Raw genomic sequence first — 57,671 nt, 5'->3', positions numbered from 1 at the left:
CGCCTACCAGATTTTCTTTTCCTACATAAACCATTTCAGACATCTTAAAGCCTGTATTTCCCTTCAGATAAATAACAGGGCCGTTGATGCCGTAGATAATACCGGTTTTATTCATGTCTTATCCCTCCGTCAAAGTTAAAGCTTTCTTTTTCATTCTCAAAGCAGGTGAGGAATGTATTGTCAATCAGGATATTTTTGTCAGGAATGACAGCGCGGATACCGCCTAGAAAGTCGGCATCAGATACAAGCGGTGCAATGCCTGTACGCGCTTTCAGTTCCTGTAAAAGAGAGGCGTCAGAGGCATTGATGTAAATCTGCACGGCGTCTTTTCCTGCAATGGCAAGGGAATCCCGAATCTTTGCTTCCAGCCAGTCTGTGTATTCCGGTTTGCGGCAAAACTCTTTTAACAATTCCTCTACTTCGGCGAAAAGCTTTTCTTTCAGTGCCTGCTGTTTTTTGGACAGTTTTCTTTTGATATGCAGATTCTCTGCGGACAGAGCCTTATTGATTTCTCTGGCAGCATTTTCGGATTCTATTTTAAACTGATGTTCAGAGGCAGTTTGCTTTTCCTGTTTGTGCTGTTCCATTTCCCGTTCCAGGGCAGCGCGGTATTCGGTGAGGGCTTTCTGCGCCTCTTCCTGCGCGCTGTTTATGGAAACATCATAGAAATGCTGCAGTTTTTCTTCTGTTGTCATATCTATCACCTTCTTGTTATAATTTTAATCCAATGGCTTCATTTACATAAGAAGTAATGAAGTCCGGGGCGCGTCCTGTACCGTGGCGGTCGGGAATTTCAATCAGCAGGGGAAGACGGTGGTTTAAACGCACATCGTCAATAATATCGGGAAATTCCTTACCAAATTTTTCTGTGAGGAGAATAATGCCGTTTTCTTTATCTGCAATGGCGTTTTCCAGAGCCTGCCGCAGTTCTTCCCGTTCATGCACCACAATACCCTCCACACCGGCCAGACGCATGCCGGTGTAGGTATCAATATTGTCACTGATCAAGAACATTTTCATAAAACATCACCTGTTATCCCAGTCTACCAAGAATCATGAAAGAAATAATCAGACCATAGAGGGCAATACCTTCTGCCATGGCTACGAAAATCATGGATTTACCAAACAGAGAGCCGTCCTCGCTGATAGCGCCCAGAGCAGCGCTTGCAGAGCTTGCAACCGCAATACCGGAACCAATACCGGAAAGACCGGTAACCAGAGCTGCGCCGATGTAGCCCATACCGGTAGCCAGGTCTGCGCCGCTTGCTGCTGCGTGTGCAGTCATGGTGCCGCTGAACATCACAATGGTTCCCACAAGAAGACTTCCAAAGAAGAAGAAGCAGTTGCAGGCAAGGGATTTTTTATAGCGTTTTTTTGTTTTTTCTCCTAAGAAGAATGCACCGAAAGGTACGATAATGCTTAAAATCAAAGCTGCTGCAGTAAGAATCTGAATCATGGTTGTCATAATAATATCCTCCTAAAATAAAAATGAATTTTTGTGAATTATGCCTGTTCGGAAGTCCGTTTACTGTTGACGCGTTTTAAGAAAGGACGGAATTCCTTGCCGCTGCCCTTGTAGAAACGGCTGAACATCTCGTAATATTCCAGACGAAGTACCTGGATTCCTACAATCAGACCTTCCATGGCGCACACAAAGGCATTTCCCAGTACAATAATCAGCCAGTTAATATTTCCGCCGCTCTCTGCACCTGCCAGCATCAGCACAACCCCCATCATGGCAGCATGGCTCACTGCAAAGGCGCCAATACGCACAAAGGAAAGCGTATTGGACAGAAAACTTAACATAATTTCAAATAATTCAAAGAAGCTCTGTACAAAGAACATGGGCTTGCTTCCCTCAATGGCAGGCGCTTTCTTTTCTGCCAGCCGGGTAATAGGTTCCTTTAACATAATGATAACCAGAGGTACAAGGAACATCACGGCCAGAAGTATGGTGGCAGGAAGAGCCTTTCCTGTGAGATACAAAAGCGCACACACGGTAAGAGTTCCGTAAAAGACCAGACCACATACCGAGTTCTGGTCAAACCAGATGCCTTCCACATTTTTCATTTTTACTGCATTGACAATGTGGAAAATCATGGTAAGAAGAATCAGGAACATACCGAATACAATGGCTGCCACAAATACGGTATTCATATTGCCAAGTCCCGGTACCAGGGTCATAGCTTCTGTCGGGTGCAGCCATAGGGGCTCAATAATATCTTCAAAGCCGAAAATACTTCCGAACATAAAGCCGAAAAAGGTGGAAAAGATACCCGCAGTTCCGATAATCGCCGCCAAATCCATTTTTTTGAATTTATACAGTAAAAAGCCGCCAATGGCAAGCAAAAGTCCCTGTCCCACATCTCCGAACATAATGCCGAAAATAAAGGAATAAGTTAAAGCTACAAAGATGGTGGGGTCTATTTCATGATAATCTGGCAGACCGTACATCTTAATATACATCTCAAAGGGCTTGAAAATCTTCGGATTTTTCAGTTTGGTAGGGGGCTTGCAGCTAATCTGCTTCTGGTCGTCCTCCACCACACAGAAAAGATTGGGGTCATGTTCAATTTCTGCCATAAAAGAGGTACAATCTCTTTCGCTTATCCAGCCACACAGGATATAGAAGGTTTCCTGATGTTCTTTTACACAGGCGGCAACCTTACGCACATCAAAGTTGGTGGAAAGGGCGTTTAAGGCAGCCTGAGCAGAGAGAACAGACTTTGCGTCCCCCTCTAAAAGGGCCTGCATTTCCTTCTGATGAGCGGCATATTCCCTGTCAATGTTTTCCAGACGGGCCTCCAGTTCTGCGTGGATTTTTTCCGGTGTGCCATAGAAGTGGTCCTTCTTTAGATAAATGCGTTCAAAATGCATGGAAGAGAACACGGCGTCCACCTGCTCCATTTTTGTCCAGGGAACAAAGTACAGCCCCCATACATAATCGTCCTGATGGCAGGGATAAAACAGGGTGTCCAGGTTGTCGTACACATATTCCTTGAACTTTCCGTAATATTCCACCGGGATTCGTCCAAAGCGCACCTGAACAAAGCGGTAATGAATCAGTTTGTCAATGTCTTCCGGCAATGTGAGAAATGGAGTTATCCATTTCAAATCTTCGGAAAGAACAGCCCGTTCCTCTGTGAGCTTTTCGCATCTGGCATTGATTTTGGAAATCTTGTTTCCCAGAGAATCCACAAGTGTCTGGATTTCTTCAAGGGAAGTTTCCTCAATGGGAATTCCTTCCGTATTATGCAGAAGTCCGGCAAATTCATTGACCCTTGAGAGCAGCTCTCTGTAGGGATTTATCTGAATATAAGGGGAAAGATGCCGTATCTGGCTTAACTGCGCCATGGCATTCTCCAGATGAATCTCGTATTTGGAGAGGTATTTGTTCACCACCCGGTCAATGTCTGCCTTCGGTCCGGTAATACTTAAGAATTTCATTTTCTCAATCATGTAATCACCTCCGAGGTATTAAGTCTTTTCTATATAATCCATAATCTCAGCAGGTGACAGTCCGTAGCGGACACATTCAATGGCTGTGGTCAGTCTGTCAACCTCATGTTCCTTGTGATAAAGGTATGAGTAAATCATAATTACTGAGTGTGGATATTTTCTTGCCTCTGTTTCCAGAATCATTTTCAGATTCAGGTTGTAGAAATCCTCCAGCTTCTCCGGGGCAAGGGCAGGGAAGCGTTTCTTATAATAGGTAGTATCCAGAATCCTTCCAAACTCCGTTTCGTCCGCTGCTTCCACAAGAGCGGAGATCTCCTTTCTTGTAAGGCGGTAGTGAACCGGAATGAGAAGGGCATAGATATCTGCCGGCGTCATATGGTAATATTTTTGGGAACGGTAAATCCACTGGAGATTCAGCATGTCAAATTTATTGCCATAGGCTTTGGTGATTTCTTCTAAATCCCGTTTTTTAAACAGTTTTTCTTTTACAGACCAGATATTTGCAAAATAATACTGATCTAGCGCCATACCATAGTCAAAAATGCCAGGCATGTAGTCCCCGCCCAGTTTTTTTAAGGGGGCGTAGTATTCAGAACCCTGCAGATTGTTGATAAACTCCTCTACCGTTGATGAACCTGCCAGCTTTTCGATGTCCAACTTGGAGTGTCGGTTGAAAAAGTCTTTAAACAGGGATAAATCCAAATCTGCATGTCCCTTGTCAAAAACTTTTCTGAGGCAGTCCTTCATGACAGAAAGCTCATAGCGTTTGAAATACAACGCCATAAAGGTTCTCTGCTGGGGGTTGGCAAAGCGGTACAGCTTGGCAAAATTCTGATGTATGGTATGAACCAGAAGCTTTTCAATATCGCCTCTGTGCAGGCTGTTTTCGTCAAGGTCAGCCCAGAAATCCGCAAACCCCGGCTGCTTTTTCAGATAGGCAACCACCTGGGTTACAGACTCAAGCTGGGAAATTTCCTGATACTGTCTTTCCTGTATCAGCTTGCTCTGCATGGCCCGGATTTTCGTGGACAGACCGCTGTATGAAAGCAGACTTCCCATTTTATCACTTCCTTAATATTTTGTCATAGATTTGCTGTGCCAGTTGGGTATGGTGTTCTTCATAATAGGTTTCCATCTGATTTAAGACAGCCTCTGTTTCAGAGCGCTGCTTTGCCAGTTCGTCTTTCATCTGAATTTCCAGCTTTTGGCGGATATTCTCAGATTTTTTCTGAACCTCCTTGTCTATGGTATCATCAAATTTCTGAATGGATTCCTCATATTCCAGGGCGAGCTGTTTCTTTTGTTCTGTAACATCGTCCATAATATGCGAGGCGGCAGCTTCTATTTCTGCAAGCTTGCTGATAATGTCTTCCATAGGCTCTCCTCCTTCATGATATATTCTGCACTGTTTATCATACACCATTTTGGGAAAAAAGTCATATGAAATTGTATTTTGATTTTGGGAAAATTAGGTAGAGTGAATAGAAATACAGAGAAAAAAAGGGAAATATTTATAATTTTGGGCGAATAGCCTTGAGAAGAAAGGGGAATTTTTTTGGAGTATATAACAGGAACGGATTAAGGCAGGCAGGAAATCGGCAGGCTCACTGCAGGGAAGAGATGCGGAAAATTTCCAGAACTGCAGAAAACATCAGAACTTTCTCTTGAAAACCTTCCTATATATCAGCTATACTTTTAAGATAAAAATCATCACGAAAGGCAGGAAGACCCAATGAGGCTTAGAAATATACCGGGCGCAAAGGACGCCATTGAAGAGAGCAAATATGTTATTCACAACGTACAGGAGAAAAAAGGAAAATGGCAGGAGATCTTTGGAAACAGTCATTCCATTTCCATTGAGGTGGGTATGGGAAAGGGCAGATTTATCATGGATATGGCAGAGAAAAATCCGGATACAAATTTCATCGGAATTGAGATGTATGACAGTGTGCTGCTGCGGGCGTTGCAGAAAATGGAGGAGAGAGAAGCGCAGGGTACGCTTCCCGGGAATCTGTTTTTTATCCGTATGGACGCCAGAGAGCTTCCTCTTATTTTTGAAAAAGGAGAGGTGGGGAAAATTTACCTGAATTTTTCAGACCCATGGCCAAAGGAACGCCATGCAAAGCGCAGATTGACTTCCAGACAGTTTCTGGAGCGGTATGACCAGATTCTGGCAGAGGATGGCGTGATAGAATTTAAGACAGACAATCGTCCTCTCTTTGAGTTTTCTTTAGAGGAGATTCAGGAAACCAAGTGGCATCTGGTTGCACACACCTTTGATTTACACCATGACCCTTTGTTAAATGAGGGAAATGTGATGACAGAATACGAAGAGAAATTCTCTTCCATGGGAAATCCCATACATAAGCTGATTGCAGCCAGATAAAGGCGAAATCAAGGCTGCACCGGGAAATATATGGGGCATAGGATATAGAAAAGAGATTTTGTGCAGGTGCGTATGGCAAGGAAAAAAGGCAGTATACAGAGCGCGCTTTTTCAGTGGGCATATGAGAGCCGCAGAACCGGGAAAAAGTCGGCAGAGGTGTTAAAATCCATAGAAGAGGTGGAAAAGACCCTGGGGACGGTGCGGGTGAAAAAGAAGTAAAAATAGAACACTAAACTTCCCGCACACTCCCCATATTCCTACGAAACCGTGAAGGCGGACACCCCTTTTGCTCCCGAAAGACCTTAGTAAAATAATTCGAGTCATGAAATCCCACCAGATGGGCAATTTCCGTTATACAGTAGTTACTGTTTCCAAGATATTCAATGCTTTTTTCAATTCGATACTGTAAGATAAATTCAAAAAGGGACATTTTCATATACTTTTTAAACATACGGGAACATTCACTTTTGCACAGATGTATACTTTGGGCAATATGGTCCAGCGTCAGTTCAGAGGCATAATTGTTTTCAATATAGGACAGAATCTGCCGGATTCTTTCATAATTGCGCTTATCCAAAGGCGTTTCCTCCGGTGCAGAGCTTCCATGCAGAAACAGTAGCCTCCAGAATTGCTCCAGCAGAATTATCATATCCATCTCAAAAGTCCGGGATTCCTCACGGGTGGTCTGCAGCATGTTTGTAATGAGCTGCAGAGCAGGTGTGTGCCAGTCCTGGGAGCCGTTTAAATGTATGGCAGGCAGGGCAAAGTTCTGCAGCAGAGGCTTAACATATTTCTGGTACATCAGGCTTCCCTCATAGCCATAAATCAATCTGGGATCAAAGGTGACAGAAGTGTATTCACAGTCCTGGCGTCCATACTGGCAGCCCATGTGGAGAGTTCCCGTATTGCCAAACAGACCGTCGCCCTTTTGTAAATGGTAGGTATTGTGATTGACCTTGTAAATCATTTCGCCTTTCGTAATATAAGTAAGTTCGATTTCCGGGTGCCAGTGCCAGAGAAAGGAGCCGGATTCATATTTGGAAAGCTTTTCCTGACTTATCAGAAGAGGAAAGGCATAATCCCCATGTTCTTTTAATTCTTTTTGAAATTGATTTGTGACAATCTGCATCAGCTTCTCCAATTCATAAAATATCTCAATATAATTCTAAATATTCTTTATATAATACTATAATTTAAAAAAAAGCGCAATATATTCCTGGTTTTGAGCAGCATTTTCATGGAAAGTATAAAAAAAACAGGTATAATAAAAGGCAAAGAACAGCAGAACATAAAAAGGAGAGTTCGATATGCAGATACCAAATCAGATGTTTTTAAAAGAAGTGTACGGAGAAACAGAAAAAAGCAGCGCCCGCTTTGAAAGTCTGGCGCAGAATTATAAAAAATACTACCACAGTAGTGAGATGGAATTTTTCTCTGCACCGGGAAGAACCGAAATCGTGGGAAATCATACAGACCACAATGGCGGAAAAGTCATTGCTGCCAGCATTAGTATGGATACCATAGGCGCAGCCTTTCCAAATCACAGCAATCTTGTGGAAATCATCAGCGAGGGTTATGACAAGAAGGTGGTCATTGATATTACAGAAGTAGATAAAGTGCCAAAAAACCATGGAACCGTATCCCTGGTTGCAGGAATGATAAAAGCAGTACAGGAATTTGGATTTCAGATTTCCGGTTTCAGAGCGTATATTTCCACAGAGGTTATCAGCTCTGCGGGTGTCAGCTCTTCTGCTTCCTTTGAGATGCTGATTTGTTCCATGATTAATTATTTCTTTAATGAGGGAAAAATGGACTACGCTTCTTATGCAAAAATCGGTCAGTATGCAGAAAATCATTTCTGGGATAAGGCATCAGGTCTTATGGACCAGATGGCATGTGCAGTTGGCGGCGCTGTTTTATTGGACTTTTCCGAAGATGTGGCATATGAAAAAGTGGATTTTGGATTTGAAGATTTTGGCTACCGTCTGGTGATTGTAAACACAGGAAAAGGACACGCAGATTTAAGCCAGGAATACAGCGACGTACCAGCAGAAATGAAAGAAATCGCAGCGCGTCTTGGGGTTTCCAGACTTTGCGAAACCAACATGGAAAGCCTGATGGAAAAACTTCCGGAAATTTTAGAAGAATGTGAAAATGACAGGGGAATTTTAAGAGCCTTCCACTTCTTCACAGAAAACGACAGAGTAAACCAGGCGGCAGAGGCAATCGGCAGAGGAGAAGGGGAAAAACTTCTGAAAATCCTGGACGAATCCGGACGTTCCTCCTGGGAACTTTTACAGAACTGCTGCTCTCTGGCAAATTATAAGGAGCAGAAAATTACTTTGTATCTGGCGCTTACCGAATTTTTCCTGAAAAAAGCAGGAAGAGGCTGCTGCCGAGTGCATGGCGGCGGATTTGCCGGGGTGATTATGAGTATTATTGCCCAGGAAGATGTGGAAGAATATGTAAACTATCTCTCTGAATATGTGAGCAGAGAAAATATTTATCCGCTGAATATCAGAAAGTACGGCGCAATTCATTTGGAAAAATAAAAAAAGGCAGAAGTAAGTAAAAGCAGGCGCTGCGGCATGCCTCAAGCATATTGAAATATACTTTGTCGCAGCCCTTTTTTAAAAATATGTAAAGAAATTCTAAAATGTATCTATAAAAAAACATAAAAAATATAAAAACAAGCTTGCATTTTGTAAATCAATCAGTTATAATACTTTTTGCATTGAGCGATACAAATTAAATACCAAGCGCCTTTAGCTCAGTTGGTAGAGCAGTAGACTCTTAATCTATTTGTCCAGGGTTCGAGTCCCTGAAGGCGCATTGAAAAGCACTGTTTTTGCAGAGATAAAACTGCGGGGACGGTGTTTTTTGTTCGTGAAAAAATATGTTTTACAGATTAAGAAATTCTGTTAAAAGAAAAAAGTCCAAAAACACAAAAAAAATCCAAAATCTTTCTGTGAAAAATAAAAATATTAAAAAATCAGACAGATATAATCCTAAAGGTTTTCCAAACTTTCATGCTAAAATAAATTCAGAAATTAAGAAAGGCGCAGGAAGCGCGAAGCGAAAAGGGAGGAAAAAGTCATGAAATTAAAGAAAGTGTTTGCCCTGGTATTGGCATCATCCATGGTACTTGGAATGACCGCATGCGGAGGTACAGAGGAAAAGAAGACAGCCGATGCAGGAAAGGAAGCTACAGAAGAGAGCGGAAAGAAAGATGAACTTACAATCTGGGCATGGGACGAAGCTTTTAATATTAAAGCAGCTCAGGACGCAAAAGAAATGTATCAGAAGGAAAACCCGGACGTGGAAGTAAACGTGGTTACCATGGCACAGGACGATATTGTAGCCAAACTGAACACAAGTCTTTCCTCAGGTTCTTATGACGGACTTCCAGATATTGTATTGATTGAGGACTATAAGGCACAGGGCTATTTGACCTCTTATCCTGATGAATTTGCAGATTTATCCGATATTGTAAATCAGGACGACTTTGCAAGCTACAAAACAGCGGTAAACCAGGTAGACGGAACAGTCTATGGCGTTCCATTTGACAGTGGTGTGGCAGCAACCTTTTACCGTACAGATTTAATCGAACAGGCAGGATATACACAGGAAGATATGCAGGATCTGACCTGGGATAAATATATTGAAATCGGTAAAGCAGTACAGGAAAAATGTGGTGTTTATATGCTGACTCTGGATCCGAGTGATATCGGTCAGATTCGTATGATGATGCAGAGTGCAGGTACCTGGTACACAGATGAAGACGGAAAAGTTTCTATTGATAACAATCAGGGATTGAAAGATGCCATTGAAGTATATAAGGAACTGGTTGATTCCGGAATTTCCAAACAGGTGTTTGACTGGGATCAGTTTGTAGGCGCATTTAACAGCGGAGAGGTTGCAACCGTACCGACAGGCTGCTGGATTGCTCCTTCTATTCAGAAGGCAGAAGACCAGAGCGGGAAATGGGGAGTTGCTCCATTCCCAAGAATGGATAACAACAAAGACTCTGTAAATGCTTCCTCCATCGGGCGGCGGTGGCTGGTATGTACTGAAAAATGTAGGAAATGAAGATCTTGCCAAAGACTTCTTAAAGGATACCTTTGCAGGAAATGTAGATCTGATGAACACATTGGCAGAAGATATTACACTGGTAAGTACCTTAAATGCAGCTTCTGAAGCAGAAAACTACTCTAAACCAAGTGAATTCTTTGGCGGACAGGAAATCTTCGGTGATTTCGCTGACTGGACAAGCAAGGTTCCGTCTGTAAACTATGGTTTGAACACATATGCGATTGAAGATTTAATGACAGAAGCCGTACAGGCAATTGTAAATGGTGCAGACGTTGACAGCACATTAAAGGATTATCAGGCACAGGCAGAAGCCGCTGTAGCACAGTAAAACAGAGGCAGAAAAGGGAAAAGGGAGCGCTGTACAACAACACAGGCAGCGCTCCTTTTGCATAGAATCCCCAAAGGAGGAACTGGAAAAATGAAGGAAAAAAAGTATACAGAAAAGACTAAATGGCAGAGCCTGGCTGTTTGTGATTCCCAGCCTGATATTGATCGTTGCTTTTGTGTTTTATCCCATGGTGCAGGCATTTCTTACATCATTTCAGACAGGTGTTGCCAATAATCTTAAATTTGGAGGAGTGGCAAACTATCAAAGACTGCTGACGGATTCCACTTTTCAAAAGGCGTTGTTTAATACCGTATTGTTTTTGCTTGTACAGGTTCCGGTTATGATTTTACTGGCTCTGGCCATTTCTTCTATGCTGAATAATAAAAAGCTGAAATGCAGAGGTCTGTTTCGTACAGCAATTTTTCTTCCATGTGTAACGTCACTGGTTGCATACTCCATTATCTTTAAAAGTTTGTTTGCAAACGATGGTTTTGTCAATGGTATTTTGATGAACCTGCATCTGATTTCTCAGCCTATTAACTGGCTTACCAGTACAGGTTTTGCAAGGCTTCTGATTATCATAGCCATTACCTGGAGATGGACCGGATACAATATGATTTTCTATTTGTCAGGCTTGCAGAGTATCGATGATTCTATCTATGAAGCGGCGTCCATTGACGGGGCAACCGGTTTTCAAAAATTCCGTTATATGACACTGCCGCTGTTAAAGCCGATTATTCTTTTTACGACCATTAACTCCACCATTGGTACGTTGCAGCTTTTCGACGAACCCATGAATATTACACAGGGAGGACCTGCCAATACTACGATTACCATTTCACAGTATATTTATAACCTGCTGTTTAAGTATCAGCCGAACTTTGGATATGCAGCGGCTGTATCCTTTGTAATTGTAGTTCTGATTGTAGTATTATCCTTTATTCAGTTGAAAGTAGGTGACAAGGAATGAGTAAGAAGTCAAAAGCCATGAATGGGCTTCAATATATTATTTTGACAATTTTATCTGTGATTTCTGTATTTCCGTTTTTCTGGATGGTAATTGCAGCAACAAATAAATCCGTAGATGTAACAAAAGGAACATTGCTTCCGGGAACCTATTTTCTGGAAAATTTCAATCACTTAATGGAATCTGATTTACAGTATTTTCAGGCGTTTAAAAATTCTCTTGTAATTGCGATAGTGACAACAACGCTGGCAATGGTTGTTTCCTCAGCAGCAGGATATGCCTTCGAGGTGTATAAAAGCAAAGCAAGAGATCGGGTATTTAATATTGTGCTGCTGTCCATGATGGTTCCTTTTGCAGCGCTTATGGTGCCTCTGTTCCGTTTATTCGGAAAGTTTAATGACATTCCTGTGCTGAAGCTTATCGGACTGAACACCTCCGGTTCTGTCGTTATTATTGCAGTGGCAACTGCATTTTTGATTTTCTTTTTCCGTCAGAATACAAAGACCTTTCCAAAGGAATTAATCGAGGCTTCCAGAATTGACGGACTTGGAGAATTTAAAATTTTCACAAGAATTTATATGCCTACCATGAAATCCACTTATGCGGCTGCGATTGTGGTAACTTTTATGACAAGTTGGAACAATTATCTGTGGCCGTTGATTGCCTTGCAGTCAGAGGAAAAAAGAACACTGCCGTTGGTAATTTCTGCAATGGGTTCTTCTTACACACCTGACTACGGTATGATGATGACCGCAGTTGTTCTTGCAACATTGCCTACAGCCATTCTTTTCTTTGTCATGCAGAAACAGTTCGTAGCAGGTATGACCGGCTCTGTAAAAGGCTGACAGTTGCTTGCAAAGGTCTGGTAAATATGAGAAAATAGGAAAACAGACATACAGGAACACGGCAGCAGGAGGGGAAGATACATGACTGAGAATTGCAGAATTATGATTATTGACGATGAATTTATCATGCGTCAGGGAATTCGTTACATGATGAACTGGGAGCAGGAAGGATATGAAGTGGTAGGAGAGGCTTCTAATGGAAAGGAAGCCCTTGACAGGCTGGAAGAACTTAAGCCGGACATTATCCTTTGTGATATTGCCATGCCGGTTATGGACGGATTAGATTTTATCAAGATTGTACGAAAGAAATATCCTGATATACAGATTCTGGTTTTGAGCAGTTATGATCGGTTTGATTATGTAAGGCAGGCGCTTTTAAACGGCGCTGCGGATTATGTACTGAAGCCTACACTGAATCCGGAAATGCTTTTGAACATGGTGTCTAAGGCTGCACAGAAGATTCCGGGACTTCAGTTGAAGAAAAAGGAGTTTTCCAGTCTGGATACCAGACTGGAACAGTATTTTACGGGAAATGATGAGAAAATAAAGCAGTGGGAGTTTCAGGAGGTCTTTACAGGCAGTTGTTTTCGACTGTTTGTGCTTCCTTTGCGCAGACGGGATAAGCGGGGGACAGATTTGTCGCCCGTCTTGTATGAAAAAGCAGAGGAGATGTTAAAGGAACAAGGCTGGGGTACATATCTGAAATTTGTACTGAATCAGGAAACTCTGTGTATTGTTTTTAATTACAGTGTAAAAGATGAAAAACGAATGCTGGAGTGTATGGAAACCATGATGGAGCAGCTCAGTGTGCTTTATGAGCAGTGCTTTGGTATATTGGGACCCAAAAGAACAGATCTTGAGAGTTTAAAAGAGGATTTTGAAAAATCCGGTATTTTAGAAGAGGAAAGCTTTTATCATGAGGGGATTCATCTGTACATACAGCAAGAATGGGACAAGAGAGAGACCTGCGGAAAGTTTGATTTTCGCAGGTTTGTGGAGTATTTGGGAGAGCATAAATATGAAGACGCCATAAAGCTGTTTCACAAATATCTGCTTTCTGCCGGAAGCTGCCGTGTACCGGAGTTTAAACTGAAAAATCAAGCAAAAAATCTTTTATACAATATTCTCAGCAGTACAGAAGAACAAACAGCAGAATTGGAGGAACTGAGAAAGGAATATTTTGAGAAAATAGAAAAGTCAGTATATTATGAGGAATTCCGGGAGGTTCTGGAAGAATTGACGGTACGTCTTAAGGATATTCTTCTGCGCGGCGAGGGACAGGACGTATACCTAAAGGAGATTCTGGAATATATTCAGATACATTATAAAGAAGAAATGGATCTCCAAAGTCTGGCAGAAACCTTCGGATTTAATTATTCTTACCTGTCTGCATATTTTAATTCCCACATGGGAGAGGGGTTCAGCGAATATCTGAACCGGATAAGGATTGAAAAGGCATGCAGCTACCTGGGACGAAAGGAGTATTCCATAGCGCAGGTAAGCGCCATGGTGGGATATTCTGACCACAGTTATTTTTGCAGAGTGTTTAAAAAAAGTTACAGGCAAAACGCCAAGTGTTTACAGACGTGAAAGGTGGAAGCGGATATGAGGAGAAGTCTTCATTTTGACAGCATGGTTGTAAGAATCCTGGTTACGGTTTTGTCCGGTATCTTTATTGCTATTTTGCTGGTTACGGCAATTATTATCAATGTTTCAGAAAAAATTTTTGTAGATACCTACGGTAAGTCCCAGGAGCAGGTGTTTCAGAGAATTGAAAATGAGTTGAACGGCTTTCACGAGGATCTGATGAAAATGACAGATGCTATAAATTCCAGTTGGTATCTGAAAATGTACCTGCAGAATCAGATTGAGAATCCAAGTTTGGAATTTCAGATCGCATATAAGGCAAAAGAGGATATGGATCGGGCGATTCCCTCTGAAAAGAACAATTTCAGTGTTCTGGCATTAAGCAAAGAGGGAAAAAGCTATGTAAGCAAAGCAGAAAGGATTACAATACCTGTTGAGGAGATTCTGGCTTCAAAAGCTGTAAAAGCGGCTATGGAAAAACCGGAAAGTGTTTCCTATGTGTTTTTGGAGCAGGGCTATACTTCTACGACAAAGAAAAGTCCTACCATTATGATGGTAAGAGCCTTAAAGTCCCCTGGTAATAAGGAGGCGTATGGGGTTACCCTGGTAAGTATGAAGGAAGAAGAGCTTTCCCGCTATTATGAATATTTTACCTCTGAAAACGCGGAGTTTTATCTTGTAAATAAACAGGGGATTATTATCTCCTCTTCAGAAAAGGAAAAGCTGAATGCAAAACTGGAGGAAACGGATTCTCCCATGCATACGGTTTTGAAAAAAGAGCTTCCCTATTATCAGCTTGAAGCTTATGGAATTATTAACAATGAAAAAGCATTAGGGGATTTATACGATGTTCCCCAGCTTTGGATTGTGTGTCTGGGAATCATGCTGACCGCTGCAGTGGTGATTGTGATTCTGGTAAAACAGACGACAAGCCCTCTTTCAAAGGTGATTAAGCAGATGTCCAATGCCAAAAAGGTCAGGTTTGACGAGCATATGAAACTGGGCGGCACCTGGGAAGTGAAAGAGTTGGAGATTACTTATAACAGTATGATAGATGACCTGAACCGGTATATCGAAGAGCTTATGGCCATACAAAAGGAAAAGAGAAAGGCAGAGATATCCGCTCTTCAGATGCAGATTAATCCCCACTATATCTACAATACTCTGGCAAGCATTAAGTGGCTGATATTCCAGGGGGAAACAGAAAAATCAGTAAAGACCATAGATGCGTTTATTGCACTGCTCAGAAATACCATCAGTAATACAGATGAATATATTACCGTGGAGCAGGAAATTGAGAATCTGAAAAACTATGTTTTGATTAATAATACCCGGTATGGGGATAAGGTGCAGGTAGAGTATTTCGTTACTTTTGGGTGTGAGGAATATAAGATTCCCAAAATGCTTTTACAGCCTTTTGTAGAAAATGCGTTTTTCCACGCGTTTCCCTGTGAAAGACAGGGGAATATACAGATTCTGGTACGCAAAACCGGCAAAAATCTGCAGATTCAGGTAGCAGATGACGGAGTTGGTATGAAGCAGGACAGGCTGGCAGGTCTTATGGACAAGGATTCTAAAAAAGAGCATTTCAGCGGCATTGGCATTAATAATGTAGATGACAGGCTAAGGCTGATTTATGGGGAAAAATATGGAATCCAGATAGAAAGTGAAGAAAATAGAGGAACCACCATTACGCTGCTGATTCCTCTGGAGGAATAAAAAATCTGTTGAAAGAATGAAAATTTGTATTTTTTTCATCTCTTTCAGCAGATTTTTTTATCGAATTCAGAAAAATTTATAATTTCCAAAGAAAATCCTACTTATTCAGGAAGAGCCAAAATAAGTTCTAATAGTTTCGTAAAATACTCCTAAATATTCTCTGAAAAGCCATGATAAAATCAACATAAATATTAAGTGGAAAAGGGAAAGGAGAGTCTTATGAGAAAAAAGGAACAATTTAAAAGGGCATGTACCGCGATTTTTGCATCGGTTTTTCTTTTGCAGACAGCTATCCCAGTGTGGGCGTCAGAAAAGGCAGAAATTGCTCTGAAAGCAGGAAATTTCAGCAAGGAAACAAATTGTGTGGATATCCAGTGTATGTTGGCAAACGGAAAGGCAATTACCAATGGGAAGCTGAGAATCTTGTATGAAGACGAAAAGGCACAGTTAAAGGAGTCAAAAGCAGGAACCGTATTAGGTGATGCCATGGCAGAAATTAATGATTGTTTGTCCGGAAATAAAGAGGAGGGAGAACTTGTGGAGGTTTTCGCTTCTGCGCAGGATATTCCCACCGGCGGCAGTCTTCTGGATATGCAGTTTCAGCTAAAAGAAGGGATAAAACAAGGGGAAGAAATTAAATTTGAGATTCAGGCTGAAAAGCTTGCGGGCGACAGCGGTGAGGTAGAGTGTGAAGTCCGGGAAGCAGTTTATGTCGTAGGAGAGGGCATGAAGGAGGAAAACGGTTCAAAAGAGGAATCTGAGAATACAGAAAATGATAAAGATACAGGGAAAGATTCCGGAAAAGCAAATAAGAGTCCTTCCGGGAAAAAACCGGGTAAGGTAAAAACCGGGGATGAAAACAGAACAGAGCTGTATGTGGCAGGCTGTTTCGGGGCAGCGGCAGTTCTGGGCGGAACACTGGCAGTGCGGAAAAAAACGAAAAAATAATTTTATCTTATAAAAAGGAGGATACCCATGAAAAAAAGAAAGTGTTTTAAAAAGACTATGGCAGGAATTTCAGCAATTGCCATGGGAACAACAGCGTTGTTTCCAACCGTACCGGTAACAGCAGCAGAGTTTTCCGATGAGGCTTTGGAAGTAGCGGAACCGGAACTTAATTATGATACCGTAGTCGGCAATGATTATGTTTTGTATACCGTAAACTGTGGAACTTCAGATTCATCTGTGATTCCCAATCCGGAAAGCGAGCGTATGGGGCTTTTGCAGTCCAAGGTAGACCAGGAATACGGAGAGGATACAGAAACCGGAATGTATTGGGGCTGCAATCCTGCGACGGAATATTCTCAGGCTGTGGGGCATGCAGATGATGCTACAGATATCGGAAACAGTTTTATTTATATGTCAGACAGTGTACAGTTTGATAAATATAAAAGTTCTCTGGGGTATTCTTTCCAGGTACCGGAAGAACCCATTGAAGGTCTGGAGGCAAATACCTATGAAGTAACCGTGGCGTTTAAGCATTACTGGGACAACCGTACCATGAATATTCTGCTGGAAGACCAGACTGTAGCTACAGATGTGGCAGTGAATTATGGAGCTTGGGTGAGTAAGACCTTTACGGTAGAGGTTACAGACGGAGAGCTAAATGTAGATATTAAGGCGCCCAGAAGAACAGACAGTAAGCAGGATCCACTTTTGAATTACATTAAGGTAAGAGCGGTAGAGGAAGAACAGAAGGAAATTCCTTCCTACAGTTCCTTTACAGGTGTTGCAGGGGAAACCATGTATGACACAAACGGAAATCCGATTCAGGCTCATGGCGGTCAGATTCAGAAACTAACTGTAGGAGGAGAAGCAAAATATTACTGGATTGGAGAGGACAAGACCAATGATTACCGTCCGGTTGGAGGCATTCATGTATATAGTTCTTCTGATTTATACAACTGGGACGATGAGGGAATTGTGCTTCAGACCATGGAAGACCCGGAACAGTTTGAAACAGATCCTTATTTCCAAGAGTTGTATGGAGATTTGTCCCAGGAAGAGAAGGAGGCAATTTTTGTAGACCTGGATAAGAATAATGCGGTTATGGAGCGGCCGAAAATGCTCTATAATGAAAAAAATGATAACTATGTTATCTGGTTCCACGCAGACGGTCGTACACCGGACAGTGATGCAGATTACGGAAAAGCCAAGGCAGGAGTTGCGGTCAGCGACAGTCCTACAGGACCGTTTAAGCTGTTGGGAAGTTCCAAGCTGCATCACGCAGGAGATAATTATGGTTATGACGGAGAGGAAAATAAAGGCTCTGTCAGAGATATGAATGTGTTTAAAGATGATGATGGAACTGCTTATATCATGTATTCCTCCGAAGGCAATGAAACCATGTATGTGGCAAAATTAAATGAAGATTATACAGGGCTTTCAGCTGAACCGGGAGAAGCCGTGGAAGGTGTAGACTTTACAAGAAACTTTGCCAAATCTTCCAGAGAGGCTCCCGCAATGTTCAAGTATAAGGATAAGTATTATATGATTACTTCCGGCTGTACAGGCTGGAGTCCGAATCAGGCAAAATATGCAGTAGCAGACAGTCCTCTGGGACCATGGATCGATATGGGGGACCCTTGTACAGATGAGGGCAGTCAGACAACTTATGATACACAGAGTACCTGTGTTTTTCCGGTCGATGCGGAAAATGGAAAATACATTTACATGGGTGACAGATGGAATGCAGGAGATTTAAGTGAATCCAGGTACGTATGGCTTCCGGTAGAATTTCAGCCGGACAATAAAATTGCCCTCAGAAGATATGAAAACTGGACACTGGAGGACCTGGAAGGCAAAGGAAGCTTTGAGGTTATCACAGAACTTCCAACAGTCGCTTCTTCTGTAGCAGATATTGAGCAGCAGCTTCCTAAGGAAATCACAATTTCTTATGGAACAGGAGAGGAACTTACCCCTGTTTCCTGGAGTGTAGAAGCCTATGACGAGAGTAAAATGGGAACAGTAACAGTAACCGGAAACCTTACGGAAAAAGGAAACAGCTTCCGACATCAGATGTATATTGTCCGTCCTGATACCAAATATTTCTTTGACTGTGGTACAGAGGAATCCCAATATTTTGATACAGTAAAAGAACAGTTAGGCGAGAATCTGCTCAACCATGTTTCAGACCAGAAGTATAGCCAGGGAGAAAAAGCCGGATATACAGGAACTACAGAAACAGAAGCGCCGGATAATTTTGACATAGGATTACACGCTGGCGGCAATGAACTGGAAAACGGCTGGTGGGCAGCAAGCGGCAAAAATATCGAATATACCTTTGCGTTAAATCCGGGTACTTATACAGTGTCAACAGGCTTCCAGGAATGGTGGAATGCCACAAGAGATATGAAGATTACCGTTAAGTGCGGCGAAACAGTCCTGACAGAGAAGGATTTTACTTTGCGGGGAAGTGACAAGGACGTACAGATTAATCAGAACTTTGAAATGACAGAAACGGGAATGGTAACAGTCACTGTAAGTAAGAGAGGAAGCTCTGATCCGGTATTGAGCTGGATTGGAATCACAGGGGAAGAAACAGAGAAGCCATCAGAGGACGAGAACAGGACAAGCTTGGACCTGGCGGTGCAGATGGCAGAAAAGCTGGAAGCAGAGCAAAAAGAAAATCACTGTTATACAGAAGAGTCCTGGGCAGAAGTACAGAAGACGCTGGACAAAGCCAGAGAAGTGCTGAAAAATGAGAAAGCTTCTCAGGAAGAAATAGATAAAGCATTTTTGGATTTGATTACAGCCTGCAACCTTTTGGAAAATGGCGTGCAGAAAGTGGGACTAAAGGCGGCTATAGACGGAGCAAAAGCGATTCTGGACAATGAAGAAGCTTTATCCCAGTATACACAGGAAAGTGTGGAAGCAGTAAAAGCAGCTCTTGCAGAGGCAGAAAAGATATTTGCAGAAGAAAGTGCGAACCAGGAAACAGTAAATGCAGCAGCAGGAAAACTTATGGACGCAGTGACAAGACTTCTGGTGCAGAAAGAAGACAGCAGACTGGATATTTTAATTCAGAAGGCAGAAGAACTGCTTGAAAAGAAAGATCAGTATACAGCCCCCAGCGTAGAAAAACTGGAAGCGGCTTTACAGGAGGCAAAAGATACAGCGGCAAACAGCCAGGCTACAGAAGAAGAACAAAAACAGGCGTATAACAATCTGGCACAGGCCATGGCAGGACTGGTGCGTAAGGCAGAGAAATCAGAATTGAAAAATGCATTGGACAAGGCAAAAGAGATTCTGGAAAATGCGGATAGTTATGTAGAAGATACCATTGCGAATCTGCAGGAAGCCGTTAATGCGGCACAGACGGTTTATGACAAAGAAGATGCCAGCACGTCAGAGGTAGGAGAAGCAGTAAAAAATCTGGTCAACGAGATTTTAAAGGCAAGATTATTAGGCGATGTGGACTTTAACGGTGTTGTGGACAGCGCAGACTCTGCAAGAATATTAAAAGCTGCCGCAGAATATGAGGCACTGACAGAAGAAGAGAAAAAAGCGGCAGATGTAAACCGTGACGGTGCTTCAGACAGCAGCGACGCTTCTGAAATTTTAAAATATGCAGCAGAAAAAATAGGAAAGTTTTAGAAAAATCAGAAGCTGGTAAGAGGAAAAGAAGATGAAAAAAAGAAAAGTGTATAAAAAGATAACTGCAGGTGTGTCTGTACTTGTTATGGGCAGTTCTGCAATGCTTTCAGCCATGGCGGTTCCCGTCATGGCTGAGGGTAACGATGTTTCCTATGGAGAAATTTCTGTAAATCCGGGCATTCATTATCAGACTCTGGAAGGCTGGGGAACATCTCTTTGCTGGTGGGGAAATGTGATTGGTTCCTGGGGAGATGCAGACTGGAACGGAAATGGCAGACCCGACAGAGAGGAGATCGCAGAATTGGCATTTTCACCGGAATATCTGAACCTGAATATTGTGCGCTATAATGTGGGTGGAGGGGACAAGGAGGATACCTCCATAAAGAGGATAGAAGGAATCGTACCGGGTTGGACAGAGGACATGACAGGAACAAAGGACGGCAGTCAGGCATTTGATGCAGAAGCTTTCTATAGCAAAAGTACAGAAGAAATGAGCGATGCAGGACAGCTTTGGATACTGGAAGCTGCCAATCAGTATCGATATGATTATGCACAGGAAACAGGTCAGAAAAATGATATCATTAATAAGGTGTTTTCCAATTCGCCGCCTTATTATATGACAAAGTCCGGTACCTCTACCGGGGGCTACAGCGATGATTTGAATAATCTGAAAGAGGACTGTTACGATGATTTTGCACTGTATATGGCACGGGCTGCGAAATGGATCGACGAAGATTTGAAGAATAAATTTGGTGTTGGAGTATCTTATATCGAGCCATTAAATGAGCCGGACACAAATTACTGGCAGGCAGGAAGTACAAAGCAGGAAGGCTGTATTTTCAATACGGGAGAACTGCAGTCATGGGCTTACCGGGAAATGCAGAATGCCCTTAACGCGGAAGAGTTTGGAGGCAGCCTGGGAGATGTAAAGCTTACCGGAACCGATGAAACCGCTCTTTGGAATGCGATACAATCCTTTGACCGTCTGGACGAAGATGTGAAGGAAAATATGGAAACCATAAGCGCGCATACCTACAGCGGAAATAATGCAGAAAGACGGCAACTTCACAATCTGGCAGAAAGCTATGATAAAGGGCTTTGGATGTCAGAAGTGACAAAAGGAGGCGGAAGTCATTACGAGGGTTGTCATGAATCCATGGAAGCAGCAAATACACGCTCTCAGAGTGAGGGGATTATGGCGGATTTGAAATATATGAAGCCTACGGCATGGATTGCGTGGTTGATTGCAGATAGTGAATATGAGTGTCTGCAGACAAATTCCAACTGGGGACTGCTTCATACAGTCTTTGAAAAAGACGGACAGCCGGTGCCGGATTATCACACCAATCTGGTAGATGAAAACGGAAACAGAAAGGACGGTGTGCCGGGAGAAGGATACTGGGCAGTTACAAAGCAATTCTACACCATGATGCAGTATAGTAAATATTTAAAAGCCGGATATACCATGGTTGATGTGGGCGACGAAAACATGTGTGCTGCAGTTTCGCCTTCCGGTGATGAACTGGTTCTTGTTGCACAGAACTTTGACGGGGAAAGACAGACGACTTTAGATCTTGGTCTGCTTCCGGGAGCAGAAACCGCGGAAGTTTATCGAACCTCAGATACGGAGAGTTGTGAACTGGTAGAAACACAGGACGTCACAGATAAAGTACTGGACGTGACACTTCCTCAGAATTCTGTTTCTACTTATGTTATCCGGGCGAATGACGGAAGCGCTGTATGCGATGTGGAAAATTACAGTGAAATTGTAGAAGCAGATACCGCCACACCGGAGGTGGATTGGGTATCTGATGTGAACAAATTTACTTATGAAGGTTCCTGGGGAGAATCTGCGGAAGACTTCGGAAACGGAAAATATACAACAGAAGAAAACGGGGCAGTAACTTTTACCTTTGAAGGAAATCAGGCAATGATTTACGGCAGTAAAGCGCCGGAGGGAGCAATGGTAGATGTTTCCGTAGACAATGGAGCATGTCAGCAGCTTTCTTTAGAGGCAGAAGAGAAAACAGGAAATACGTTGCTTTATAATACAGGAAATCTGGGAGAAGGCACGCATACGCTAACCATTTCAAAATCAGAAGGACAGGGAGATAAGCTGGTAGAAATCAGCAGCGGAAGAATTGTTACAGGAGAATTAGAAGAGAGAATTGAAAGTGTGGAACCAATTTCAGCGCTCTATACAGTAGACGGTGTACAGCCCAAATTGCCTGACCGTGTTTATACGGTTACCAATATGGGAAATCGCATTGAAAAAGAGGTAGAATGGGATTTGGCAGGGGAAGACTTTACACACAGTACAACTCTGACAGGAAGCATAGAAGGCACTTCGGTAAGGGCATCTGTAAGGGTGCAGGTTGTGCCGGAAACAGTACAGTATTTTATAGACTGCAACAGCCCGGATTCTCCGGTTTATGAGGAAACAGAATCTTACGCAGATTTAAAAAACAAGGCGCCGGATCAGAAATATCAGGAGGGAAGCTGGGGCTACCTCGAAGAGTACGGAGCATATAACGGAGATAAAGAGGATAATTATGATACCGGCTGGTATGCAAAAGCAGGACAGAGTATTGAGTATAAGATTCCTCTGGAAGCAGGAAATTACAGAATTAATATGGGATTTAAAGAATGGTGGAATCAGGACAGACCTATGAAGGTATCTGTGACCATGGGAGAAACCACACAGGAGCTGGGAGCAGCAAACACCTGGAAGGACGGAAATCCATGGAGTGAGGAAACCTATGAGTTTACCTGTGATGCTGACGGGGAAGTGACGTTTACAGTTGCACCGGACAAAGGACCGGATCCGGTACTGTCCTATATAAGAGTGCAGAGGATTTTTGATACGCAGCAACTGAAGGAACAGCTGGCAAAGGTGGCAGATCTTGACAGAAGTCAATATGAAGAGAACGCCCTGGAGGCATTGGACACCCTGACAGATGCAGCAAGAGAGTTTCTCTATAAAGGAAGTACCAGCCAGGAGGATATTGATACAGCCTGCACAGAAATCGAGAAGGTGCTTCAGGAACTGGAAGGCGAAGATAATCCTTCTGATACAGCAGATTGTACCGGACTAAAACTGGCGGTGCAGATGGCAGAAAAGCTGGAACAGGAGCAGAAGGAAAATAATTGCTATACAGAGGAAAGCTGGAAAAGGGTAGAGGAAGCGCTGGACATTGCAAGAGCTTTGTTGGAAAACCAGGAAGCCGCACAGGAAGAAATAGATCAGGCATTTTTAGAACTGCTCACAGCATGTAATCTGCTGGAAGGCGAAGTGCAGCGTATAGGCCTGCAGGCAGCTGTTGAAGGTGCAAAGGCAATCCTTGCGGATACGGAAGCTTTATCACAGTACACAACGGAAAGTGTGGACGCGGTGAAGGCTGCTCTGACAGAAGCTGAAAAGGTGCTGCAAGAGGAGAGCGCAGACCAGGAAACCGTAAATGCGGCAACCAGAAGGCTGATGGACGCAGTCACTGCCCTTATGCTCAAAGGGGAAAACACAAGGCTGGATATCCTTATTCAGAAGGCAGAAGAATTGCTGAAGAATAAAGAGCAGTACACTTCTTCCAGTGTGAAAGAGTTGGAAAACGCCCTGGAGGCTGCAAAGAAAACTGCCCAAGATCAGCAGGCATCAGATGAGGCGATTAATCGGTCTTATCAGCGTCTGGCAGAGGCTATGGCAGGGCTTGTCAGAAAGGCAGAAAAGTCTGAGCTGAAAAATGCTTTGGATAAAGCGGAGGAAATTCTGAAAAATGCAGATTGCTATGTAGAAGACAGTATTGCCGGATTGCAGGAAGCAGTTGATATAGCCAAGGCCGTTTATGACAGAGAAGAATCCAGCACATCGGAAGTAGGGGAAGCAGTAAAAACATTGGTGGAAGAGATTCTAAAGGCGCGCCTTTTAGGTGATGTGGACGCAAATGGAGTTATAGACAGCTCAGATTCCGCAATGGTTCTCAAGGCAGCCGCAGAATATCAGGAGTTTACAGAAGAGGAAGAAAAAGCAGCTGATGTAAATCGTAACGGAACGTCAGACACCAGCGATGCAGCTAAAATTCTTCAATATGCGGCAGAGAAAATAGAAAAGTTCTGAATAACAGAATAACCGAGAAGCTGCTGCGCGAAACAAATGTGATGTTTTCGCGCAGCAGCTTTTTTGAATCCTTTCCGTCTTACTCCATCATAGAAGCCAGCACCTGATTCACCAGCTTGCCGTCCGCAATGCCTTTCACCTTAGGCATCAGCACTTTCATGATTTTTCCTTTTTCTTTTCCGGTTGGAGCTGTGATTTCCAGTTCTGCCAGTACGCCCTGAATCACCTCTTTGATTTCCTCTTCATTTAACATCTTGGGAGCAAATTCTTCATATACAGCGATTCGTTTGGTACATTCTTCTATCATATCGGTTCTGTCTGCAGGTGTCAGTTCCAGAGTTTCTTTTGTTTGCTTAATTTCCTTTAAGACAACCTCGTTTTCTTCTGCTTCTGTTAAATCCTCCCGTTTGTCAATGGCTTTATTTTTCAATGCGGAAAGCAGCATAGACAGGGATTCTTTTCGTTCTTTATCACCTGCTTTCATGGCAGCGACCATAGCTTTTCTGACTTCATCAATTTTGCTCATGTTTTAACATCTCCTTCACATAGTTTCCTATTAGTATAGCACTTTTTGACAGCACGTCAACGAATCCGCAGAAGATTCCAGTGAAAATGCGTGGCAAGAGCGCGGATAACCACGGTAACACCAAGCCCCAGAAGCATGCCGGAGGCTTCGCCTACAGAGCTGCGGCATACAACATAGACAATTCCCCCTGCAATAGAGGCGCTGGCATAGATTTCCCGCACCAGAATATAAGGTGTTTCCCCTGCCATAATGTCACGGAGTACACCGCCGCCTACACCTGTTAAAACCCCGATGAAAATAAAGAAAAAGGGATTGTCCTCTGTTACCAGACGGGAGGCAGTCTGGATTCCCAGCACAGTGAAAATTCCAAGTCCCACGGTATCGCACCAGAGCATAATCTTGTCATAAATTTTATTTTTGATTTTAGAGTGCAGGATATCCGGGGTGGTGTATACAATGGCAAAGAGCAGAGTAGAGGTAAGGATTGCAAACAGGATATAAACCGGTTTTGCAAAGGCTGTGGGAGGAGTAACTCCCAAAATGACATCACGCATGATACCGCCACCCACTGCAGTGGTGGCGCCCAGAATATTCACTCCGAAAATATCCATTTTCTTTTCAACGGCAATCATAGCGCCGGAAGAAGCAAAGGCAATGGTCCCTATAATTTCCAGAATAAAAATAAAAGTATCCATATGTATCTCCCCTGTATCAGTATATCAAAAATAAATATACCACAAATGTGTAAAAAAAACATCGGAAAGTGTAAGAGTTTTTGTTGACTTTCCAGGGGAACTTTGCTACATTGAAGAGGCATAGTTTTGAAAATTAACGCAGCAGGAGGTAAAATTAAATGCATACACATAAAAACGGGAGTTTTACCAACTCTCTGGGATTTGTGCTTGCCTGTGTCGGTTCTGCAGTAGGACTGGGAAACATCTGGATGTTCCCGTACCGTCTGGGAGAATACGGCGGCGCGGCCTTTTTAATACCCTATATTTTCTTTATCTGTCTTTTCGGTTTTGTGGGCCTTTCCGCAGAATTTGCTATCGGAAGGCGGGCAGGAACCGGAACCCTTGGCTCTTATGAGCATTGCTGGTCTTCCATAAACAAAGGCAAGATTGGAAAAATTATGGGCTGGATACCTCTTCTTGGTTCTCTTGGCATTGCCATTGGGTATTCTGTTATTATTGGCTGGGTACTGCGGTTTTTATGCGGTTCTGTGACAAACACGGTTCTGGAGCGAGATTCCGCAGAGTATTTTGGTGAAGTCACTGCCATGATGGGAAACGTTCCCTGGCATGTGATTGTCATTGGTGCAACCGTGGTGATTCTTCTCATTGGCGCGGCGACACAGATTGAGAAGGCAAATAAAATTTTAATGCCGCTGTTTTTCCTGCTTTTTGCAGTTCTGGCAATCCGGGTATTTTTCCTGCCGGGGGCAGCAGAAGGCTATAAGTTTCTGTTTGTTCCTAAATGGGAGGCGCTGGCAAATGTGGATACCTGGGTTATGGCTATGGGACAGGCCTTTTTTTCTTTGTCTATTACAGGCTCCGGAATGATTGTTTATGGCTCTTATTTAAGCAAAAAGGAGAATATTCCCAAAGCGTCCCTGCAGACTGCTTTCTTTGATACCATTGCAGCTATGCTGTCTGCCCTTGCGATTATGCCGGCAGTCTTTGCTTTCGGAATTGAACCTACAGCAGGTCCGTCCCTGATGTTTGTAACCATTCCCAATATTTTCCGCCAGATGCCTATGGGAAGGCTGTTTGCCATTATCTTTTTCCTGTCTGTCTGCTTTGCGGGCATTACCTCTCTCATTAATATGTTCGAGGCGGTTATTGAAAGCTGGCAGCACAAGTTCCAGATGAAGAGAAACCGTGCAGTTCTTCTATGTGGAGCGCTGACTCTTGTTGTGGGACTGTTTCTGGAAGAAGAAGCAAGAGTGGGACACTGGATGGACTTTATCACCATTATTGTCGTTCCATTTGGCGCAGTTTTAGGTGCGGTTTCTATTTACTACATTCTGGGCTTTGACAGAATTAAAGAGGAACTGGAAACAGGAAGAGAAAAGAAACTTCCTGTATTGTTTAAGCCTGTGGCAAAATATCTGTATGTGCCTCTGGCTGTAATCGTGTTTATTTTAGGTCTGATTTATAAGGGAATTGGCTGATATGGCTTTTCGGACTGTACGAATACAGAAAAATACGATATAATAACAGGGCTGCTGCATGAAAAATTGCTGCAGCCCGTTTTTGAATTTACAAATGATATAGAAGAAAGAGGTGTACAATGGATAGTCTGGTACCTGTTTTAGAGAAAATACAGACCATTGTGTGGGGACCGCCTACATTGCTGCTGCTTTTGGCCACAGGGCTGTATTTTACTGTGCGATTGAAAGGACTTCAGATTAGTAAGCTGGGTCTGGCTATGAAATACATTTTTCAGAAGGAGGAAGGGGAAGGCGATGTTTCCGCCTTTGGCTCTTTGTGTACTGCGCTGGCGGCGACCATTGGTACAGGAAGTATTGTAGGCGTGGCAACCGCTCTTCGCGCAGGAGGTCCGGGAGCGCTCTTCTGGATGTGGGTGTCCGCTTTTTTAGGCATGGCAACCAAATATGCAGAGGGGGTTCTGGCAGTGAAATACCGTTCCGTAGATGAGAACGGACAAATCTGCGGCGGCCCCATGTATTACATACAGAACGGCATGGGAGAGAAATGGAAATGGCTGGCAAAGCTTTTTGCGTTCTTTGGAATTATGACTGCTATGCTGGGCTGCGGAACCTTTCCTCAGGTCAATGCCATTACAGAATCCACCAGTGAAGCCTTTGGCATTCCGGTGTGGATTATCGGAATCGTAGTGGCAGTGGCAGTGGCGTGCGTGGTACTTGGCGGGATTAAGTCTATATCCAGTACAGCGGAATTGATTGTGCCGTTTATGGCAATGTTTTATATCCTGGGTTCTCTGTTGATTTTGATTCTGAATGCAGAGGCGATTCCGGGAGCATTGAAGCTGATTGTGACTTCTGCCTTTACCCCTCATGCAGTGGCAGGCGGCGCGGCAGGAACCGTATTTATTTCCGTAATGACTGCCATGCGTACAGGAATTGCCAGAGGCGTGTATACCAATGAGGCGGGGCTTGGAAGTTCCCCTATTGTCGTGGCAGCGGCAAAGACAAAATCCTGTGTCCGTCAGGGTCTGGTTTCCATGACCAGCGTTTTTTTCACAACCATTGTGATTTGTACTATGACGGGAATTGTGGTGATTACCTCCGGATATCTGGATACTACAAATCTGGACGGCGGAAAGCTGTCAAATGCTGCCTATAATGCCGGATTGCCGGGAAATCTGGGCATGTATATGGTATCCGTCGGACTGATTTTCTTTGCATTTACCACAATTATCAGCTGGTGCTATTATGGAGAGAGGTGTCTTGTTTACCTGTGCAAGGGTGTCAAGTGGGTGGTTTTATACAAGGTGCTTTATATTGCCTGCGTAGCGGCAGCGCCCTATCTGGAACTGCAGCCCATCTGGCTTCTGGCGGATATTACCAATGCCTGCATGGCGTTTCCAAATCTGATAGGACTTTTGGGATTAAGTCCTGTTGTCATAAAAGAAACAAAAGACTACTTTGCCGGGCTGAAAAATAAGAGGTAAGAAAAATGATGATAAAATACAAGTGGAAGCATTTGCTGACAGTTCTGCTGCTTCTGAGTCTGTGTTTTACGGGGTGTAATACGCAAGAGGCAGACCGCACAGAAGCGCCTTCATCACAACAGCAGAATGTGGTGGAAACATCAAATCCGCAGAAGACGGGTTCTCTGACCGTGCAGTATCTGGACGTGGGACAGGGAAATGCCATCTTGGCAGAATCAGAGGGACATTATATGCTCATAGACGGTGGCGCAAGAGAAAGCTCTTCTTTTGTAGTCAGCTATCTGAAAGAGCAGAAAGTGGAAAAGCTGGACTATCTTCTGATTTCCCATTTTGACGAAGACCATCTGGCAGGGGCTATTGGTGCATTGCATAATTTTCCTGTAGATACCCTGCTTACACCGGATTACGAAACAGATTCTGCAATTTACCGTTCTTATGAAAAAGCAGTAAATGAAAAGTCTTATGAAGCAGTACACCCAAAGGTGGGAGAGAAGTACACTTTGGGAAGCGCAGAATTTCGTATTATTTCTCCGGTATCCTATGGACATGAGGACGAAAATCAGGATTCTGTGGGAATGATTTTGGAAAACGGAGAAAATCGCTTTTTCATTGGCGGCGATATAGGCCTGGAGAGTGAGAAAGAGATTTTGGCGGCAGGCACGGATATTCAGGCTGATGTGATGCTGATGAATCATCATGGATCTCATGTGAGCCGGGAGTTTTTCGAGCAGGTCGCTCCGTCTTACTGTGTGATAAGCTGCGGCGCAGACAACAGCTACGGTCACCCCAGAAAAGATACCATGTCTTTGATAAAAGAAAAGAAGACACCGGTTTTCCGAACAGACAAGCAGGGAACTGTGATTCTGCACAGCGATGGCAGTCAAATTTCCTCTGAGCAACAGCCCTGTCAGGACTACACCCCCGGACAGCGGGGAAATTCCGGCGGACAGGACGATAAAAATGAAAGTCTGGAACTGTTTAACAACAGTGATGCAGAGCATTGTGACTATGTTCTTAATGTACATACAAAGAAAATCCACAAGCCGGACTGTGGCTCTGTCAGACAGATGGGGGAGAAGAATCGGGCTTATTACAAAGGTGATTTACAAATGTTAAAAGACAATGGTTACACAGGCTGCGGAAGCTGTAATCCGTAAAGGGCGTTAGATAGAATCGTATAGAAAAGGAGGGACTGTCGCAGCAGCCTCTCCTTTTCTGATTAAGAGCATTTTATTCTTCCCAGAATAAGTCGTTTAGAGTACAGTCCAGTTCTTTACAGATAGAAATGCATAATTTCAGTGAAGGGTTAAAGTCCCCGGCTTCTATCATACCAATGGTCTGTCTGGTAACGCCTACCCGTTCTGCCAGTTGTATCTGGGAAAGATTTTTTTCCATTCTGGCAATTTTCATTTTCATATTTTTTATAGTCTTTTTTTCTGTACGCTCTTTTTTTCTCAAAATCCCATACCTTCTAAAAGTTCTTTTGCCTTTTCCATTTCTTCCTCTGCAACATAAATCCGAATTCCGGTTTTGGAAAAACCGCCATAAAGATTCAGAACTCCCATGCTGCTTTCGTCCTGCTGGACAGAGGCAATCCGGTTTTGCGTTAAGGCGTCACAGATAACAGCAGCCTCCAGATTATCTTTTGCAGTATAGAGGGGAATCAGTTCTTCTTTTTTCATCATAGAAAACCCTTCTTTCTATTTCGTTTAATCAGAATACTTTCTTTCCTGTTTTTGTTCCTGTTTTTTGGCACCAAGGCTTAAAAGTGTGGTAACAAGAAAGCCCAGGAGGAAAATGCCTGTAAAGAAAAGGCAGACATATTTCCCACAGGTGCGTTGGCACCGGCTTTTTGACTTATGGAAAGCCCATAGAAACACTGAAATACCGAACAAACCAAACTTACTATGAGATTGTTCTGCCAGGAACCAGCGGATTTTGCGGGATTCCACAGCCCATTTTTGATGCAGCTTCCCAGATACACAAATCCTCCAATTAGAAGCGCCACGGTTTCCCCCAGTATATTTTTCAAAGGAGTGGAAAAGAAGCCAAGCTGTATGAGGATTGCGGCGGTCAGAGCCAGAAAAATCACCACATAAAAGCCGTTAGAAACCAATGTTGTTCCAGAGTTTGTTTTTGCCGTTCATCAAAGGATTGTTTCATAAGAATCCTCCTTTCCATGTATGAAGATGCATTTGAAAGGTTACTTTTTCTACTTTCAGAATACGCCCGGGTAAAAGAAATGTCAACTATATTTTGCAAAATAAAAATATATTTAACATTAAGGGGAAAGCTTAAGGAGAGTATAAAACATACTTCCAGAAAAAATATTAGAAATCGAAAAAATGTGCAATTTTAATTCCTCTGTTTTGAATTTATAATAAAGACAAATCAAGGAGGAGAAAGCCATGAAGAAAAAAATCGTGAGTATTGCATTATGTGCAGCAATGGCTGCCGGATTATTAGCAGGCTGTGGAAAGTCTTCTGACAGCAGCACAGAAAAAACAGAGGACGGAAAGACAAAAATCAGAATGACCTACTGGAACAGCGAAGACACAGTAAAGACCACTTTTAGAATACCTGGAAAAAGAAGTGCCGGAGGTAACAGTAGAATTTCAGTTTATTGACAATTCCAACTATGACACAGTGGTAGATACGCAGTTATCCGCAGAAGAAGGCCCGGATATTATCTGCGAATCTCCTGCTTCTGCATTAAAACATGCTAAATTGGGCTATCTGGAACCTTTAGATGATCTTGGCGCAAAATATTCAGAAGCAGGTACTAATGTATACAGCTATGATGGAAGTACTTATGCACTGCCGGGAATCAGCTGGTTTGAAGGGATTTATTTTAACAAACAGTTGTTTGAAGAAAATGACATTACACTTCCGACTACGTTTGATGAATACCTTGCTGCCTGCAAAACATTCAAGGAAGCAGGTATTAAGCCTCTGGCAGCAGGATTAAAGTCTTGGGAGCCAATGCTTAAGAACTCCATGGCATTTGTCACTGCAGAATATCTTTCTACAGACAAAGGAAAGGATTTTGGGGAGGAGTACAGAGATGGAAAAACAACTCTGGAAGGAAACTGGAATCCGTATCTGGAAAAATGGTCTGAAATGATTACAGAAGGTATTTATACAGAAGATATGGTAGGAATTGATCATGACCAGGCGCTGGAGGAGTTTGCAACAGGAAAAGCGGCAATGTTCTGTTCAGGACCATGGGATTTGGAAACAATAAAAGAAAAAAATCCTGAGCTTCAGATTGATATGATGCCATTTTACGGAACAGAAGCCAGCGATGGTTGGCTTATCGGCGGACCGGGCTGTGGTTTTGCTGTAAACAAATCTTCCGAGAAGAAAGATGCTGCCATGAAAGTTCTGGAGGCTATTTCTACCGTGGAAGGACAGAAGGCTTTCTGGCAGGATAATCAGGGCGGTTCTTCTTATTTAGAAGGAGCAGAGTTTGATTTGCCTGAAGCATATGCCAGTGCATCAAAAGCTCTTGGGGCAGGAAATGTATATTGCCCATGGAACGAATGGGGAGATGCGGCAAGCGCCCATGAAACATACGGAACAGAAATGCAGTCTTATCTCCTGGGTGAGCAGAGCCTGGAAGCAACCTTAAAGAATGTAGATTCTGCTGCAAAAGAGTTATTAGAAAAATAAAAAGACTTGGAAGAGGTGCCTCTCGCGTCCGAAAGTGGCGCAGAGGCATTTTTGCAATCAGGAGGATAAAAATGACAGGAAAGAAGAAATTAAAAGCAGGTGAACTGGGGAAATATTTTATTATTTTCATTATACCGGCATTGGTGATTTATCTGGTATTTAGTATTACCCCTTTTCTCTATACCATGTATTACAGTTTTACGGACTATACAGATATGAATCCAATTCATCTGAGCTTTGTGGGATTAAAAAATTATCTGAAGGTTTTTCAGACTCCGGTTATGCTCACAGCAATTAAGAATTCTGTGATTTATGCAATTTTGCTTACCGGATTCCAGACTATTTTAGGGCTCCCTCTGGCAGTTGTGCTGAACCGGAAATTAAAAACCAGAAATCTGTTAAGAGCAGTCTTTTTCTTTCCGGCAGTATTCAGTTCTCTGATTATCGGATATTTATGGAATTTTATTATGTCTTCATCTGATTTTGGATTAATTAATAATATCCTTCATCAGTTGGGATTTGGAACAGTAAACTTTTTCACCTCTAAGACAGCGCTGTATTCTGTAATCCTTACACAAATCTGGCAGTGGACAGGCTGGGCTATGGTTATCTTCCTGGCAAACCTGCAGGGAATCGCTCCGGAACTGTACGAAGCAGCAGAAATTGACGGGGCAAACGGCATTCAGAAATTCTTTTATGTGACTTTGCCCTTGATGTGTCCATCTGTAAAGATTGTAGTGGTAACAGGACTGATTGGAGGAATGAAGGTCTTTGATATTATTTATTCCATGACTTCAGGAGGACCGGGAGATGCGACCCAGACCGTTATGACCGTTATGATGAAAAAGGGAATTTCGGAAGGATTTTACAGTACAGGTGCAGCGTTTGGTGTGTGCTTCTTTGTAATTGTACTGCTTATCAGTGCAGTAGTGACAAAACTTATGGGAAAATGGAGTGAGGCGATACAATGAGAAAAGAAAAACGAAATCTTGTTCTTACCGAAATTTTTATGATTGTGATTGCAATCATCTGGTTTATACCGATTTATTATCTGATTGTGACGACCCTGAAGGGTTCTCAGGAAGCAACGGCAAATCCATTGGGGCTTCCGAAGGTTCTGAGATTGGACAACTATGTAAATGCATGGATTAATATGGAGTTTCCCAGAGCCTTTGGAAATACACTTTTTATTACTGCAACAGCAGTTTTGTTCATTGTCATTTTTGGCTCCATGGCAGGTTATGCGCTGGCAAGAACAAAATCAAAAATGGGAACCAGAATTTTTCTTCTGTTTCTGGCAGGACTGATAGTTCCATTTCAGATGAACATTGTCAGCTTATACAAGATTGTAAAAGGATTCGGATTAATGAATACCTTATGGGCGGTCATTCTGGTAGATGTAGCCATTAATACGCCTCAGGCAGTCTTTTTGTTTAAAGAATTTGTGGAATCTACGGTTCCAAAGGAACTGGAAGAAGCAGCTTCTATTGACGGCTGTTCTATTTTACGGCGGTTTTTCCTCATTGTTCTTCCGCTTCTAAAACCGGTTATTTCCACCGTGGTAATTATTGTAACCTTAAATGTATGGAATGAGTTTATGACACCGCTGCTGTTTTTACAGAGCAGAGAGAATGATGTGATTTTACAGGAAGTAACCAGAAATATCGGACAGTTTGCAACAGACTGGACTGCTCTCTTCCCAATGCTGATGCTGGGTGTGGCGCCGTTGATGATTTTCTATGTGTTCATGCAGAAATATATTATTGCAGGTGTAGCCGCAGGAGCAGTGAAAGGTTGATGTCAATGAAATTAGAGATAAATGAAAAGATTAAAAGTATTATGATTGTGGTACCTCATCAGGACGATGAAATCCTGATGACGGCAGGTGTCATACGGGAGGCTGTGAAGGCGGATGTTGCATGCACCGTCCTTATGGCAACAAATGGAGATTATGGCTGTAAGGACTTTTCAAAAGGGTACGCCAGACTGAGAGAGAGCATAGAAGGTTTGCAGGTATTGGGACTTCCGGAAACAGCATTTGAAATTATGGGGTATGCAGACACGGGAATGCCGCGGGAGGACAGTTTTCTTGTACATTTGTACGAGGAAAAGGAGGAGGAAAAAATATATTCTTCCTTTTGTGGACAGGAAACCTACAGTCTTGCGGATAAAGCAGAACTTCATAGGAAGAGATGTGGAAAAGGCGGACTTTATCACAGGAAGAATTTTAAAGAAGACTTAACTTATTTTATCAGAGAAAAGAAACCGGAACTTATTTTTACAACCTCCAAGTATGACACCCATGGAGATCATGAAGCATTGTATGATTTTGTCTGTGAAGTATTGGACGAGTTAAAAGAGAAGGAGGGATATATGCCGGAACTTTACTGCGGTTTGATTCATTCCTGTGCAGGAGATGAAAATTGGCCTCTCAGAGATACAGATACGTTTACCTGTCCCGAGGCTTTGGAGATACAGAGGGTGTTTCCTGGAACGGACGTTATATTTTGGAAATACCGGAGGAAATGAGAAGGGAAAGAGGAAGCAAAAACTTAAAATATCAGGCTCTTTTAAAGCATGAAACTGCGTTGGAGCCAGATGCCCGGGAATTTTTAATGTCCTTTATTAAAAATGAAGAAATTTTCTGGAGAATGCGGTAACAAATTCGACGTGGAGGCAAAAGAAGATGAATACAGAGAAAAAACCAATTTACCCCATACAGGTATGGGATATTACGGAACAGGAATTTAAGAGAGAAAATAACTATCGAAATGAAACAACGTTTGCGTTGTCGAATGGCTACATAGGTACAAGAGGAACCTTTGAAGAGGCGTATCCTTTTGATATAGATACGGGATTAGAAGGGAATTTTGTGAATGGGTTTTACGAGAGCGAACATATTCGCTACGGAGAGGCAAATTTTGGTTCTCCTTTATTGAGCCAGTCCCTTTTAAATCTTCCCAACCTGAAAGAAATCAGAGTTATGTTAGATGGAGAACTTTTCAGTATGGAAGAAGGAAGTGTAGAGGAATATTCCAGAACACTGCATATGAAGGAAGGGATTCTGGAGAGAAAGCTGGTATGGACTTCTTCTCTGGGGCATAAGACAAAAATCAGAATCAGCAGGCTGGTTTCCTTTGCGCGGAAAAATATCATGGTTATTCAATATCAGGTGACGCCTTTGAACTATTCCGGAAAAATCCGGTTTGCATCGAAACTGGAGGCAGATGTGGAAAATCATACGCGCAAAACAAACCCCATTGTGGATTACGGACCTTTCGGAAGAAGGCTTTTAAAAACCTGTATCAGAACAGGACAAGACAGAAGCTATTATGAAGGTACGACAAAGGGCAGCCATTTAACTATGGCTTGCGGAAGCGCCCATGAAATTTTCCGGGGAACACAATCTGTAGACAGAGAAGATTTATGGAACGGCGAGCAGGGAGAATGGTCGGCTGTTCTTTCGGCTGAGGTGGAAGCAAAAGAGGGAGAAACCATTACTCTGGATAAATTTATCTGCTATACCACAGAACTGGATATGCCAAAGGAGGAACTGGAAAGTTTTGTAAATCAGGAATTAAGCGATGCGCTGCAGGAAGGCTATGCATGTCTGAAAGAGAAACAAAAGACATATATGGAAAGTTTCTGGAAAACAGCAGATGTGAAAATAAAAGGAAATGAAGCCCTGCAGCAGGGAATCCATTTTAATCTGTACCATATTCTTCAGGCGGCCGGAAGGGACGGAAAAACCGGAATGGGTGCAAAAGGGCTTTCCGGAGAGGGCTATGAAGGACATTATTTCTGGGATACAGAAATGTATGTGCTTCCGGTATTGGTGTACACAGAACCACAGGCAGCCAGACAGCTTTTGGACTACCGGTACGGAACTCTGGAGCAGGCTCGCAAAAGAGCCAGAATTTTAGGGCATGAGAAGGGGGCGCTGTATCCATGGAGAACCATAAATGGAGAAGAGGCGTCTACTTATTACCCCCTGGGGACTGCTCAGTACCATATTAATGCAGACATTGCCTATGCGCTTTCTCTGTATCTTCAGGTGACAGGAGATGTGGAATACCTGAAAGAGAAAGGGGCGGAAATTCTTATTGAAACAGCCAGAGTATGGGCTGATGTAGGGAGCTTTGCAGAGTGCAGGGACGGAAAATACTGTATTTGCGACGTAACCGGACCAGATGAATATAACGTATTGGTGGATAATAATTTTTATACGAATCTGATGGCAAGAGAAAATCTTCGCCATGGAGTAGAAACAGTAGAATATCTTGAAAAAAATGCGCCGGAATGCCTGAAGAGGCTGGAAGAAAAGCTGGATTTTTCTGTGGAAGAAACAGGCTTGTGGAAAAAAATTGTAGAAAATATGTATTTTCCATATGATGAGAAAAGAAAAATTTATCCTATGGACGATGGCTTTATGATGAGAAAACCATGGGACGAAACAAAGATACCGCCTGAAAAGAGAGCATGGCTTTACGAGAATTACCACCCTCTTTTCATTATGCGCCATCGAATGTCCAAGCAGGCAGATGCGATTTTAGGTATGTATCTGCACAGTCATTTATTTACAGAGGAAGAAATCAGAAGAAATTATGATTTTTATCAGGAAGTAACTCTGCATCATTCTTCCTTATCCACCTGTATTTTTGGAATTGTGGCATGTGATATCGGTTATCTGGATACCGGATATGAATACTTTTCTCAATCCGCCCGTATGGATTTGGACGATTACCATAATAATTTTTACGCGGGTATTCATGCTGCAAATATGGCGGGCACCTGGCAGGCGATTGTCAATGGGTTTGCAGGTATGCGCTGTCAGGAGTCAGAACTCAGATTTAAACCTGCCATTCCAAAGGAATGGGAAGCCTATTCTTTCCGTCTGAAATACAGAGGAACGCTTCTGGAAGTTTCCATTTCCAAAGAAGAGGCAAAATTTACCATACTGGAAGGGGAAAATATCAGCTTCCGGATAGGAACAAAAGAGATTACATTAAATGGGGAAGGGGATTGTTATGTTGAAAAAATATAAAGCAATATTTTTTGACTGGGACGGAACAGCCGTATTATCCAGAAAGGCGTCGGCAAGGGAAGCGATAGAAGCTATGCGCCCTCTGCTTCAAAAAGGCATAAAACTGGTGATTGTCAGTGGTACCACGATAGAAAATATTGCCGGCGGAAAGCTGGAATGTTTCTTTACAGAAGCAGAATTGGAAAATTTGTATCTGGGATTGGGAAGAGGCGCTTATAATTATACATTTCGTGACGGGAAGCCCTATGTTTTCAAAAGTATGGTACCGCCAAAGCAGGAACTTTTAAAGATTCACAGAATTTGTTTTGAGATTCATCAGGAATTAAAAGAAAAATATAATTTCGATACAGATATTGTATTCAGCAGACCCAACTACTGCAAAATAGATATTATGGTAGAAAATCAGAGAGGCGAAAATCTGTTTATGCAGGAAGATGAACTGGGACGTCTGAAAACAGCTTTGAAAGAACATGGAATTGAGGAAGGGCTGCAGGGTCTTATGAGGCTGGCTGAGAAAACAGGAAAAAAATACGGAATTGAGGTATGTCCCACCTGTGACGCAAAATATCTGGAAGTTGGAGTCACAAGCAAGAGCCACAATGTAGACTGTATTTTAGAACAGATTTGCAGGGACGGTGAGATTTTACCCGAAGATTGTGCTTATTGGGGTGATGAGTATCTGGGAATTGAAGACGGTATTTTTGGAAGCGACAGTTTTATGAGGACCGAAAGAAGTCAAAAAGGAGATTTTTTTGATGTTTCAGAAGCATCAGGGATAAGACCGGAAGGAGTGCTTGAGGTAGGCGGCGGTGTGGAAAAGTTTTTGGGATTTCTGCATGAACAAAATTAGGAACGAATCCTGAGAGCGCATATTTCCAAAAGTAAAGCCAGAGTATAGGGTTGACACAGGAGCAGACAGAAAGGAGAGAAATTCTGTCGGGTGTGTCAGCCCTTTCTGAGTGTTTATAGAAATCTTGGGATTTTGTTGAGTTTTGTCTTTGGCACAGGTATAATGGAAAGATAGATATGCAAATTGCACAATGAAAGGATACTGTTGTAAAGTCAGATAAAAGGAATGAGGAGAATGAAAATATTATTAGTAGATGATGAGAGGGAAGAACGGGAAGGAATTTCCTGGCTCATAGAGAAATACAAATATCCTCTTGAAATTATGCAGGCTGCCAATGGGAAAGAAGCGTTAAAATGCATAGAGAATCATAAGATTGATATTTTATTTACAGATGTGAAAATGCCCATTATGAATGGTCTGGACCTGGCAAAGAAGGTTCATGAAACAAGACCGGAAACGAAAATTATTATTTTCAGCGCTTATGGAGAATTCAGCTATGCGAAACAGGCTCTTGAGGCTCATGCAGTCAGTTATCTGCTGAAACCTATAGAAATAGAAGAATTCCAAAAAGTGATGATTTCTGTTATGCAGTCCATTCATGAGGAGAGTGAGGAAGATCAGAGGCTGCAGACGGCAGAACTTCAAAATCGCAGAAATTTGCTTTACAAAGTATTCAGTTCCGGAAGAATAGAGAGAAAGGAGGAGGAAAAAGTAGTTCAGGCTCTTGGAGTAGAGCAGGGAGAAGCCTGTCGCTTCGTGGATATAGAATTTACAGAAAATTTTTTTGAAGAACATGAGGAGATTTTTCTCAGATTTCTGAAAATGTATTTGGGAGAAAGAGTTTCTTATCTGGAGATGTATCCAAATGAGGGATATCTGATTGTCAGAGATAACCGGTTTTTGTCAGGAAATGATCTGCAAAAACAAATGGAAAAGTTTCTTCGTGATTTACAAAGACGGACAAAAAGCGAAGCAGTGGTTATTATCAGCGAAACTGTAGAGCAGGCAGAAGACTTGCGGGAACAGCTGCAGAAAATCCATACCATACAGGCAGAGTTATTCGGATATGGGAATCGAATCATCAGTGTCAGAAATTATTACAGTGAAACAGAACATTACGCACAGGACGCAGAGAGCGCAGGCAAGCAGATGCTGCAGGCCATTGAATCCATGGATACCGAATTAATAAGCAGACAGAACCGGCAGTTAATAAAAGTAGTGGCTTCTTTGGACAATGTCAGTAAGATTTATCTGCAGAATCTTCTCTATACAATTGTTAAGGCGATTTATGACAAAATTCCCAAAATGGAATTTGAAGAAGCGCTGGCGCTGGCAGAAGCCCTGTTTCAGGCGAGGAGTCTGAACGCCATGCTTGAGGTGTATGAGCGGGCGATTGAAAAATTGCTGAATTTTCTGGAGCGAGATGTACAGGACGATTCCAGGATTATCCAAAAAATAAAAAATCTGATAGAAAAAGAATATACAAAGGACATCAGCTTAAACTATGTTGCGGATAATGTAAATCTGACCCCGGCTTATGTCAGCTACATATTTAAAAAGGAAACAGGGCAGACCCTGGTGAAATATGTTACAGATATGAAAATGGTGAAGGCAAAGAAAATGCTGGAGGAAGGAAATCTGAAAATTGTCCAGGTGGCACGGATATGCGGTTATGAAAATCAGTCCTACTTTAATCGCTTATTTAAGAATTATTATGGCATTACGCCCAAGCAGCTGAGAGAAAAAATATGAAAAAAATATGGAATTGGTATTATGGATGCGCATCGATTCGGAAAAAACTGGTTATCAGCTATCTGGTGCTGGTGCTGTTCCCTATTTTGATGCTGGGAATTTATTCCTACTGTGTGTCCAGAGAAAATCTGCTTCGTCAGACAAGGCATACAATGGAAAGCAATGTGGAGTCAATTGCTTATAATCTACAGAGTAATATTCAGAGAGAAAATGATAATATTAAATATTTATCTTACAATGCAAAGCTAAGAGAAAAGCTGGAGAATAGTGAACGGGATAAAAATGCACTGGTAAAAGAGTTGAATACTTCCGTAGAGCCGACGTTCTGGTATTTTGTATCCAGTGACAAGAATATAAAAGGAATAGAAATTTTTTCCCCATATGTAGAACAGGATCTGGGAAGTTTTTTAAAGCCTCTGACACCTGAAATGCAAGCGTGGTATGAAGAAAATGCAGAGAATTACAAGACGCAATGGGTAGTCAGAGAGGATAGAATCTATGCCCTGAGAATGCTGCTTGATGCTGCAACTTCTTCAAAGCCCATTGGAGTAATGAAATTAGAAGTATTTCCCGATGAGCTGACTAATGGGATTTATCAATCAGATTATTTGAATAATGGCGTTGCTCTGGTAGACAGTCAGGGACAAATTATGAAAAGGCGAAGCCTGAAAAATGATGCTTTAGAGAAAAAAATGGAACTTCGGATTAAGGGGGGAGAAGAACCTGGCTTTTACGAAACAGGAAAAGCTATGATGGCGGTTTCAGAGAAATTAAGTAATGGCTGGAGCATCTATTATTACCTTGATAAAGAGGAAATATCAGGACAAATCATTCAAATTCTGGCGACTACAGGGTGTGTTATGGGCATTTGTCTGGGAATTGCAGCAGTTTTGATGACTGTTATCTCCAGGATATTAAGTTCCCGTATCCTGCAGTTAAAGCGTTGTGCAGAAGAGGTGGGACAGGGAAATTTCCAGGTGAAGCTGGAGGAGGATTATTCGGACGAAATAGGAATCGTGGCAGAAAGTTTTAACAAAATGTGTCTGAAGATTAATCACATGATGCAGGAAATGTATCAGCTTGGTATGGAAAAAAGAAAAGAGGAGCTGAAGGCTCTGCAGGCAATGATGAATCCACATTTTCTGTATAATTGTCTTTCCAGCATTAAGTGGAAAGCAATTCGCTCTGGACAGGACGAAATCGCCGATATTACAGGCCTTTTGGCAAAATTTTACCGAACCGCGTTAAACGGAGGGAAGCAGATAACCATTGTGCAGAATGAACTGGAAAATATAAAGGCTTACCTGGAAATACAGTTGAAATCTCATGAAAACAGTTTTTGCGTGGAGTACAGTCTGGCTGAAGAGGGCAGAGAATGCAGAATGCCAAATTTCCTGCTGCAGCCCATTGTAGAAAATGCCATTTGCCATGGGGTTGAACTGTGCGAAGAGGAAATGGGAAAAATCAAAATAGAATATCTTTGCGAAAAGGATTTCCTGATTTTTCATGTTTATAATAACGGTTCCCGTTTCGATAAGGAAAGGGCAGAGCAAATACTGAACACGCCCGGAAAGGGCTATGGACTTTATAATATTCGGGAAAGAATCCGTATGTACTATGATGGGGAGTGCGGTATTACCGGTCATATTACAGAAAACGGTATGGTGTGCTTTACCATTAAAATCAGAAAACAGATTTCAGAGAAACTTTTTATTTAGACATATAGGAGTAAAGGAAGAGGTTGTTTTAGAGGACAGCCTCTTTCTGTTTATATATATTTCATACTTCTTTTATTGACAATTTTTCCTCCTGAAAGTAAGATAAATTTATAAAACTGTGCATTTGCACAGAAACAATGGGGAAGTTTACAGAAATGGAAAAAGAAACTACAGATAAACGGGCAGAGAAGACAAAAGCCAATATTTTACAGGCATTTATCGCATTGTCAAAGGAAAAAGAAATAAACGAGATTTCCATTCGGGAATTGACAGAAGCCGCGCATATACATAGAAATACGTTTTATCTTCATTACACAGACCTGTATTCCGTTTTGTCGGAAATGGAGAAAACCATGTGCTGTGATGTAAAGGATATTACTGAGAAGTATACGCCAAAGGAACTGCGGGATAACGTAGAAACAGTTACAGCAGAGGTTTTTCGCTATTTGTATGACAAGCGGGAATGGTGTATTCTACTGCTTCGGACGAGAAGCATTGTTTCCAGCGGCAAAAATTTACTGGAAAGCGTTTTTGAACGGTATCTTGCCGCATATCCCAAAAGTTTTGATCGAAATTCACTGGAATTTCAGGTGCAGTTTCAATATTGTACGGCAGGGGTGCTGGGAATTGTGCGATATTGGCTGGAAAAGGATTTTTCACAAAGCCCTGAGGAGATGGCAGGCATCACCGGAAGACTTCTGGTAGAGGGGATTCAGGGAGCAACACAGCTTCAATAAAAAGTACAGTGAGGAAAAATCATGAAAGATTATGTAAAGTTAGAGAATGTGACAAAAATATACAAGATGGGAGAAGTGGAAATCCGGGCAGCAGACGGTATCAGCTTTTCTATTGAAAAGGGAGAATTTGTGGTTGTGGTAGGTCCAAGCGGCGCCGGGAAGACTACAGTGCTGAATATTCTTGGAGGTATGGACACGGCTACATCGGGACAAGTTCTGGTAGACGGCAGTGATGTGGCAAAGTACAATTCCAGACAGCTTACAGGATACAGAAGAGATGACATTGGCTTTGTGTTCCAGTTTTACAATCTGGTGCAGAATCTGACAGCTCTGGAAAATGTGGAGCTAGCATTGCAGATTTGTAAAGAACCTTTAGACGCAGCTCAGGTACTGAAGGAGGTTGGTCTGGGCGAGAGGCTGAACAACTTCCCGGCGCAGCTTTCCGGCGGAGAGCAGCAACGAGTGTCTATTGCAAGGGCATTGGCAAAGAATCCCAAGCTCCTTTTGTGTGACGAGCCGACAGGTGCGCTGGACTATAATACAGGAAAATCTATTTTAAAGCTTTTGCAGGACACTTGCCGGAAAAAGGGAATGACGGTGATTGTCATTACCCATAATTCTGCCATAGCCCCTATGGCAGACCGTATCATTCATATTAAAAACGGAAAGGTTTCTTCTATGGAAAAGAACGCAAATCCCATTCCTGTAGAAACCATTGAATGGTAGGTGAAGCTCATGAAAAAACGTGCAATGAGAAAAGATTTCTTTATGGAAATCCGAAAGAGTAAGGGAAGGTTTTTATCTATTTTCTTTATTGTGGCAATGGGAGTGGCGTTTTTTTCGGGAATCCGCGCTTCTGAACCGGATATGCGTTATTCGGGAGATGCGTATTTTGACCGCAAGCAGCTTATGGATATTCAGGTTATGGGAACTCTGGGGCTGTCTGAAGAAAATATCCGGGCAATCCGTCAGATAGAAGGAGTAGAAAAGGCTGAACCGGGCTATTCTGCAGATGTGCTTGTAAAGACAAAGGGCAATCAGAAGGTGCTTCATGTTTCCTCTGTCCTGGATTCCATGAACCAGTACACCATAGCCCAGGGACGTATGCCCGAAAAGCAGGGAGAATGTCTGATAGACCAGGATTTTCTGGAAAATTCTGACATGAAGGTCGGAGATAAAATTCAGCTTATCAGCGGAACCAAAGACCCTGTAACCGATACCTTTCAGACCGACACTTTTGAGATTGTAGGAAGCGGCAGCAGTTCTTCCTATATATCCTTCAGCCGGGGCAGCAGTACGGTGGGAAACGGGGAGGTCAACGGCTTTCTGGCTGTTTTGCCGGAAGATTTCGCTTTGGACGTATATACAGAATGTTATGTTTCTGTAGAAGGAGCCAAAGAGCTGACTGCATTTACCCATGAGTACGAAAAGAAGGTTGCCGGGGTACAGAAAAAAATAGAAGCCATAGGAGAAGAGCAGGGAAAACTCCGGGCAGATGAAATCCGAAACGAGGCAAAAGAAGAGTTAGATAAAGCAAAGAAAGACCTGGAAGAGGGAAAAGCAGAGGCTAAGGAAGAACTGGAAGAAGCCAAAAAGCAGATAGAAGACGGTGAAAAGCAGCTTCAGGACGGAAAGAATGCTCTTGCCGCTGCAAAGAAAAAGGTAAAGGACGGAAGAAATCAGCTTTACGCCAGCCAGGAGGAGGTAGACGCAGCCAGAAGCCAGCTTGCTGAGGGTTGGGCAAAACTGGAAGAGGGCAAAGCAGAATTCGCCGAAAAGGAAGCAGAGTTTAATCAGCAGTACAAAGCCGGTATGGAAGAAATAGAGAAAGGCGAAGCCCAGCTTGCCGTAGCCTGGAAAGGATTGAATGAAAGAAAGGCAGAGTATGAAGCCGAGGCAGCCCAGATTGCAGAAAGAAAAAACTGGCTGGCTGTTTTGCAGGCGTCTTTGGATTCCGGTATGCTTTCCGAGGAAGAGGCAGCAGAAGTGCAGGTGCAGATAGGAGCGCTGCAGCAGATAATTGCCCAGACAGAGCCGAGGCTTATGGAGGCAGCCAATCAGCTTGCTGCAGCAGAAGAGGAATTGAATGTAAAGCAGCAGGAAGCAGCCGAGGCAAAGGCACAGCTGGAAGCAGGAAAAACAGCCATTGAAAGTGCCAGAGCCCAGCTTGCTGCCAGCGAGGAGGAACTTGCCGCAGGGCAGAGCCAGGCAGATGCAGGTCAGCAGCAGATTGATGCAGGCTGGAGCGAGGTCTATGCAGGCGAAGCAGAGATAAAAAAGGCGGAAAAAGAAATTGCGGAAAATGAACAAAAGCTTGCTGATGCTAAAAAGGAATATGAAGAGGGCAAAAAAGAGGCTGAAGAGAAAATAAAAGACGGGGAAGATGAGGTTCGGGACGCAGAGGAGAAGATAAAAGATATCGAAGATGCAGACTGGTATGTGGAAGACCGAAGTATTCTTCCGGAATATAGCGGATATGGGGATAATGCAGACCGTATCCGTGCCATTGGAGAAGTGTTCCCGCTTTTGTTCTTTGTAGTGGCAGCCCTTATCAGCCTTACCACTATGACCCGTATGGTGGAAGAGCAGAGAACCCAGATAGGTACGCTGAAGGCTTTGGGATATGGCAAATTCAGTATAGCTGGAAAGTATTTAAATTATGCCCTCCTGGCAACACTTGGAGGAAGTATGGCAGGTGTGCTGATAGGAGAAAAGCTGTTTCCTTACATTGTAGTAACGGCCTATAAGATTATGTACACCCATATGCCGGATGTCAAGGTTCCTTATAACTGGGAGTACGGAATTATGGCAACCGGAGCTGCACTGGTGTGTACTGTAGCGGCTGCTGTGCTGGCCTGCTACAAGGAGTTGGCGTCCCAGCCCGCAGTGCTTATGCGTCCGCCCGCGCCAAAGCAGGGAAAACGAGTCTTTTTGGAGAAAGTTCCCTTTATCTGGAAAAGGTTGGGCTTTATCTGGAAATCTACCATTCGCAATCTGATTCGTTACAAAAAGAGGTTCTTTATGACCGTATTTGGCATTGGAGGCTGTATGGCGCTGATGATTGTAGGATTTGGGCTGAGAGATTCTATTTTTTCCATTGCCAGGATTCAGTATGAGGAATTGCAGCTCTATGACGGAATGGTCATTTTGGACGAAGACGGGGATAAGAAGGACAAGGAGAAATTAAGAGAATATCTGCAGACCGATAAAGAAGTCAAAGCGGTTTCAGAGGGATATCTGAAAAGAGTAAATGCAGAAAAGGGAAATGCAGAAAAAGAGGTTTACCTGTATGCGCCTTTAAACAGAGAGGAAAACGAGAAATTTCTGAGTTTCCGGGACAGAAGAACACATAAAGCTTATCAACTGGGAAAAGACGATGTCTTTCTTACAGAAAAGGCTGCCAGGCTGATGAATGTAGAAAAAGGAGATACTATTTCCGTAGAAATAGAAGAGGGTGTGAAGAAAGAACTGACCGTTACTCAAATCTGCGAAAACTACATGGAACACTATCTCTATATTTCCCCGGAAATCTATGAGAAGCTGTACGGAAAACCTATGGAAGTCAATAACTTCTATTTTCAGATGAAGTCAGAGGATAAAGAAGAACTGACAAAAACAGGAGAAAAGATATTGGACAACCGCGCGGTGCTGAACGTATCCTATACCTACAACTTCCAGAGCCGCCTGGACGATATGCTGGAAAGCCTGGATATTGTCATTGTGGTGCTGATTGTTTCTGCCGGACTCCTGGCTTTTGTGGTCTTGTATAACCTGAATAATATCAATATCACAGAGAGAAGAAGAGAGCTGGCAACCATTAAGGTGCTGGGCTTTTACGATAAAGAGGTTTCCGCTTATGTATACAGAGAAAATATCCTTCTGACCATCATTGGAGTTATTGTTGGAATTGTGCTGGGGGCTGTGCTTCACAGGTATGTAATTACTACAGTAGAAATTGACGATGTTATGTTTACCAGAATCATAGAACCACTGAGCTTTTTATACAGCGCGGCGCTGACCTGTGTATTTTCCGTATTTGTAAACTGCGTTATGTATTTTAAACTGAAGAAGATTGATATGGTGGAATCTTTAAAGAGTGTGGAATAAGGAAGGGCTGTCGCTTGTGCGGCAGCTTCTTTACTTTATGGGAAATTTTGTTTTCCATAAAGCCAAAACTTTCAGTTGTTCCTGTTCCTGAAATATTATATAATTGAAAATATCAGAGATAAAAAGTAGAAGCACCATTACAGAGAAAAACACAGAATAGGAAGTGGAATTTATGAAGAGAATCGGTTTACTTACAAGCGGTGGCGACTGCCAGGCATTAAATGCTACCATGCGCGGTGTAGTAAAGGGACTCACCGCGAATCTGGATGAGTTAGAGGTTTATGGTTTTGACGACGGCTACAAAGGACTGATTTACGGAAATTACAGAATGTTATCTGCAAAGGATTTTTCCGGCATTCTTACAAGGGGCGGTACGATTTTAGGAACTTCCCGCCAGCCTTTTAAGCTTATGCGTGTGCCGGATGAAAAAGGTCTGGATAAAGTGGAAGCCATGAAGCAGACTTACCACAAGCTGCGTCTGGACTGCCTGGTAATTCTGGGCGGAAACGGCACACAGAAAACAGCCAATCTGTTGAGAGAGGAAGGTCTGAATATTATTCATCTTCCAAAGACCATTGACAATGATATCTGGGGTACGGATATGACCTTTGGATTTCAGAGTGCGGTCAACATTGCCACAGATGCCATTGATTGTATTCATACCACAGCAGCCTCCCACAGCCGTGTTTTTATTGTAGAGGTTATGGGACATAAAGTGGGCTGGCTGACCCTTCATGCAGGAATCGCAGGAGGAGCAGACATTATTCTGATTCCTGAAATTCCGTACGATATTGACAAAGTTGTAGAAGCGATTAATAAGAGAAACCGCGCCGGAAAAGGCTTTACCATTCTGGCAGTGGCAGAAGGCGCTGTTTCCAAAGAAGATGCAAAGCTGTCTAAGAAGGAATGGAAGAAAAAACAGGAAGAATATAGAAAGAAATACCCTTCTATTGCCTACCAGCTGGAAGATGAGCTGCAGAAAAAGCTCAATCTGGATATTCGTATTACCATTCCGGGACATATGCAAAGAGGCGGAAGTCCCTGTCCTTATGACCGTGTTTTGTCTACCCGTCTGGGCTCAGAGGCAGCCAAGCTGATTCTGGAAGAGGATTATGGCTATATGGTGGGCATTATTAATGGAAAAGTAAAAAAAGTGCCTTTGGGAGAATGTGCAGGCAAACTGAAAATGGTATCGCCCACAGACCAGCTGGTAGAAGATGCAAAGCGCATTGGCATCAGCTTTGGAGATTAAGGAAAAAAGGAGATTTTACAAATGGGCTATACAGCTCTTTACCGTAAGTTCCGTCCCCAGAACTTTGAAGACGTAAAAGGACAGGAACATATTGTAACAACATTGAAAAATCAGATAAAAGCTGATAGAATCGGACATGCATATCTTTTCTGCGGGACAAGAGGAACCGGTAAGACCACCATTGCCAAAATTCTGGCAAAGGCAGTAAATTGTGAACACCCCATAGATGGAAGTCCCTGCAACGAATGCGCGGCGTGTCGGGCGATTAATGAAGGCACTTCTATGAACATGATTGAGATTGATGCAGCGTCCAACAATGGTGTGGATAACATCAGGGAAATCCGGGAAGAGGTTGCCTATCGTCCCACCCAGGGCAGGTATAAGGTGTACATCATAGACGAGGTGCATATGCTGTCTACCGGCGCCTTTAATGCGCTGTTGAAGACACTGGAGGAGCCGCCCTCTTATGTTATTTTTATACTGGCAACCACGGAGGCGCACAAGATTCCCATTACGATTCTGTCCCGGTGTCAGCGGTATGATTTCAGGAGAATTACAGCAGATACCATTGCTGCCCGGCTTATGGAATTAATGAAAAAGGAAGGCAATGATGTGGAGGAAAAGGCAATCCGTTATATTGCCAAGGTTGCAGATGGTTCCATGCGTGACGCCCTTTCCCTTTTAGACCAGTGTATTGCCTTTTATCTGGGGGAAACCCTGACTTATGAAAAGGTACTGGAAAATCTGGGGGCAGTGGATACAGAAGTGTTCAGCGGTCTTTTGCGGAAAATTCTGTCCCAGGATACCGCAGGGGCAATGAAAACCCTGGAGGACATTCTTATTCAGGGAAGGGAAATGAGTCAGTTTGTCACAGATTTTATCTGGTATTTGCGAAATCTGCTTTTGATTGCCACATCAGATAATGCAGAGGAGGCTGTGGACGCCTCGGCAGAAACTCTTGCCAGAATGAAGGAAGAGAGTTGCATGGCAGACGCGGAAACCCTTATGCGCTATATTCGCATTTTTTCTGAGCTGTCTAACCAGATAAAATATGCTTCTCAGAAGCGGGTTCTGGTGGAGATTGCCCTGATTAAACTGTGCCAGCCAGTTATGGAAACCAATCTGGATTCCCTATATGACCGGGTGCGCGTGTTGGAGGAAAAACTGGAAAAGGGTGTGTTTGCACAGGCGCCTTTTCCTCAGGGAGTGTCACAGATGCCGGGTTATCCCCCGGAAGCAGGAACATTTGATGCGGGCATAGGTACGGAAAATTCTATGCAGAATATCCAGCCTGGACAGAAGCCGGAAAAAGCAGCCCCGGAGGATTTGCAGTATATCCGCAAAAACTGGAATTCCATTATCCGTGAAACCAAAGGACTTTTGCAGCGTATGCTTTTGGAGTCCACACCCAAATATGACGGCAATACAGGTGAACCTGTGCTTTATGTGGAATTTCGCAATTTTTTGGCACAGACCTGCATTGACAATCCTGAGAATCTGGAAATGCTGAAGCAGGCAGTGCAGAAGAAAACAGGAAAAGATGTAGAAATTAGAATGATTTTAAAAGACAGCGAGTCCGGCAAAAGCCAGGGCGGTCTGGCTGAGATTTCCGTAGACGAATTATTAGAACAAAATGTGCATATGGAAATTACAGTAGAAGATATGGAAGATGAAGAATAGGAGGATTTCATTATGGCAAAAAGAGGAGGATTTCCAGGCGGTATGATGCCGGGAAACATGAATAATTTAATGAAGCAGGCGCAGAAAATGCAGCGTCAGATGGAAGAAAACCAGAAAGCTCTGGAGGAAAAGGAATTTACAGCAGCAGCAGGGGGCGGTGCAGTAGAAGTTACCGTTTCCGGTAAAAAAGAAGTGCTGAAAGTAAAGCTGGCAGAAGAAGTGGTAGACCCCGATGATATCGAAATGCTGGAAGATTTGATTGTAGCGGCAACCAATGAGGCGCTGCGTAAAATGGAAGAAGAATCAGCAGCCGTGATGTCCAAGCTGACAGGCGGTCTGGGCGGCTTAGGCGGCGGTTTCCCATTCTAAGGGAAACCCTGTGCCGAAGGAGTGAAAGAGTTGGAATATTACAGCAGTCATATTAATAAATTGATAGAAGAATTTTCAAGATTGCCGGGCATTGGTGCGAAATCCGCACAGCGCCTGGCGTTCCACGTTTTAAACATGCCGAAGGATCAGGTGGATCAGTTGGCAAATGCCATTGTAAATGCCAAGGCAAATGTGCAGTATTGTAAGTGCTGCTATACCCTGACAGATCAGGAAATCTGTCCTATCTGTAAAAATCCCAAAAGAAATCATCAGGTCATTATGGTGGTGGAGAACACCCGGGATTTGGCAGCTTATGAAAAAACAGGAAAGTTTGACGGGGTTTACCATGTGCTGCACGGCGCCATTTCCCCCATGCTGGGTATTGGCCCTGATGATATCAGGCTCAAAGAACTGATGCAGAGAATTACCAAAGAGGAGATTGAGGAAGTGATTATTGCCACTAATTCCAGTCTGGAGGGAGAAACTACAGCCATGTATATCAGTAAGCTAATTAAACCTACAGGAATCAGGGTAAGCAGAATTGCCAGCGGTGTGCCGGTAGGCGGAGATTTGGAATATATTGACGAAGTCACACTGTTAAGAGCGCTGGAAGGCAGAGTGGAACTATGAGAAAAAAGGTAACCTCTACGGATATTGCAAAGGCTGCCGGGGTATCTCAGGCAACCGTATCCATGGTACTGAACAAAAAATACAACGTATCCTTTTCAAAGGAAACCATACAGAAAGTAGAGCAGGCGGCACAGGAGCTGGGTTATACCCTTCCGGGCAGGAAAAGCCGGAAAAACAGCAAAAACAGCCGCCTGATTGTGGTGTTCTGTCCTACCCTGACAAACCCTTACTATGTAATGCTTTTACAGGGAATTGAAACCGTGGCAAAGGAAAAAGGCTACGGTGTTTTTGTGTGCAATACACAAAGGGAATTAAAAATCGAAGAGCAGTATCTTCGCATGATGTACAGCGTATCTCCGGCAGGTATTATTTATACCTGCAATCCCAGCAATGCTTTTATGGAGGAGGTGGAGGAACTGGCATCTAAAATTCCCCTTGTAGTTATCAGCAACCGGGACAAGGTAAAGGTTGATGCCATTAATCAGGATAACACAAAGGTAGGGCGTCTTATGGCAAGACATTTGCTGGATTTGGGACACCGCCGGGTGGCATTTATTGCCCCGCCTCTTACCAAGCGGCAGGAGCAGCGTTCCCGTCGTGCAGGTGGCTTTGTCCGGGAATTTGAACGAGCAGGTCTGAAGGATTCCGTTACCATAAAGGCAGCGGACGATCACTGGGACGAGGTGCTTCCCCGCATTGATTCCGAGTATCGCATCGGCTATAATCTCACAAAAGAGCTTCTGGCAGAGGGAAGTCCCGTAACTGCTATTGCAGGCTTAAACGATATGATTGCCTTTGGGATTATTGATGCCCTGCAGGAAGAAAAATATAAGGTGCCGGGAGATATTTCCGTAATTGGCTGTGACAATATTATTTTTTCCGGTATGTCCCATATGGCGCTTACTACCATTGAACATTTCGTTCCCCTTAAAGGAAGAGATGCCTGCGATATTATTATGCGAAAAATCGAATCCGCGGGCAATGCTTACTCCGAAACAGAGCCAATCAGCACCTATCATATTGAATATGAGCCAAAGCTTATTGTCCGCAAAACCACAGCCTATGCAAAGAATTTTAATTAAATAAAAATTAAAAAATTATTAGTAATAATAGAATGTCAAAGACGACAGTAAATGGCATAAACACAGAAATGAAAGAGAAAAATTCATTTTTTATTTATAAAACCCGATATTATTAATAAATAAAATGATTAATAAAAATTGCAGCACTTGCAGAGAAAAGAGTTAAGAGTTACACTGTAAATATCAAAAGAAAAGCGCGTGAAAATGCGGAAAACGGAGGTATTTATTATGAAATTCTTTATTGACACTGCAAAGGTAGAAGACATTAAAAAAGCTAATGATATGGGGATTATCTGTGGAGTTACCACAAACCCTTCTCTGATTGCAAAGGAAGGCAGAGATTTCAACGAGGTAATTAAAGAAATCACTTCAATTGTAGACGGACCCATCAGTGGTGAGGTAAAGGCAACCACAACAGATGCAGAAGGTATGATTAAAGAAGGACGTGAAATTGCAGCAATCCATCCGAATATGGTAGTGAAGATTCCTATGACTGCAGAAGGCTTAAAAGCAGTCAAGGTTTTGTCCGCAGAGGGTATTAAAACCAACGTAACTCTGATTTTTACTGCAAATCAGGCGCTTCTGGCAGCAAGAGCAGGCGCAACGTATGTATCTCCGTTCCTTGGCAGACTGGACGATATTTCCACAGATGGCGTAGAACTGATTGAAACCATTGCAGACATGTTTGCAGTAGCCGATATCTCTACAGAGATTATCGCAGCCAGTGTTCGCCACCCAATCCATGTGACACAGTGCGCTTTAGCAGGTGCTGATATTGCAACCGTACCATATGGAGTTTTAGAGAAAATGATACAGCACCCATTGACAGATGCCGGAATTGAGAAATTTAAGAAGGACTATATCGCTGTATTCGGGGAATAATTCAAGGTTGGCAGACCTGGTATCATCTGTTATAATAACATCGAACCGAAAACAATCAGGAGGAAAATAATGAACAAGTTAGAACTTCAGAAGACGGCAAATGAAATCCGTAAGGGTATTGTGACTGCTGTCCATTCTGCGAAAGCCGGACACCCGGGCGGCTCACTTTCTGCAGCCGAGTTATTTACTTATCTGTATTTTGAAGAATTAAATATTGACCCTGAAAACCCAAAGAAAGCTGACCGTGACCGTTTCGTATTGTCCAAAGGACACACAGCGCCGGGCTTATATTCTACTCTGGCACACAGAGGTTATTTCCCGGTAGAAGATTTGAAGACTCTGCGTCATATCGGCTCTTATCTGCAGGGACACCCGGATATGAAACACATTCCAGGTGTGGATATGTCCAGCGGTTCTTTAGGACAGGGAATTTCTGCGGCAGTGGGAATGGCATTATCAGCAAAAATGAGCGGAGATTCCTATCGTGTATACACTCTGTTGGGAGATGGAGAAATTCAGGAAGGACAGGTCTGGGAAGCAGCAATGTTTGCAGGACACAGAAAACTGGACAACCTGGTTGCTATTGTGGATAACAACGGTCTGCAGATTGACGGAAACATTGCAGATGTATGCTCTCCATATCCTATTGACAAGAAATTTGAGGCATTTAATTTCCATGTAATCAATGTGGAAGACGGAAATGATTTTGACCAGTTAAAAGCAGCCTTTGATGAGGCAAGGACAGTAAAAGGCAAACCGGTTGCCATTGTTATGAAAACCGTAAAGGGAAAAGATGTTTCCTTTATGGAAAATGAGGCAGGTTGGCACGGAAAAGCGCCAAACGACGAGGAATATGCAATCGCAATGGCAGATTTGGAAAAGGTAGGTGAAGCATTATGTCAGAAGTAAAGAAAATCGCAACCAGAGAAAGTTATGGAAACGCATTAGTAGAATTAGGCAAAAAATATGACAATCTGGTAGTATTAGATGCAGACCTGGCAGGTGCTACCAAAACCGGAACCTTTCAAAAGGCTTTTCCGGAACGTCACATTGACTGCGGTATTGCAGAAGCAAATATGATGGGCATTGCAGCAGGACTTTCCACAACCGGAAAGGTTCCTTTTGCAAGTACCTTCGCCATGTTTGCAGCAGGACGTGCCTATGAACAGGTGCGTAACTCTATTGGATACCCACATTTAAATGTAAAAATCGGCGCAACACATGCAGGTATTTCAGTAGGAGAGGACGGCGCAACACACCAGTGTAATGAAGACATTGCACTTATGAGAACGATTCCTGGTATGGTGATTCTGAATCCTTCTGATGATGTGGAAGCCAAAGCAGCCGTAGAGGCAGCGTATCTCCATGACGGCCCTGTATATCTGCGCTTCGGCAGACTGGCTGTTCCGGTTATTAACGACAGACCGGATTACAAGTTTGAAATCGGAAAAGGAATCGTTTTAAGAGAAGGTAAGGACGTAACTGTTTTTGCTACAGGTCTTTGCGTAAACGAGGCTCTTCTGGCCGCAGAAAAGCTGGCAGAAGACGGCGTTGATGCAAAGGTTATCAATATTCATACCATCAAACCTCTGGATGAAGAACTGGTTGTAAAAGCAGCCAGAGAAACAGGTAAGGTAGTGACCGTAGAAGAGCATTCTGTAATCGGTGGACTTGGCGGTGCAGTTGCAGAAGTTCTTTCTGAAAAAGCACCAACAAAAATGTTGCGTATTGGTGTCAACGATGTGTTTGGAGAATCCGGTCCTGCAGTGAAGCTGTTAGAAAAATACGGTTTAGATGCAGAAGGCATTTATAAGAAAATTAAAGATTTTGTATAAACTCCTGTAAGGGGGCTGGCGCATGGGATTTGTGTGCCGGCCCCCTTTACAAATATAGAAAAATAGAGTAGAATCAAACCTAACAAAAAAGGTCAACAAAGGGGAGTGAAAATATGATAAGAAGAAAACAAAGGGGGAGAAAACGTACTGTAAAAGATCCGGGAAATGAAGAGTTTTACGGATATATCAAAGATTTGGTGCATCACCCATATGTACTGCAAATGAAAAAATTTCCACATCACTGTGAAACAAGCTGTTATCAGCACTGTCTGAATGTGGCATATTACAATTACCGAATCTGTAAATTCTTTAATCTGGATGCAAAAAGTGCAGCAAGAGCAGGTATGCTTCACGATTTGTTTTTGTATGACTGGCGGGGACACCGCAAGAAAACAGGAGATCCCGTTCACGCCATGACCCACCCTCATCGGGCGCTTCACAATGCAAAAAAGTATTTTAAGCTGAATCCCCTTGAGGAAGAAATGATTGTAAAGCACATGTTTCCTGTAACGCCCATACCGCCGACTCACTGGGAAACCTGGATTATTACTCTGACAGATAAGTACTGCGGCACCTGTGAAATCGGACGGTATTATTACAAGGTCTGGTTCCCAAAGGGAGCGTATCTTTTTATGAAACGTCTGGTTCGCCGTGTCTTTGGGGAAGACTATAAGTATGAGGATTATGTTCTGCCCTTTGGCAAAGAGGTAGCAGCAGCGGACAGAGGAGCAAATTTTGCGAAATTACGAGTTCGTTCTTCAGACCGCTGGAAGGAAGGCACAGCCGGAAAAAAGCGGGGTGCAAAATACTGATGATGAGCCAGAAGGATTCCGGATACAATGGAATCAGCCAGTTGTACCACTGTGGCTAGCCGGGTGGTCTGCAGCAGAAAGTTATCAAAGGTTCCGGATACATTTACAATGCCTGTGATGGAGATATCGCCCACAGGCGTAAGTTTTTTGCGGACACCAAGACCGGGCTTTAAGGCCGTAGGCGATACTGTGAGAAAGCCCAGGTGCTTTTTTGAACCAAGGGAGGCGTCAATGGCAAGAATAAGGCTGTCAGGGTGCCGTTTATCCAGCATTTCTGCTGTTTCATTTAAGTTCAGGGCATGTACCGGACGGGTAAGCGTTCCGTATATACAGGTATGTGCCAGAGAAAATCGGGACAGGCTGTGTCCCACCAGTGGACCAAGGCTGTCCCCGGTAATCCGGTCGCTGCCAATGCAGAGAATCACCAGCTCGCTGAAATTTTTTTCACAGGAGCTGAACAAATCAAAAAGAATCGTGCCAAGCCGGGTATCTGCTCCCGTATTTTTATTTTCTATATAATAAGTCTGATTTTGAATCTGTGACATACATTTCTATCCTTTCCTGACGATGATGTTCTTATTCTGTCCGTTTCTTTTGCTTTTATCCTGTGGATTTTTAAGAAAATTTGTCGGTAAAAAAATAGAATTACGCCCGAAATATGATAAATTTCGCAGGGCAAGTATGTTATTCTCTTTTCAAAAGGGGTGACTGATTCTATGATAGAAATTGTTTATGAAAAGGAAAAACAAAAGCCCGAGGGGAATGAAGAATTTTTCCGGATTCCCAATAATATACGCCAGATAGGAGAAATCAGCGGAACACAGAAAATCTATATAGAAGATTATGCGTATACTTATCTTTGTAGAAGTTCTTCTGAAAATTCACACAGAGGAATTGCTGCCATATTGCTGGGACAGGCAAACTGGAAGGACGGAGCAGCGTATCTTTTTATCAAAAGTGCGGTTGCACTTCCCAATATGGAGGTGACGGAGGAGCATCTGACCTTTACCCAGGAAATCTGGAATCATGTATACGAAAAGAACAAGGAATATTTCCCGGATCAGGAGGTTGTGGGCTGGTTTTTGTCCATTCCAGGTTGTGCCATGGAATTGCACGAGGTTATCTGCCAGACTCATCTCAACCATTTCGGCGGGAATGACAAGGTGTTGTTTGTCATGGAGCCTTTGGAAAAGGAAGAGGCATTTTACCGTTATGAAGAGGGAAGAATGTCCCGTCAATCAGGATTTTATGTGTATTATGAGAAAAATGAGCCTATGCGGAATTTTCTTATTGCACAAAACGAGAAGGCAGAGCATAAAACTGAAGAAGTGGATGATTCTGCAGTATCCAGTTTCCGAAAAAAAGTGGAGAAAAAAGGCAAGGAAGAAGAGGAAAAACAGAAATTCCCTCTTTTTCGCACAGCCAGCATTTGTGCAGCTGCGGCCGTATTGGCTGTAGGTGTGCTTTACTTAAATGATTATCAGAAGCTGAGAAGTACAGAAGAGGTTATGGCAGGTCTGGAAGAGAAACAGGAGGCAAAAGAGCTGCAAAAGGTAACGCCTGTAAATGGAATGGCAGACAGCAGCAAGAAGGAAGAGAATCCAGAGTCTGAAGCAGAGAAGGAGAATTTCCGGGCAGATCAGGGTACAGCCTCCTCTGCGGATAGCCAGACAGCCGGAAAAGAACAGAGCGCACCTTCCGGGCAGGGAGGCACTGATGAACAGACCTCCGGTGAAATAGAAAAAGACGAGGCGGTTTTAGGGGAAGAGAGAGCAGCTTCGAAACAGGACAGTTCTTCTGCAGAATCAAAGCAGGAAACAGCAGAAGATAAAGCAGGCAGTGCTGCGGATACAGATACAGCTCAAAGCGCAGGGCAAGTACACCAGTCCTATACCATTCAGCCGGGAGATACCATTACCAGAATCAGTATTCGCAATTATGGAAATACAAAGAAAATCAAAGAAATCTGCAGCCTGAATAATCTGGCAGAAACAGATTTGATTTATCCGGGACAAAAAATTTTACTCCCATAAATAATTGTGTTATACTTAGCCTAAAAATACGGTAAGGAAGAGATTTATGAATCTAAAACAATACATGAGGCAGAGAAAGAAAAAGGAACCATCGGAAAATAATAAAGTAGTGGAACTTTATAAGAGCAGATTAAAGCGTCTGACTCAGGTCAGAATAAAAAAATCCCTGCTGATTTCAGGCGGTGTTGTACTGTTGGTAGCAGCAGTGATTTTTGGAATCAAATATCATGTTTATCACAAATATGAAGTGATATCTTCTGCGGAGAATGAGGATACACAGTCTGCAAGTTATGTACAGTTGGGAGATTGTCTTTTGAAATACGGAGATGACGGCGCAGCGCTGATGTCCCAGTCAGAGAAGGTTTTGTGGAACCAGACCTTTGAAATGAGTAATCCGGGTGCAGCAGTCAGAGGCGAAAAAGCAGTTATTTTTGATAAAAAGGGAACAAATATGTATATTTTAGGGAAAGAAGGTCCTGTAGGACCTTTGGAAACAAAATTTCCCATTCTTCAGGCGGAAATTACAGAAGTTGGTTCTGTAGCCGCAGTGCTGGAGGACGGCGAAAAGACCTGGATTAATTATTATGCTTCAGACGGAAGCACCATTGCTGAAAATCAGACAAGAGCAGATAATCCGGGCTATCCGCTGGACATGGCAATTTCTCCAAATGGAGAAATTATAGCAGTAAGTTTTTTGTTTGTGAATAAAGGTGATATATCCAGCAGGGTGATTTTTTATAATTTTGGAGATGAAGGGCAGAATAAGGAAGACAACATTGTGGCACAATTTACATATCAGAACACAGTGGTTCCCCAGCTTCTGTACCTTACTAATCAGTCTGCAGTGGCTATCCGTGATGACGGCTATTCCATTTTTAAAGGTTCAGGTACTCCAAAGGAGCAGATGAATGAAAAGACAGAGGCGGAGATTGTCAGTACCTTT

At 43.0% G+C, this 57,671-nt stretch carries 52 protein-coding genes, 1 tRNA gene and 1 pseudogene (2 of these 54 only partly in view); 40 read left to right on the top strand and 14 right to left on the bottom strand.

The genetic code is table 11. The features are described from left to right. The 7 genes in view from DQQ01_RS14445 to DQQ01_RS14415 are tightly spaced (at most 38 nt apart) and all read right to left on the bottom strand, a layout consistent with a single transcriptional unit that may run on beyond the window. Nucleotides 1-115, bottom strand: partial view of a V-type ATP synthase subunit A gene (locus DQQ01_RS14445; protein WP_111920564.1) — the beginning only. The gene continues 1,652 nt to the left of window position 1, outside the view; only the first 115 of its 1,767 coding nucleotides appear in the window; it begins with the start codon at nucleotides 113-115; its stop codon lies off the left edge, out of view. Next, nucleotides 108-695 (bottom strand): V-type ATP synthase subunit E, encoded by a 588-nt coding sequence (locus DQQ01_RS14440; protein WP_111920563.1) that lies wholly within the window; start codon nucleotides 693-695, stop codon nucleotides 108-110. The genes DQQ01_RS14445 and DQQ01_RS14440 overlap by 8 nt, the downstream gene beginning before the upstream one ends. Nucleotides 696-711: 16 nt before the next feature. Then, on the bottom strand, nucleotides 712-1,020 hold the full coding sequence (locus DQQ01_RS14435; RefSeq protein ID WP_111920562.1) for a V-type ATP synthase subunit F: 309 nt from the start codon (nucleotides 1,018-1,020) through the stop codon (nucleotides 712-714). Between the two features lie 13 nt (nucleotides 1,021-1,033). Beyond that, nucleotides 1,034-1,465, bottom strand: a complete 432-nt coding sequence (locus DQQ01_RS14430; protein ID WP_111920561.1) for an ATP synthase subunit C — start codon at nucleotides 1,463-1,465, stop codon at nucleotides 1,034-1,036. Nucleotides 1,466-1,503: 38 nt separating this feature from the next. Then, the gene (locus tag DQQ01_RS14425; RefSeq protein ID WP_111920560.1) at nucleotides 1,504-3,459 is read right to left on the bottom strand and encodes a V-type ATP synthase subunit I; all 1,956 of its coding nucleotides are present in this window, start codon (nucleotides 3,457-3,459) and stop codon (nucleotides 1,504-1,506) included. An 18-nt stretch (nucleotides 3,460-3,477) separates the two neighbouring features. Beyond that, nucleotides 3,478-4,518, bottom strand: a complete 1,041-nt coding sequence (locus DQQ01_RS14420) for a V0D/AC39 family V-type ATPase subunit (protein ID WP_111920559.1) — start codon at nucleotides 4,516-4,518, stop codon at nucleotides 3,478-3,480. 4 nt (nucleotides 4,519-4,522) lie between these two features. After that, nucleotides 4,523-4,834 (bottom strand): hypothetical protein, encoded by a 312-nt coding sequence (locus DQQ01_RS14415; protein ID WP_111920558.1) that lies wholly within the window; start codon nucleotides 4,832-4,834, stop codon nucleotides 4,523-4,525. 357 nt (nucleotides 4,835-5,191) lie between these two features. Here DQQ01_RS14415 and trmB point away from each other — a divergent pair, with 357 nt between their 5' ends. Continuing rightward, a complete protein-coding gene (gene trmB / locus DQQ01_RS14410) occupies nucleotides 5,192-5,845 on the top strand; it encodes a tRNA (guanosine(46)-N7)-methyltransferase TrmB (RefSeq protein WP_111920557.1) in 654 nt (217 codons plus the stop codon). Between the two features lie 72 nt (nucleotides 5,846-5,917). Beyond that, nucleotides 5,918-6,064: a hypothetical protein gene (locus tag DQQ01_RS16120; protein WP_199797966.1), complete on the top strand. Its 147-nt coding sequence runs from the start codon at nucleotides 5,918-5,920 to the stop codon at nucleotides 6,062-6,064. 10 nt (nucleotides 6,065-6,074) lie between these two features. Here DQQ01_RS16120 and DQQ01_RS14405 read toward each other — a convergent pair whose 3' ends face one another. Next, entirely contained in the window at nucleotides 6,075-6,974 is a 900-nt protein-coding gene (locus DQQ01_RS14405; RefSeq protein ID WP_111920556.1) for an AraC family transcriptional regulator, read from the bottom strand. 178 nt (nucleotides 6,975-7,152) lie between these two features. Here DQQ01_RS14405 and DQQ01_RS14400 point away from each other — a divergent pair, with 178 nt between their 5' ends. The 11 genes from DQQ01_RS14400 (at nucleotide 7,153) to DQQ01_RS14350 (ending at nucleotide 24,090) form a co-directional block, all read left to right on the top strand. Continuing rightward, a complete protein-coding gene (locus DQQ01_RS14400) occupies nucleotides 7,153-8,397 on the top strand; it encodes a galactokinase (RefSeq protein ID WP_111920555.1) in 1,245 nt (414 codons plus the stop codon). Between the two features lie 207 nt (nucleotides 8,398-8,604). Then, nucleotides 8,605-8,677 (top strand) — tRNA-Lys (locus tag DQQ01_RS14395). A gap of 264 nt (nucleotides 8,678-8,941) precedes the next feature. Then, complete coding sequence (locus DQQ01_RS14385; RefSeq protein ID WP_330407536.1) at nucleotides 8,942-9,934, top strand: ABC transporter substrate-binding protein; 993 nt, start codon at nucleotides 8,942-8,944, stop codon at nucleotides 9,932-9,934. Further along, the gene (locus tag DQQ01_RS17840) at nucleotides 9,879-10,265 is read left to right on the top strand and encodes a hypothetical protein (protein ID WP_330407535.1); all 387 of its coding nucleotides are present in this window, start codon (nucleotides 9,879-9,881) and stop codon (nucleotides 10,263-10,265) included. The genes DQQ01_RS14385 and DQQ01_RS17840 overlap by 56 nt, the downstream gene beginning before the upstream one ends. A gap of 160 nt (nucleotides 10,266-10,425) precedes the next feature. Further along, nucleotides 10,426-11,235 carry a carbohydrate ABC transporter permease gene (locus tag DQQ01_RS14380; RefSeq protein ID WP_408607864.1) on the top strand — a complete coding sequence of 270 codons (810 nt, stop codon included), beginning with the start codon at nucleotides 10,426-10,428 and terminating at the stop codon, nucleotides 11,233-11,235. Then, nucleotides 11,232-12,077: a carbohydrate ABC transporter permease gene (locus DQQ01_RS14375; RefSeq protein WP_111920552.1), complete on the top strand. Its 846-nt coding sequence runs from the start codon at nucleotides 11,232-11,234 to the stop codon at nucleotides 12,075-12,077. Before DQQ01_RS14380 ends, DQQ01_RS14375 begins: the two co-directional genes overlap by 4 nt. Before the next feature lie 81 nt (nucleotides 12,078-12,158). Beyond that, complete coding sequence (locus DQQ01_RS14370; protein ID WP_111920551.1) at nucleotides 12,159-13,667, top strand: response regulator transcription factor; 1,509 nt, start codon at nucleotides 12,159-12,161, stop codon at nucleotides 13,665-13,667. A gap of 15 nt (nucleotides 13,668-13,682) precedes the next feature. Continuing rightward, nucleotides 13,683-15,383, top strand: a complete 1,701-nt coding sequence (locus tag DQQ01_RS14365) for a cache domain-containing sensor histidine kinase (protein WP_111920550.1) — start codon at nucleotides 13,683-13,685, stop codon at nucleotides 15,381-15,383. A 219-nt stretch (nucleotides 15,384-15,602) separates the two neighbouring features. Continuing rightward, nucleotides 15,603-16,331, top strand: a complete 729-nt coding sequence (locus DQQ01_RS14360) for a hypothetical protein (protein ID WP_111920549.1) — start codon at nucleotides 15,603-15,605, stop codon at nucleotides 16,329-16,331. A 27-nt stretch (nucleotides 16,332-16,358) separates the two neighbouring features. After that, nucleotides 16,359-19,979 (top strand): family 43 glycosylhydrolase, encoded by a 3,621-nt coding sequence (locus DQQ01_RS14355; protein ID WP_111920548.1) that lies wholly within the window; start codon nucleotides 16,359-16,361, stop codon nucleotides 19,977-19,979. A gap of 31 nt (nucleotides 19,980-20,010) precedes the next feature. Further along, nucleotides 20,011-24,090, top strand: coding sequence for a glycoside hydrolase (locus DQQ01_RS14350; RefSeq protein ID WP_111920547.1), 4,080 nt, complete (start codon nucleotides 20,011-20,013; stop codon nucleotides 24,088-24,090). 79 nt (nucleotides 24,091-24,169) lie between these two features. On the opposite strand, the gene DQQ01_RS14345 is transcribed toward DQQ01_RS14350, so the two are convergent. Both DQQ01_RS14345 and DQQ01_RS14340 read right to left on the bottom strand, forming a co-directional pair. Beyond that, on the bottom strand, nucleotides 24,170-24,616 hold the full coding sequence (locus DQQ01_RS14345) for a GatB/YqeY domain-containing protein (RefSeq protein ID WP_111920546.1): 447 nt from the start codon (nucleotides 24,614-24,616) through the stop codon (nucleotides 24,170-24,172). A gap of 56 nt (nucleotides 24,617-24,672) precedes the next feature. After that, nucleotides 24,673-25,311, bottom strand: coding sequence for a trimeric intracellular cation channel family protein (locus DQQ01_RS14340; protein WP_111920545.1), 639 nt, complete (start codon nucleotides 25,309-25,311; stop codon nucleotides 24,673-24,675). A 158-nt stretch (nucleotides 25,312-25,469) separates the two neighbouring features. Here DQQ01_RS14340 and DQQ01_RS14335 point away from each other — a divergent pair, with 158 nt between their 5' ends. The 3 genes from DQQ01_RS14335 (at nucleotide 25,470) to DQQ01_RS14325 (ending at nucleotide 29,430) form a co-directional block, all read left to right on the top strand. Beyond that, entirely contained in the window at nucleotides 25,470-26,789 is a 1,320-nt protein-coding gene (locus tag DQQ01_RS14335) for a sodium-dependent transporter (protein WP_111920544.1), read from the top strand. Between the two features lie 119 nt (nucleotides 26,790-26,908). After that, on the top strand, nucleotides 26,909-28,273 hold the full coding sequence (locus DQQ01_RS14330) for an alanine/glycine:cation symporter family protein (protein WP_111920543.1): 1,365 nt from the start codon (nucleotides 26,909-26,911) through the stop codon (nucleotides 28,271-28,273). Between the two features lie 5 nt (nucleotides 28,274-28,278). Then, nucleotides 28,279-29,430: a ComEC/Rec2 family competence protein gene (locus tag DQQ01_RS14325; RefSeq protein ID WP_242980427.1), complete on the top strand. Its 1,152-nt coding sequence runs from the start codon at nucleotides 28,279-28,281 to the stop codon at nucleotides 29,428-29,430. A gap of 73 nt (nucleotides 29,431-29,503) precedes the next feature. Here DQQ01_RS14325 and DQQ01_RS14320 read toward each other — a convergent pair whose 3' ends face one another. The 3 genes from DQQ01_RS14320 to DQQ01_RS14310 all read right to left on the bottom strand — a co-directional run bounded on the left by DQQ01_RS14320 (nucleotide 29,504) and on the right by DQQ01_RS14310 (nucleotide 30,389). Further along, nucleotides 29,504-29,698: a helix-turn-helix transcriptional regulator gene (locus DQQ01_RS14320; RefSeq protein WP_111920967.1), complete on the bottom strand. Its 195-nt coding sequence runs from the start codon at nucleotides 29,696-29,698 to the stop codon at nucleotides 29,504-29,506. A 29-nt stretch (nucleotides 29,699-29,727) separates the two neighbouring features. Then, nucleotides 29,728-29,958 (bottom strand): putative signal transducing protein, encoded by a 231-nt coding sequence (locus DQQ01_RS14315; protein WP_111920542.1) that lies wholly within the window; start codon nucleotides 29,956-29,958, stop codon nucleotides 29,728-29,730. 77 nt (nucleotides 29,959-30,035) lie between these two features. Continuing rightward, complete coding sequence (locus DQQ01_RS14310) at nucleotides 30,036-30,389, bottom strand: DUF6773 family protein (RefSeq protein WP_111920541.1); 354 nt, start codon at nucleotides 30,387-30,389, stop codon at nucleotides 30,036-30,038. A gap of 292 nt (nucleotides 30,390-30,681) precedes the next feature. Here DQQ01_RS14310 and DQQ01_RS16780 point away from each other — a divergent pair, with 292 nt between their 5' ends. The 22 genes from DQQ01_RS16780 to DQQ01_RS18275 all read left to right on the top strand — a co-directional run bounded on the left by DQQ01_RS16780 (nucleotide 30,682) and on the right by DQQ01_RS18275 (nucleotide 54,695). Continuing rightward, on the top strand, nucleotides 30,682-30,900 hold the full coding sequence (locus DQQ01_RS16780; protein ID WP_242980425.1) for a hypothetical protein: 219 nt from the start codon (nucleotides 30,682-30,684) through the stop codon (nucleotides 30,898-30,900). Continuing rightward, nucleotides 30,866-31,945, top strand: coding sequence for an ABC transporter substrate-binding protein (locus tag DQQ01_RS14305; RefSeq protein WP_242980423.1), 1,080 nt, complete (start codon nucleotides 30,866-30,868; stop codon nucleotides 31,943-31,945). The genes DQQ01_RS16780 and DQQ01_RS14305 overlap by 35 nt, the downstream gene beginning before the upstream one ends. A 71-nt stretch (nucleotides 31,946-32,016) precedes the next feature. After that, nucleotides 32,017-32,916: a carbohydrate ABC transporter permease gene (locus tag DQQ01_RS14300; protein WP_242980421.1), complete on the top strand. Its 900-nt coding sequence runs from the start codon at nucleotides 32,017-32,019 to the stop codon at nucleotides 32,914-32,916. After that, nucleotides 32,913-33,743, top strand: coding sequence for a carbohydrate ABC transporter permease (locus tag DQQ01_RS14295; RefSeq protein ID WP_111920539.1), 831 nt, complete (start codon nucleotides 32,913-32,915; stop codon nucleotides 33,741-33,743). The genes DQQ01_RS14300 and DQQ01_RS14295 overlap by 4 nt, the downstream gene beginning before the upstream one ends. Then, the gene (locus DQQ01_RS14290) at nucleotides 33,743-34,474 is read left to right on the top strand and encodes a PIG-L deacetylase family protein (protein ID WP_242980420.1); all 732 of its coding nucleotides are present in this window, start codon (nucleotides 33,743-33,745) and stop codon (nucleotides 34,472-34,474) included. Before DQQ01_RS14295 ends, DQQ01_RS14290 begins: the two co-directional genes overlap by 1 nt. Then, the gene (locus tag DQQ01_RS16980; protein ID WP_278278155.1) at nucleotides 34,471-34,605 is read left to right on the top strand and encodes a hypothetical protein; all 135 of its coding nucleotides are present in this window, start codon (nucleotides 34,471-34,473) and stop codon (nucleotides 34,603-34,605) included. Before DQQ01_RS14290 ends, DQQ01_RS16980 begins: the two co-directional genes overlap by 4 nt. Nucleotides 34,606-34,631: 26 nt before the next feature. Next, on the top strand, nucleotides 34,632-36,989 hold the full coding sequence (locus DQQ01_RS14285) for a glycoside hydrolase family 65 protein (protein WP_111920538.1): 2,358 nt from the start codon (nucleotides 34,632-34,634) through the stop codon (nucleotides 36,987-36,989). Beyond that, nucleotides 36,973-37,839: an HAD family hydrolase gene (locus tag DQQ01_RS14280; protein WP_111920966.1), complete on the top strand. Its 867-nt coding sequence runs from the start codon at nucleotides 36,973-36,975 to the stop codon at nucleotides 37,837-37,839. Before DQQ01_RS14285 ends, DQQ01_RS14280 begins: the two co-directional genes overlap by 17 nt. A 234-nt stretch (nucleotides 37,840-38,073) precedes the next feature. After that, on the top strand, nucleotides 38,074-39,591 hold the full coding sequence (locus tag DQQ01_RS14275) for a response regulator transcription factor (RefSeq protein ID WP_162624333.1): 1,518 nt from the start codon (nucleotides 38,074-38,076) through the stop codon (nucleotides 39,589-39,591). Further along, complete coding sequence (locus tag DQQ01_RS14270) at nucleotides 39,588-41,309, top strand: sensor histidine kinase (protein ID WP_111920536.1); 1,722 nt, start codon at nucleotides 39,588-39,590, stop codon at nucleotides 41,307-41,309. The genes DQQ01_RS14275 and DQQ01_RS14270 overlap by 4 nt, the downstream gene beginning before the upstream one ends. A gap of 155 nt (nucleotides 41,310-41,464) precedes the next feature. After that, nucleotides 41,465-42,046, top strand: coding sequence for a TetR/AcrR family transcriptional regulator (locus tag DQQ01_RS14265; protein ID WP_111920535.1), 582 nt, complete (start codon nucleotides 41,465-41,467; stop codon nucleotides 42,044-42,046). A gap of 21 nt (nucleotides 42,047-42,067) precedes the next feature. Beyond that, nucleotides 42,068-42,772, top strand: coding sequence for an ABC transporter ATP-binding protein (locus tag DQQ01_RS14260; RefSeq protein ID WP_111920534.1), 705 nt, complete (start codon nucleotides 42,068-42,070; stop codon nucleotides 42,770-42,772). Nucleotides 42,773-42,781: 9 nt separating this feature from the next. Beyond that, complete coding sequence (locus DQQ01_RS14255) at nucleotides 42,782-46,153, top strand: FtsX-like permease family protein (RefSeq protein ID WP_111920533.1); 3,372 nt, start codon at nucleotides 42,782-42,784, stop codon at nucleotides 46,151-46,153. Between the two features lie 172 nt (nucleotides 46,154-46,325). Beyond that, the gene (locus tag DQQ01_RS14250; protein ID WP_111920532.1) at nucleotides 46,326-47,405 is read left to right on the top strand and encodes a 6-phosphofructokinase; all 1,080 of its coding nucleotides are present in this window, start codon (nucleotides 46,326-46,328) and stop codon (nucleotides 47,403-47,405) included. 21 nt (nucleotides 47,406-47,426) lie between these two features. Beyond that, a complete protein-coding gene (gene dnaX / locus DQQ01_RS14245; protein ID WP_111920531.1) occupies nucleotides 47,427-49,085 on the top strand; it encodes a DNA polymerase III subunit gamma/tau in 1,659 nt (552 codons plus the stop codon). 12 nt (nucleotides 49,086-49,097) lie between these two features. Next, on the top strand, nucleotides 49,098-49,454 hold the full coding sequence (locus DQQ01_RS14240) for a YbaB/EbfC family nucleoid-associated protein (protein WP_111920530.1): 357 nt from the start codon (nucleotides 49,098-49,100) through the stop codon (nucleotides 49,452-49,454). Nucleotides 49,455-49,484: 30 nt separating this feature from the next. After that, nucleotides 49,485-50,084 carry a recombination mediator RecR gene (gene recR, locus DQQ01_RS14235; RefSeq protein ID WP_111920529.1) on the top strand — a complete coding sequence of 200 codons (600 nt, stop codon included), beginning with the start codon at nucleotides 49,485-49,487 and terminating at the stop codon, nucleotides 50,082-50,084. After that, on the top strand, nucleotides 50,081-51,166 hold the full coding sequence (locus DQQ01_RS14230) for a LacI family DNA-binding transcriptional regulator (RefSeq protein ID WP_111920528.1): 1,086 nt from the start codon (nucleotides 50,081-50,083) through the stop codon (nucleotides 51,164-51,166). Before recR ends, DQQ01_RS14230 begins: the two co-directional genes overlap by 4 nt. Before the next feature lie 228 nt (nucleotides 51,167-51,394). After that, nucleotides 51,395-52,048 (top strand): fructose-6-phosphate aldolase, encoded by a 654-nt coding sequence (gene fsa / locus DQQ01_RS14225; protein ID WP_111920527.1) that lies wholly within the window; start codon nucleotides 51,395-51,397, stop codon nucleotides 52,046-52,048. 69 nt (nucleotides 52,049-52,117) lie between these two features. Beyond that, nucleotides 52,118-52,957 carry a transketolase gene (locus DQQ01_RS14220; protein ID WP_111920526.1) on the top strand — a complete coding sequence of 280 codons (840 nt, stop codon included), beginning with the start codon at nucleotides 52,118-52,120 and terminating at the stop codon, nucleotides 52,955-52,957. After that, nucleotides 52,945-53,883: a transketolase family protein gene (locus tag DQQ01_RS14215; RefSeq protein ID WP_111920525.1), complete on the top strand. Its 939-nt coding sequence runs from the start codon at nucleotides 52,945-52,947 to the stop codon at nucleotides 53,881-53,883. Before DQQ01_RS14220 ends, DQQ01_RS14215 begins: the two co-directional genes overlap by 13 nt. Nucleotides 53,884-53,996: 113 nt before the next feature. Continuing rightward, nucleotides 53,997-54,695: an HD domain-containing protein gene (locus tag DQQ01_RS18275; RefSeq protein ID WP_242980419.1), complete on the top strand. Its 699-nt coding sequence runs from the start codon at nucleotides 53,997-53,999 to the stop codon at nucleotides 54,693-54,695. 74 nt (nucleotides 54,696-54,769) lie between these two features. Here the strand turns inward: DQQ01_RS18275 and yyaC are convergent. Continuing rightward, nucleotides 54,770-55,240: pseudogene (gene yyaC, locus DQQ01_RS14205) on the bottom strand (spore protease YyaC); the annotation flags it as partial. A 171-nt stretch (nucleotides 55,241-55,411) separates the two neighbouring features. On the opposite strand from yyaC, the gene DQQ01_RS14200 reads away from it, so the two are divergent. Together DQQ01_RS14200 and DQQ01_RS14195 are read left to right on the top strand one after the other, a co-directional pair. Beyond that, nucleotides 55,412-56,728: a LysM peptidoglycan-binding domain-containing protein gene (locus tag DQQ01_RS14200; RefSeq protein WP_111920524.1), complete on the top strand. Its 1,317-nt coding sequence runs from the start codon at nucleotides 55,412-55,414 to the stop codon at nucleotides 56,726-56,728. Nucleotides 56,729-56,774: 46 nt separating this feature from the next. After that, nucleotides 56,775-57,671, top strand: partial view of a DUF5711 family protein gene (locus DQQ01_RS14195; RefSeq protein WP_242980416.1) — the 5' portion only. It continues 75 nt past the right edge of the window; the window shows 897 of its 972 coding nt (coding positions 1-897); the start codon lies at nucleotides 56,775-56,777; its stop codon lies off the right edge, out of view.

This window comes from Blautia argi (assembly GCF_003287895.1).
In the GTDB taxonomy this organism is placed as follows: domain Bacteria; phylum Bacillota; class Clostridia; order Lachnospirales; family Lachnospiraceae; genus Blautia; species Blautia argi.
The sequence above is the reverse complement of the archived record's forward strand: the minus strand, read 5'-3'. Positions and strand labels throughout refer to the sequence as shown.

Excerpts from the sequence above, each read along its gene's own strand:
- DQQ01_RS14350 (WP_111920547.1), top strand. The coding sequence starts at position 20,011 with ATGAAAAAAAGAAAAGTGTATAAAAAGATAACTGCAGGTGTGTCTGTA.
- DQQ01_RS14260 (WP_111920534.1), top strand. The coding sequence starts at position 42,068 with ATGAAAGATTATGTAAAGTTAGAGAATGTGACAAAAATATACAAGATG.
- DQQ01_RS14335 (WP_111920544.1), top strand. The coding sequence starts at position 25,470 with ATGCATACACATAAAAACGGGAGTTTTACCAACTCTCTGGGATTTGTG.
- DQQ01_RS14255 (WP_111920533.1), top strand. The coding sequence starts at position 42,782 with ATGAAAAAACGTGCAATGAGAAAAGATTTCTTTATGGAAATCCGAAAG.
- DQQ01_RS16980 (WP_278278155.1), top strand. The coding sequence starts at position 34,471 with ATGAGAAGGGAAAGAGGAAGCAAAAACTTAAAATATCAGGCTCTTTTA.
- DQQ01_RS14405 (WP_111920556.1), bottom strand. The coding sequence starts at position 6,974 with ATGCAGATTGTCACAAATCAATTTCAAAAAGAATTAAAAGAACATGGG.
- DQQ01_RS14265 (WP_111920535.1), top strand. The coding sequence starts at position 41,465 with ATGGAAAAAGAAACTACAGATAAACGGGCAGAGAAGACAAAAGCCAAT.
- DQQ01_RS14250 (WP_111920532.1), top strand. The coding sequence starts at position 46,326 with ATGAAGAGAATCGGTTTACTTACAAGCGGTGGCGACTGCCAGGCATTA.
- DQQ01_RS14355 (WP_111920548.1), top strand. The coding sequence starts at position 16,359 with ATGAAAAAAAGAAAGTGTTTTAAAAAGACTATGGCAGGAATTTCAGCA.
- DQQ01_RS14315 (WP_111920542.1), bottom strand. The coding sequence starts at position 29,958 with ATGATGAAAAAAGAAGAACTGATTCCCCTCTATACTGCAAAAGATAAT.
- DQQ01_RS18275 (WP_242980419.1), top strand. The coding sequence starts at position 53,997 with ATGATAAGAAGAAAACAAAGGGGGAGAAAACGTACTGTAAAAGATCCG.
- DQQ01_RS14415 (WP_111920558.1), bottom strand. The coding sequence starts at position 4,834 with ATGGAAGACATTATCAGCAAGCTTGCAGAAATAGAAGCTGCCGCCTCG.
- DQQ01_RS14400 (WP_111920555.1), top strand. The coding sequence starts at position 7,153 with ATGCAGATACCAAATCAGATGTTTTTAAAAGAAGTGTACGGAGAAACA.
- DQQ01_RS14285 (WP_111920538.1), top strand. The coding sequence starts at position 34,632 with ATGAATACAGAGAAAAAACCAATTTACCCCATACAGGTATGGGATATT.
- DQQ01_RS14290 (WP_242980420.1), top strand. The coding sequence starts at position 33,743 with ATGTCAATGAAATTAGAGATAAATGAAAAGATTAAAAGTATTATGATT.
- DQQ01_RS14275 (WP_162624333.1), top strand. The coding sequence starts at position 38,074 with ATGAAAATATTATTAGTAGATGATGAGAGGGAAGAACGGGAAGGAATT.
- DQQ01_RS14420 (WP_111920559.1), bottom strand. The coding sequence starts at position 4,518 with ATGGGAAGTCTGCTTTCATACAGCGGTCTGTCCACGAAAATCCGGGCC.
- DQQ01_RS14240 (WP_111920530.1), top strand. The coding sequence starts at position 49,098 with ATGGCAAAAAGAGGAGGATTTCCAGGCGGTATGATGCCGGGAAACATG.
- DQQ01_RS14435 (WP_111920562.1), bottom strand. The coding sequence starts at position 1,020 with ATGAAAATGTTCTTGATCAGTGACAATATTGATACCTACACCGGCATG.
- DQQ01_RS14200 (WP_111920524.1), top strand. The coding sequence starts at position 55,412 with ATGATAGAAATTGTTTATGAAAAGGAAAAACAAAAGCCCGAGGGGAAT.
- DQQ01_RS14385 (WP_330407536.1), top strand. The coding sequence starts at position 8,942 with ATGAAATTAAAGAAAGTGTTTGCCCTGGTATTGGCATCATCCATGGTA.
- DQQ01_RS14280 (WP_111920966.1), top strand. The coding sequence starts at position 36,973 with ATGTTGAAAAAATATAAAGCAATATTTTTTGACTGGGACGGAACAGCC.
- DQQ01_RS16120 (WP_199797966.1), top strand. The coding sequence starts at position 5,918 with ATGGCAAGGAAAAAAGGCAGTATACAGAGCGCGCTTTTTCAGTGGGCA.
- DQQ01_RS14365 (WP_111920550.1), top strand. The coding sequence starts at position 13,683 with ATGAGGAGAAGTCTTCATTTTGACAGCATGGTTGTAAGAATCCTGGTT.
- DQQ01_RS17840 (WP_330407535.1), top strand. The coding sequence starts at position 9,879 with ATGCTTCCTCCATCGGGCGGCGGTGGCTGGTATGTACTGAAAAATGTA.
- DQQ01_RS14375 (WP_111920552.1), top strand. The coding sequence starts at position 11,232 with ATGAGTAAGAAGTCAAAAGCCATGAATGGGCTTCAATATATTATTTTG.
- DQQ01_RS14270 (WP_111920536.1), top strand. The coding sequence starts at position 39,588 with ATGAAAAAAATATGGAATTGGTATTATGGATGCGCATCGATTCGGAAA.
- DQQ01_RS14345 (WP_111920546.1), bottom strand. The coding sequence starts at position 24,616 with ATGAGCAAAATTGATGAAGTCAGAAAAGCTATGGTCGCTGCCATGAAA.
- DQQ01_RS14370 (WP_111920551.1), top strand. The coding sequence starts at position 12,159 with ATGACTGAGAATTGCAGAATTATGATTATTGACGATGAATTTATCATG.
- DQQ01_RS14230 (WP_111920528.1), top strand. The coding sequence starts at position 50,081 with ATGAGAAAAAAGGTAACCTCTACGGATATTGCAAAGGCTGCCGGGGTA.
- DQQ01_RS14300 (WP_242980421.1), top strand. The coding sequence starts at position 32,017 with ATGACAGGAAAGAAGAAATTAAAAGCAGGTGAACTGGGGAAATATTTT.
- fsa (WP_111920527.1), top strand. The coding sequence starts at position 51,395 with ATGAAATTCTTTATTGACACTGCAAAGGTAGAAGACATTAAAAAAGCT.
- DQQ01_RS14340 (WP_111920545.1), bottom strand. The coding sequence starts at position 25,311 with ATGGATACTTTTATTTTTATTCTGGAAATTATAGGGACCATTGCCTTT.
- DQQ01_RS14215 (WP_111920525.1), top strand. The coding sequence starts at position 52,945 with ATGTCAGAAGTAAAGAAAATCGCAACCAGAGAAAGTTATGGAAACGCA.
- DQQ01_RS14440 (WP_111920563.1), bottom strand. The coding sequence starts at position 695 with ATGACAACAGAAGAAAAACTGCAGCATTTCTATGATGTTTCCATAAAC.
- DQQ01_RS14325 (WP_242980427.1), top strand. The coding sequence starts at position 28,279 with ATGATGATAAAATACAAGTGGAAGCATTTGCTGACAGTTCTGCTGCTT.
- dnaX (WP_111920531.1), top strand. The coding sequence starts at position 47,427 with ATGGGCTATACAGCTCTTTACCGTAAGTTCCGTCCCCAGAACTTTGAA.
- DQQ01_RS14430 (WP_111920561.1), bottom strand. The coding sequence starts at position 1,465 with ATGACAACCATGATTCAGATTCTTACTGCAGCAGCTTTGATTTTAAGC.
- DQQ01_RS14330 (WP_111920543.1), top strand. The coding sequence starts at position 26,909 with ATGGATAGTCTGGTACCTGTTTTAGAGAAAATACAGACCATTGTGTGG.
- DQQ01_RS14220 (WP_111920526.1), top strand. The coding sequence starts at position 52,118 with ATGAACAAGTTAGAACTTCAGAAGACGGCAAATGAAATCCGTAAGGGT.
- DQQ01_RS14295 (WP_111920539.1), top strand. The coding sequence starts at position 32,913 with ATGAGAAAAGAAAAACGAAATCTTGTTCTTACCGAAATTTTTATGATT.
- DQQ01_RS14425 (WP_111920560.1), bottom strand. The coding sequence starts at position 3,459 with ATGATTGAGAAAATGAAATTCTTAAGTATTACCGGACCGAAGGCAGAC.
- DQQ01_RS16780 (WP_242980425.1), top strand. The coding sequence starts at position 30,682 with ATGAAGAAAAAAATCGTGAGTATTGCATTATGTGCAGCAATGGCTGCC.
- DQQ01_RS14360 (WP_111920549.1), top strand. The coding sequence starts at position 15,603 with ATGAGAAAAAAGGAACAATTTAAAAGGGCATGTACCGCGATTTTTGCA.
- trmB (WP_111920557.1), top strand. The coding sequence starts at position 5,192 with ATGAGGCTTAGAAATATACCGGGCGCAAAGGACGCCATTGAAGAGAGC.